Consider the following 45,782-nt stretch of genomic DNA (forward strand, 5'->3'; position numbering starts at 1 on the left):
CGTATCGATTCTTGCTCGCCAGAGAGACTCGTTCGAGCGATCGTCCGCCTCCCAACGGTAGAGGGGGGCCTGCCATCGTTGACCACGACGAGAAAAATAGTCCGGGGGCACGCCGGCCTCCAGTTCGATCGTGCCGTCGGCATCCATGTGGAACAGGTTCGGCCGCCCCCAGACGTCCGCGCTGTCGAGAGCCGGGTAGAAGGGGAGATCCCCGACAAGCTCGATGTCAGCCCGAGCTGCGCGACGTCGAAACCTCGACCAGCCGTCCGCGAAACGACACTGGATGCGACGTTCGAGATCGATGGAGTCCCGTAGAGAGACCATCGCATCGCGCAGGGCAGCGGGTTGTCGGCGACGCAGGGCGACGGGCCAGCGGTACCAGGGTCGTCGCAGCTTTCCACGCAACGCCGCGTAGAGCACCCAATCCTCAAGCCACGGGCGTTGCTGGGTCGACCTGGCGAATTGCGCCAGTCGTCGCGGACCCGGAGGCCGATCGTCTCGTCGATCGATGAGGGAGAGATCTCCCGCAAACGACGACGGGGACGCATAGGGGGATCGATGGTGGTGGACCGGCCCCACAGGTAGGATCTGCCACGACGCGAAACCGGATCGCCGGAGCCACGTAAGGAACGACTGGGTGTCGGGTCGACCGTCGACGGTTGTCGGCAGCGACGTCAGATGTGCGAGGATGCCGGCGCGACGATCCATCGAGTCACGCCCAGCCGGCATGCCGGATCGTCGGCGAAGGAGAATGTCCGATGTCGATTCTGAATTTTCTGGGGCTCGGAAAGAGCGAAACGCCGGACACCGGCCCAGAGACCGATTCCGTCCGCAAGATCGTGGCCCAGCTCGACGAGATGGATCCGGACCGTGCCCGATTCACGGCGGCATTCGCGTACATCCTTTCCCGTGTGGCGTACGCGGATCGAGAGATCTGCTCCGACGAGTCCTCGGGAATGGAGCGTATGCTGATCGAGCATGCCGGGCTCGATGAACGACAGGCGATCGTCGTCGTGCAGATGGCCAAGACGCAGAACCTCCTGTTCGGTGGAACCGAGAACTTCGTCGTCACTCGTGAGTTCAACCGACTTGCCAACCTGAGTCAGAAACGTGCCCTGCTGCGGAGCCTGTTCGCCATCTCTGCCGCCGACCACGACGTGTCGACCGTCGAGGATCAGACCATCAAGCAGATCAGCGCCGAACTACAACTGGACCGAGCCGAGTTTATCGCGGCTCGGCAAGAATTTCGCGACTACCTGTCGGTTCTTCGGCCTGGCCCCCGGGAGGGCGACGACGTCACTCGAGAGTGAGCGTCGTCGGCTGCCCGGGCGTGGTCGTTGCCTGTCCCTGCCAGCTGGAGTCGCCGGAGCGCACCTGCACCGTCCAGCTGCCGGGTGGTAGCTGACGCAGGCGTCCTCGACCGGAGTACAGCGTCCATTCCGATCTCGGCTGGGCACCCCAGCCGAGGGCTCGATAGGGCTGTCCCCGGCTGTCCGTGATCGTCATCGTCGCCGGAGCCCCGCCGGGCCCCAGTTCGGGGATTACCACTTCCAGTTCGCAGGCCGGTTGAAGGCTGACGGCGGTCGTCGCGCCGGACGATTGGGCCCGTACCCGGGTCGTGGCCGAGCCACCCGCCTGAACGAGCGCATCCCACTCGCCGGGAGGCACCGTCGTCAGACGTACCCGTCCGTTCTCGCCGGTTGCCAGGGTGTCTCGGACGAGCGCGACACCGGACGGTGTCATGACGGCGACGTCGACCTCGGCCGGTGGCCGACCGTTGGGAAGACGGGTCTCGAGCGTCATGCCCTCGGTCGGATCCATCGTCAGCCGAAGGTTCTCGGGGCCGCGCCCCGACTGAACCTGGACCTGTTGTTGCTGGGCGCTGTAGCCCTTCTTGCGTGCGTGTAGCGTCCAGTTGCCGTCCCCGACATCCAGAACTCTGAATTTGCCGTCGATATCGCTGGTCGCGGTGTGGCTGGCGAACGGGGATCGGCCGGCATCGTCCGGAGCCTCGAGCGTCACCGTTACACCAGCGAGCGCACGGCGATCGCCGCCGTCGGTGACACGTCCGACGATCTCACCGCTCGGAACGTTCAGCGTGATTTCGCGATTGGAGGTGACCTCCACCTCTTCGCTGTAACTCAATCCGCTACGGAAGTCCTGAAGTTGGACGCGGTAGACACCGGCCTCGAGGCCGTCGATCGAGAAGCGGCCCTCGGCGTCGGTGGGGCCGTCACCATCCGTGTTGGTCCCCTGTGAGCTGACGTAGATCGAGGCGTTACGAATCGGGACGTCGGACTGCAGCGCCTGCCCCGAGAGTGTCAGGCCGCCGCCGAACACCAGCTCGACCTGCGCCGAGGGTTGTCCCGGTTCGAGCACAACCCGCTCGCGCGCCTGGCGCCCGCTCTGAGAGAGCTTGGCGACGACGTCGTAGGTCCCCGGAGCAAGATGCTCCAGGCGAAACCGACCCTCGTAGTCAACGGCGTTGCCACCGAAACCGCCGAAGCCGGTTCCCTCCGCCCGGACAGAGACCCGTGGTAGGTCCGCTTCGGCGACACCGACGATCCGCCCCTCGATGAGAGCGCCGGCATCCAACACAACCTGAATGCCGTCGATCGGTTGCTCTTCGACCACGATTGTCTGCCCGCCGGGCTCCGGTGCATAACCTTCGGCGCTGACGAACAAACGGTATTCGCCGGACTGAACGCCCGGCAGTTCGAATCGACCGGAGCCGTCGCTCAACGTCTCGGGGCCGCCCCAGAAGCTCCCGAGTGTCGCAAGACGAACGGACGCGTCGGGGATCGGCTTGCCACTGTCGTCGATGACCTCGCCGCGGACGCCCTGCCCACCCTGAAACTCGAGGTCCAGCGTGTTGAGACCGTCTTCCAGCTGGATGTCACGGACGACTCGTGGATAGTCGGGGCTTGTGGCCTCGACGGAGATCGTGCCGGATGTCAGACCCTCGAGACGGTAACTTCCACTTCCATCGACGGGATTCCCCGGCATGAAGCGACGCTCGTCGTCGCTGCCGACCTTCTTGACCTCTGCTCCGATTGCCGGTCGGCCGTCGGGTGTCATGACCTTGCCCTGGAGGATGGCCCCGGGCGTCAGGGTCAACTTGATGTCGAGCAGGTCCTCACCCTTGGGGACTTCGAGGTTGTCTCGCTTGGCCTCCTGAAAACCCGCGGACGAAGACGAGATCGAGACGGTGCCCGGCTCTTCGTTCTCGAACAGGAACTCACCGGCTGAATCGGTGGTCGTGTCCATCATCATCTGCATCATCATGGTGTTGCCACCCATCTGCATCGTTCTCGTTCGCGACAGATTGACCGTTGCGCCGGGGATCGCCTCGTCGTTGTCATCGACGATCTTCCCGCCGATATCCGATGAAGGCTCCAGAGTGATCTCCAGGGGCTCGACCTGTGGAAGCGGGTTGCTGCCGCTCGAATGGGTGATGAACCCGGCCCGCGAGACCGTTAGCGCGGGGCTGGACTTCGGGTTCAGGTCCTCCGCCGAAAACCAGCCGTTGACGTCGGTGATGGCATCGGGTTCCTGTTCTTCGAAGTCACCGGGGCCGCCGATCATCATCCGCATCCCGCCACCTCCGACCGCGATCGTGGCCCCCTCGACGGCGACACCGTCGGAGTCGATCACCCGACCCTGGATCGTCTCGCCGGGTTCGAGGATGAAGTCGCCGACATCGATCTGTTCGCCGGTTTCGAGAACCTCCAGTCCGGGGAGGTCTCGCGAGGCAAAACCGGGTCGCGATGCCTTGAGGTCAAACTTCCCCGTGGGGATCCCGGTCAACTGGAACGATCCCTCGAGGTCCGATTCGGATTCCGCCGCGGTCTTCCCGTCACCGGGCTCCATCACCATCATCGGTCCGCCGCCACCGCGGGTGGCCTTCGCCAGGGAGACGCTTCCGGCATCCAGCGGGATACCGTCCGTGTCCACGAGACGGCCGATCACGGTCGCGCCGGGCTCGAGTGTGATGTCGACCGACGGGGTGGTCTTCCGTGGACGAAGGGTTCCCAACCCGTGGCGGAGCGGCGCGTAGCCCTCGGCGGCGACATCGATCTGCCAGCGTCGTTCCGGATCGATCGGACTCAATCGGTAGCTGCCGTCTTCACGGGTCTTCGTTCGGGCCTTGACCTCCGGCCCACCGATCTCTATCCGGAACGAACCCCCGACGTGCTTTTCTTCCAGGGTTATCTCTGCGCCGGCAACGGCGTCGCCGTCGGCGTTTGTCACGTTGCCCTCGATGGCAGCTGCCGGTTGCAGGACAAGCGTCGGCGGCTGCTGGCCCAACGCGCCGACGGTCAGGTCCGCAGATCGAGAGGGGAGGTAGCCCGGCGCGCCGCCACGGAGGTTGAGGCGGTCTCCGATCGAACAGTCCACGGCAAACGAGCCGTTTCCGTCGGCGACGGTGTACAGGCTCGGGTTTCGTGAGTCCCAGACGATGGCCCCGCCGACACCCCGTCGCGAGTCCGACGCGATGAGCCGACCGGTCGCACGGGAGGCTTCCGGGAAGGCCAGAGTCACAACCTTATCGAACTCCTTGCCGCCCTGGATCGTCTTCGAGACCGTCCGGCCGGCATCGTCGACCAGCGTGACGGACAGTTCGGATGCGTTGGGCACGTTAAGTGACAGCTGCCCGTCTTCATCGGTGACGCCCATCGGATGCGCCCAGCTGCCCACGGACGCCACCATACCCGGACGTGGTTGCCCCTCGGCCGTACGTCCGGCGACGGTGACCGCCTTGCCCGTCGGCACGACGATCCGTGCGGAGGCACCGCTCACACTCTCCAACTCGGCGTAGCGACCCGAGTCGTCGGACGCCGAGAGATTGATTCGTTCGTGAGTGTCGCGGGGAAGACGACAACGACCGCTGTCGTCGGTCGTGCACTCCCTGAGAGGTCGTCTCCAGAGACTCCCGCCAAACCGCGATCGTTCCGGGTGGGCGATGACCCGCGCCGAGGGGACCGCGGTGCCGCCGTCATCGACGATCAGGACCGACAGCGCACGCTCCTGGCGAAGACGCACGTCGGGAAGGTTGATCGGTTCGACCAGTGGCTGAAGCAGGGCTTCACGGCTGACAAAACCGGCTGCGTGGATCTCGACGCCCCACATCCCCGGTGCCGGAGCCTCGAGACGGAACCAGCCGCCCTCATCGCTTCGTGTTCGCGCGGCCGCGTCGTCGCGGTCATCGGTGGACGAGAGGCGGGCCAGGCTCGAGCGGATCGGTCGGAGTTCGACCGAAGCCTCGGCGATGGGTTGGCCATCGCGGTCGGTGACCCGGCCCTGGACGGTGAGGGTCTCCTCGGCCCGGGTGATGCCATCGGACAGGCAGAGAACGCACGCGATGAGCACGACGAGTGCGACGCCGAGCCGCCGGAGCTTTTCCATGTGATTCCCCCGCGTGACCGTCCCTCGGGAGGTCCGCCTGTTGACGATCCTATCCCAACGACGGAGAGCAAGAAACGTTCCCGTCGTGGGCCGCCAAAGCGGGGATTCTCGACGCCATCCGACCCCATTTCGGGTGAGGTGGCCGCAAATCGGATGGTATCGGGTCCCGATTGCCTGATAGCCTTGGAATCATGGAACCACGCGCTTCGTCTTCCCTTGTTCCCGTCCTCTGGGTGGCAGCCCTCGTTATCGGGATCGCCGTCGCCGCGTTCGTGTGGTGGCCGACCGCGCCCCCCGACCAGGCGGAAGGCGCAGATGCCGGAGAAACCACCGTCGATGCCTCGGCCGGCGAGGCGCTGGAGGCGGAGGCGGCGAACCGGGTCAGCCACTGGGAGACACTCCTGGGGCACGAACCGCGCTGGCCCGATGACTTCGACGAACCCACCGCATGTGCCGAGATCGACCTGGATCTCTCCAGAGTCTGCGCCGTGATCGACCGTCGGTCGTACCGCGGCGACGACCGAAGGGTGGGTGGCAGCTGCGGGCTCCTCGAGGAGGTCGCCGAGTCGTTGGCCGCCCATCCACCGGATTCGGAAGGGGAGATCAAGCGTCACGCCCAGCTGCTGGCGAATATCTTCCATCTCTCACGTAGTGTCGAGGGCAAGTCGCTGACCGCCACACGACGGGTTCTACGCGAGGAGGCGTATCTGATCGAGCCGTTGTCGATGACGCTCTGGCGTTGGGCCGCCAGCCGTGAAACGTGCGTACGGTCCGGAAAGACATCGCTGACCGATGAGTCGCTTTACTCGTACGCGGCGTACGTCTTTCAAACTTTCGGCGGTCGCAGCCTCCTGCAGCGCCGCTCGCCGCGGACCGAGGCGCTGGTGTCGTTCTATGCGTTATTGATCATCGATCAGTCGGATCAACGTGGCTACAACCCTCAGGGCGTGGACCCGACCACGTCATTGAGGCGGACACGTGACCTGATCGAACGCGAGGACTTTCAGTTCGCGGACGAGTACCTGGCCCGACTGGAGTCCATCGCCGATCGTTGGAGTCGACGAGTCCCGGGGAGTTCATGATGCGTCGAATCGCCTGCGGGCTCGTTGTCGGGTTGCTGTTCGCCGCCACACTCCCGTTGATTGCATCCACCGAGCCGCCGGTATCGCCGCCGGCTGCAGGGGAAGATGACGGCGGAACGCCGGTCTCGGCGGTGCGCACGTACATCGACGCGGCGCGGACAGGGGACTACGAGCGTGCGGCGACGATGCTCGATCTCCGCTCCCAACCCGACGCGAACGGGCCGAAGCTGGCGCGGCGACTCAAGTCGGTTCTCGATCGTGTCCTCTGGATCCACTACGAGCAGATCTCGGATCAGCCGACGGGCGATCTGGAGGACGGTCTTCCGCCGGACCTGGAGCGCCTTCGTGGCGAAGGTGATGTCGAGTTCTTCCTGCAACGGATCCCGCTGGACAGCGGTGGGCAGACCTGGAAGTTTGCCCGCAGTACGGTAGAGCGCGTTCCGAGTCTCTACGACTCTCATGGCGACGGTCCGCTGGCGGAGGTCCTGCCACCGTTCATGTTCGAGATGCAGATTCTGGAGATCGAACTCTGGCAGTGGGGCGGGCTGCTGATTCTTGTCCTGCTGGCCTGGGTCGTCGCCTGGTTGGGAGTCCGTATCGTCGCGGTGTTCGTGCGCCTGCTGACCTCCAGGACCGCGACCGACCTCGATGATCAGATGGCGGAGCGCCTGATGGCGCCCGTGCGACTGCTGACCGCCGCGGGCCTGTTGGTGCTGGGGAGCAATCTGTTTCTTCGGCTGAAGGTGCCGGCGCAGGCGACCGTGACCAGTATCGCCAAGGCGTTGGCGCTGCTGGCTATCGCCTGGATCGCTCTCCGTATCGTCGACATCGCAGAGATCATGGTTCGTCGGCGTCTGGCACGACAACAGCGCCGCTCCGCAATTGCCGCGCTCCCGATGGGGCGACGGGTCGTCAAGACGTTCGTCATCGCGTTGGCGTTCATCGGTGTCATTCAGAATCTCGGCTTCGAGATTACCGGCCTACTTGCGGGTCTTGGAGTGGGTGGCCTTGCCGTGGCCCTGGCCGCCCAGAAGACGATCGAAAATCTATTCGGCGGTGTGACGATCCTCGCGGATCAGCCGATCAGGGTCGGGGACTACTGTCGATTCGGTGATGGCCGTACGGGAACGGTTGAGGAGATCGGTCTGCGTTCGACACGGATCAGGACGCTCGATCGTACCCGGGTGTCCGTCCCCAATTCGTCTTTCTCCGAGCTGCATCTGGAGAACTTCGCCGCGCGGGATCGGATCAAGCTGAGCACCACGTTGGGGTTACTCTACGGGACGTCGCCCGACCAGATGCGATGGGTGCTTGCCGAGCTGCGGAAGGTGTTGGTGTCCCATCCGCAGGTGACCAACGACCCCGCCCGCGTTCGCTTTGCCGGGTTCGGCGCCAGTTCGCTGGATATCGACGTCCTGACCTACGTCAAGACGACGGACTATGCAGAGTTTCTTGCGATCCGTGAGGATATCTATCTGCGCTTCATCGACGTCGTCAATCAGAGTGGGACGGGCTTCGCTTTCCCGTCGCAGACCCTTTATCTCGGTCGAGACGACGGACTGGATGGCGAGCGCACGGCGGCTGCGGAACAAACCGTCGCCGCGTGGCGGGACCGCAGTGAGCTGCCGTTCCCCGATCTGAGCGAATCGATGGTCGACGCCCTCGACGGATCCGCCGAGTACCCGCCGCAGGGTTCGGCGTCCGCACGACGGACCGGTTCCTCCGCAGGGGCCGAGTCGGACGACTAGCTACAGGCCGGAACCACCCTGGAGCCGGCTGTTGCCGGCCCGACCAGGGATCCGCAGGTCGATCGAATCCGGACCAGGTAGTAGTAGATCGAAGCGGGAACGGAACCGTCGCTTGCCGTGATGGCGGAGGTCCCGTCCTCGACACAGGTCGACCCACTCCAGTCCGTCGCGCTGCCGGAGCGAAGCAGGTCGTAGGTCGGGGTCGTCGTTCCGGAATCGACGGGCTGCCGCCAGGCAAACCCGGTCGGTGACGCAGACTCGACTCGCAGTTTCACGGGCTCCGGCGGCTGACTCCAGATGGCGGGATCCGCCACCGCGCAGTCGACGGCGTCGCCGACGCCGTCGAGATCTCCATCGACGCCACCCTGGGAGACCGTCAGAAGTTGGTTGGCGGCGACATTCAGGAGTGTGCTCTCCGTCCCGTCGGTCCAGCGGATGACCAGCGGAGAGACCGTCGATGACGAGCCGAGGCCGAAGTGCGCCTCCGCTGCATTGCCCGAGAGATAGCTCTCGCCGGAAACGATGTCGCGACGATGGGTGGTCCCACCGATGGTGGCCAGCAGGCGCGCTCCCACGCCGTCACGATTCAATCCCGGACGCTGAACGAGCCGGACGGACAGGTAGTTGTTGGACTGTCCGCTCGTGTTCTCGTACAGCCTTGAGGGATCGAGCAGGTTGCCGACGACGAGATCCTCGTCACCGTCCCGGTCGTAGTCGAACGCGATCAACGCTCTGGAATCATCCGGTGCCAGGAGACCCACGCCGTCGTCCCGGGTGAACTGACCCGACCCGTTGTTGCGGAAGAAGACGGACGGGGTGTCCAGGAGTGCCGAGTTGGGTAGGCCGACAAGAGCGATGAACTGCTGGAAGCCCGACACGACGACGAGGTCCAGGTCACCGTCGTTGTCCGCATCCGTGAAGTCCGCGCCCCACCCCCAGTAGGTGTCGGCGACGCCCCGCGCGCCGGCCTCGTCGTTGAAATAGACGGTCCCGGTGGCCGCGAACTCGTTGACGTTCATGGCATTGAACTGGGTGGTGCCGAAATAGAGATCCGGGTCCGTAATATTGCTGGCGAAGACATCGAGGTCCAGGTCGTTGTCGATGTCTCCGACCGCAAGACCCATGTCGTTTCCGGTGTGAGTCGCCCCGACCGCCATCGACCGATCGAAGAAGCGCCCCCCGACGTTGTTGTAGTAGGCGTCGGCCGTATGATCGACGGCGACGAAGATGTCCGGATCGAGGTTTCCGTCAAAATTGGCGATGACCGCCCCGAAACTGTCCCGCGCGAACAGCGGAATGTTGGTCGCGGTCACGTCCTCGAACTGCAAACTCCCAAGGTTCAGGTAGACACGGTTCCACGCGTCAAACTCCGGGGAGCCGGAGCCGACCTCGCGGGTCCAGGCCGGAACGTAGAGATCGAGGAGGCCATCGCCGTCGAAGTCGGCGATCGATAAACCGCATCGAAAATAACCGACCGGGTCGAACCCCGAACCGGCCGTGACGTCGGTAAAGACTCCGGTGCCGTCGTTTCGGTAGATCTTGCTTGTCGGGTAACTACCGCTGCCGTCGTCGTCGTTGACGAGGACCAGGTCGACATCGCCGTCGTTGTCGAGGTCGGCAAATTGAGCGACCCGCGAGAGGCCCGTATCTCCCAGCCCCGAACTGACGGTCTCGTCCTTGAAACGCTTCGCACCGACGTCCAACTCGTTGACGAACAGGCGGTTGGTGCGACCGAGCTGGTCGAGCATGAGGACGTCCAGATCGCCGTCGCCATCCACATCGCCGACGGCCAGACCCGTCCCCATGTTTCGCTGCAGCAGGTCGGCGCCGGTCGATGCGAGCGCCGGGAATGTGGGGCCATAGTCGGAGACAAAATTGAATTTCGTCGCCGCGGCGTCTTCGACGTAGGTCTGAGCCAACGCGGGAGACACAAGAGCCACGAAGGCCAGCGCGAACACTGACCAAGCCGCGACGACAAACGCTGATCGTCCCATGATCTCACCCCCCCAGGAGCTATCGAACGTTTATATACCGCGCATGGAGCGGACGAATCCGGAAAAAAAATGCCCGCGACAAAAACGCAGCTATTCGTAGCCAAGCGCGTCGATAGGGTTCAGCCGGGCCGCATTGACCGCCGGGTAGGTCCCGAACACGATCCCGACCGTGACGGAGAAGCTGAAGGACAGCAGGATCGAGAATCCGGTCACGACCGTGGACCAGTCCGATAACGCGGAGACGCCCTGAGCGATGCTGATCCCCAGGATCACGCCCAGCATGCCGCCGAGCAACGAGATGAGGACCGCCTCAAACAGGAACTGCGAGAGGATGTCGCGCCGTCGAGCGCCGATGGCACGGCGAACGCCAATCTCCCGAGTTCGCTCCAGAACGCTGGCCATCATGATATTCATGATCCCGATCCCACCGACCAGCAACGAGATCCCGGCGATCCCACCCATGACGATGTTGAAGATCCGTCGCGTCCTGCGGCTCTGATCCAGAAGGTCTTGCGGGACGATGATCGTGAAATCACGTTCGCCGCCATGGAGATCCTCAAGCACCTCATCGATGATCCGGGTGGTGCTTTCGATCGATGCGCCGTGGGCGACCTGCAACACGATCTCGTCGAGTTCGCTCGAGAGTGTGGAAAGCTCGTACATCTTGAGAGCCGTGCTGATGGGAATGAAGACCGAGTTGTCCGCACTGTCGAGATCGACACCCTGGAACGAGTCCTTGGCGAGGATCTGCGGGGCGAGCAGTCCGACGACCGTAAACCACGTATCGCTGATCTTTACGGGTCGGCCGATCGGGTCCTCGAAGGCAAACAGCTCCTCGCGAGCGCGATCCCCGAGGACGCAGACACGCTGGAAGCCGTCCGATTCATCGGCATCGAAGAGAGTGCCCCGAGAGATCGAGAGGTTCGAGAGTTCGAAGTAATTGCGGCCGACTCCAAGAACCGCCCCCTCGCTGCGGCCATGGGGCGAGAGGACCCGATCGACTCGGATTCTCTTCTGGGCGCTTGCAAGCGTAATGTCCCGGGCGACCATCCGCATGTTGTCGATGTCGGTTCGCTTCAGGCCCTGACTACGCTCTCGGATCGTGAATAGATCCTCGTTGTCGACCGCCTTCTCGCGAATGAGGATGTTCCGGAGGCCCATCGCGTCGATCATCTCGAGGGCCTCGGCCTGTGCACCTGCCCCGATCGACAACATGGAAATTACCGCACCCACGCCAAAGATCATCCCGAGCATGGTCAGGAGTGAACGCAGTTTCTGCCTGACGAGGTTTCCGCCTGCGGTCCGCAGGTACTCGAGGAAGTGCATTCGCCGGGCCCCCTAACCTGCGTCCGGCGAAGAGGAGGCATCCTCGGAGTCGCGGGCGAGTTCGACATCACCGAGGACGACGCGCTCGCCGGCGGCCAGTCCCTCGTCGATCACCACTCGAACGCGATCACCGGTCCCGGGAACCACGGGTCGACGCACAAATTGGCCGTTCTCCGCTACCACGACAAACTGTTGTTCACCCTCTCCGCGCAATGCCGCGCGCGGGACGACGATGCGATCCTCGACGCGGCCGGCCGAGACTTGCGCGGTTCCCTTCATCCCGGGCTTCAGAAGACCTGCGGGGACGTCGGTCAGGGCGACGCGTATTTCCGTGAACTTGACGGGAGACCCTCGCTCGATGGGACGGGAGAGCTCGGCGACGTGGTCCACCTTACCTGCGAACACGTGTCCGGGGCGGGCGTCGATGCGTACCTCTGCGTCGGCACCCTTCTCTATGCGGGCGGCGTCACGCTCCGCAACGAATGCCGTCAATGCGGCACTGTCCGGATCGACGATCGACATGATGACATTTCCCGAGAACAGCGAGTCGCCCACACCGACCGAGGCTCCTCGCCAGTTCTTTCGATAGAGCACCAGACCCGAGAGCGGGGAGCGAAGTACCATGTTGCCAAGACTGGTCTCGACACGGCTGATGTTGCCGCTTACCTGCTCTTTCTCCACATCGAGGATCCGTTCCTCGATCTCGTAAAACTCACCCCGGAGCTGGATGCTTGCATCGGCAAACACGATCGTCTCCTCGGCGTCATCGAGTCGAACCTCGTCTTCAAGCATCTCCTGCTTGCTGTAGATCGTCGTGTCCACGATCTGAAACGCAGAGACGTTGTCGCGCTCGAGCTCTGCGACCTCACGCATCACGCTCAGGGTCCCCTCGGCGATTTCCGCGTTGAGATCGTTTCCCGTCAGCCGTTGCTCGGATGACGCGAACGACGCCCGATGGTTTTCCAGGTCGATATTCAGTTTCGTGTCGTCGAAGGTGACGACGACATCGCCCTTCTTGACCAACGTACCCTCCCGCGCCAGATCCTTGACCTGCAGCGCGCCGGTCGGAACTCGCGGGACCGCGATCGGCGAAGCATCCGTGGCTTCGAGATAGCCGTCTGCCGGGACGTACAGGTGGATAGACGTCGTCTCCGCCACGATGAGGACGGTGTCGTCGACGGGAGGATCGCCACATCCGGCGATCAACAGCAGCCCGAGGGTCAGGAGACCTGCGCAGCGTAGATTCATGAGCGTTCCGGCAATTGCAATCGATCGCCTTCCTTCAGGCCCTCGCGAACGATGACCCGCTCGGCGCCTCGTTCGCCGAGAACGATCGATTGCCTTCGGGTGCCTCCCGATCGTGCGACGGCGACCCACGTTCCATCCGCGTCCTTGCGGACCGCCGCAAGAGGAATCGTGAGTTGTCCCACGACGCGACGGGTCTCGACTCGAACGGTCACGCCCATTCCGGGTCGCAAGACTTCGGTGTCGATCTCATGCAATGGGAGGATGGCATCGAAGATCTTGCTGCGATCCTGAATGGAGCGCTCTCGAACGATCTTGCCGATGCTGCCGACACTGGTGGAGAGGACCATCCCGGGAATCGCGTCGATCTTGATCTCAGCAGGCTGCCCGGGCGCGACGGCGGCCGCATCTGCTTCGAGGACGGTGGACTCGACCTGGAGAGTCGATACGTCAGCCACACGAATGATCTTGGCCAACATCCAGACGGCCTCGCCTACCTCCCAGCGGTCCCCGTTCCGCTTAGGGATGTAGACGACGAGGCCACCGACCGGGGAGGGGATGTTGAATTTGTCTCTGACCTCCTCGTAGTAGGCGATGCGGTCCTCGCTGAATTTCTGTTTGGCGTCGAGCAACTGAAGGGATGAACGTACCCACTCCTGTTCGAAGCCGATCTTCTCCTGCAGAAACCCGACGCGACGCCGGGCCAGATCTCTTCGCAACTCGTTCTCGCGGACTTCAAGAGAAGAGACAAGGCTCTCCGGAACTGAGAGATCGAGATCCACCAGTTTCAGTTCGCCCTCGGCGCGAACGAGGTCAAGACGCAATTCCCTCAGCGCGACGTCGAGGTTCCGTTGCTCCTTGTCCTTTGTCTGTCGTGTGGTCTCGAGCGTCGCCCGCTCGATTCGCAGCCGATCTTCCAGATCCGTCGCATCGAATCGAGCGACGACGTCGCCTTCCTTGACCCAGCTTCCTTCCGGAATCATCCAGGTCAAGTTGTACCGCCAGACATCCCTCACCGATGGGGGTCCGATCTCGATATGGATCTTGGACTCGAGTTTCCCGGGCGCCTCGACGACGAGCGGTAGGTCACCACGCTCCACCCGCGCCCATCGCGAACCTTCGCTCGACCTTGACCCGAGGACGACGACCACGAGGATGACGATCGCAAGGGCGGTGAAACCAAGATAGCGAGCGCTTCGGCGACTCATGGCGCCGCATCCTTCACGCCGGTCGCTCCGCCGGCCTCAGGCGCCGTGACGGTGAGCTGGGACCACGCATCCTCCGTCAGCAGGTAGTGGGTCGAATTGCGTGCGATCGGATCGATCGTCGTTCTTCCCGAGGCCGTGAAGAGCCAGTACGTCTCTCCATCGCTCGCGACCGAGCCACGAGCGACGAGTGGAGCGTCGGCATGTCGATCGAGCACGACCCGGCCTCTGGCCGACATGCCGGGCTTCATCATCCCGTCACTCCAGGTCTCCGAGAGAGTCGCCTCGACGCGGAAGATGGCGATCTTCGAACTGTCACTGCGACGCACGGCCATCGAGGGGATATGTTCGATCTGTCCGGAAACCGTTTGGCCGGGGAAAGCGTCGAGGTCGATCTCGATCGGCATCCCGACTTCCAGTTGCGGGGCATCGACCTCGTTGACCAGAAAGACCGCCTTCATCTCGCTCAGGTCCGGCAGACTCACCAGGACCTGGCCCGGCCAGCAGGAATCGCCCTCCTGGTGCTTCGTCGTCGTCCTGTCCCGGGTGGCGAAGACGACCAGCCCGGCTGCCGGCGCCTGAATCGTCAGAAGGGACAGATCACTGCGGGCGGTCCGCAGATCTTTCTTCTTCTTCTCGCGATCGATTCTCAGGACCTCGGCCTGGGTGGTTCCGCGTCCCTGCGTCAACGCCAATCGCTCTTGCGTCTCGGCCAGCGACTCCTCGGCCTTCGAGAACGCCAACTGCCGCTCGCTGTACTCTTTTCGCGAGAGCACCTCCGGGTCGATCGACGCCAGCAGCGCCGCGCGATCGCGCTCGAACTGCTTCTCCGCCAACTCGATCTCGAGGTCTTTCAGCTGGCTGGCCAGCTGGTTGTGCGACGAGAGGATGGCGATCTCGGCGTTGAGGATCTCTGCCTCGAGGACACGCACACGATCGGCCAGTGACGAGTCGTCGAATCCGATCAGTGGATCCCCCGGTTCGACCGTGGAGCCCTCGTCCGCCATGAACAGAATGCGTAACTGGAACATGGCGGTCTGTGGCGACTTGACCTCGATGGAGCGAACGGCCTCGAGTTCCCCGGTGAGGAGGAGGGATCGCTCGAACGGACCGCGCTCGAAGACCGCCGACCGGGTGACGCTCGGCGTCGATTGGGACCCGGCGGGAGCGTCTTCGGTCCCCCCACAGCCCAGAATCGCCAGGAGGGCGGCCGATAGGCAGGCCGCACGAATTCTCACCGAAAGACCCATGAATCACTCCCGATCGCCGCAGCTCAGTGTAGCCCACCGCAGCGGGCGCGGCGATCAGTCCAGGTGGAAATCGGCGAGGATCGGCAGGTGATCGCTGGCGATACGGGAGATCGGCAGGGGACAGCGGGTCACCGAGACGGACTTCAGCGGCCCACGAAAGTAAATGCGGTCGAGCCCCCCGGTCGGAGAAAACGACGGATAGGTCGCCACGGCTCTGGAGGGAGCGTCCGCCCGACTCGTCGCGGAGGCCATGGCCATCTTGCCGGTCAGGACGGGATGCAGGAGCGACCGCCAATCGTTGAAGTCTCCACCGACGAGGCACGCACCATCGTGGCCGACGGCCGCGAACTCGCCGGACTCGGCAAGAAGCCCGAGCTGGTGTGTACGCTCACGAGCCGATAACCCGAGATGAAGGTTGAACACGTCCACGTGTCGGGGGATCCCGTCGTCGCCGTCCATCCGGATGCGGGTATGTTGGCAGCCACGCTTCTTCTTCGCCCCGACCGTCAGGTCAATGTTCCGTTCATGCTCGATGGGATGGCGACTGAGGGTCGCGTTGCCGTAGCGGCCCTTTCGTAGAACGTGATTGTGCCCGACGACGTAGTGTGGAAAGCGCAACGAGACCGCCAGCTCCCGTGCCATGTCCATCTCTCTGGAGCGTGGGACGCCGCAGTCGACTTCCTGCAGCAGAACCACATCCGGGTCATGGTGCGCGACGATGCGTACGATCCGTTCCGGGCGAAACCGTCGGTCCATGCCGATCGCCCGATGGATGTTGTAGGTCAGTACGCGGAGTCTCATGAATCCTCGTCGGATCGACGGCACCTCAGGGCCTCGTTTAACTATTGCGCCGGAAACGGCTAGCAGGCAAATACAGCCCGAGTTTCTCGGAATTGGGCCCCGGGGCAGCGCCCCACTCCGGCGTGCTACTCTCTTGTGGCGACACCCGATTTCCCAGATCGGGTCATGGTTCGGGGGCTCTGAGTCAACAACGCAGGAGGCAAGCTCGATGACACAGTCGATCGCCGTGTTGCTTGTGGACGACCATTCGCTCGTCCGTGAAATGCTCGTTGATCGTCTCTCCCGCGAACAAGATATCCAGATTGTCGGAACCGCTTCAAACGGTGACGACGCCATCGTTCGTGCGGGAGAGTCGCAGCCGGATATCGTCTTGATGGATATCGACATGCCGGGGACCCACTGCTTCAGTGCGGCGCGGCAGATACGTCAGCAGTGTCCCGAGACCCGTGTTCTCTATCTGAGCGCCTTCTTCAACGATCGGTACATCTCCGACGCCCTCGAGTCCGAGGGTACCGGTTACATCACCAAGGACGAGCCGCCGGAGATCGTCCTGAAGGCCATTCGCCTGGCCGCGTCAGGGATGGCGTACTTCTCCCCGCGAGTCCAGGAACGGCTGGTGATCGACGAGACGGGGATGTCCCTGGGCGATGGAACACGGACGAAGGCAAGTACCTTGACTCAAAGAGAGTTGGAGACGGTCCGTTACATCGCACGTGGGATGTCAAAGAAAGAGATCGCGGCATTGATCAAGGTCAGCGTCAAGACCGTCGAGATGCACACCCAGAACGCGATGAACAAGCTGGACATCCACGATCGTGTCGATCTTGCCCGTTACGCGATCCGTGAGGGTCTGGCACAAGCCTGAGAGGATCGCCCGATGAGTCACGATAGCGGTCACGCAGTCAAGAAAGCCTCCGACGTCGACGCAACTGTCGTCGGTGCGGGAACGGCTACGACCACCCAGACGTTGCTGGGCGCCGCCGACGGCGCGCCCCATTTCGCGATGCGACGGTTCAGCATGGGGGACGGCGGCGGGATGCCGCTCCACACCAACACCGTGGAACACGAGCAGTACGTGCTTCGCGGTCGCGCCCGCGTCACGATCGGTACGGAGTCGTTCGAGGTGTCGGAGGGTACGGTCGTGTTTATCCCCGCGGGTGTTCCTCACGACTACACCGTGCTTGACGCACCCTTCGAATTCCTCTGCATGGTTCCCAATCTCCCGGACAACATTCAGATCGTGGAGCGCTGAGTCGTCACCGGTGCTGTACGAGGGGACCATCTATCGCCCGCCCAGTGAAGCGGATGCGTTGATCCTGCAGGCAACCGTCGGTTGTTCGTGGAACGCCTGTACCTACTGCGACATGTATCGCGCCAAGGACTTCCGCGTTCGCCCTCTCGCGGAGTCGCTGGAGCATCTGGACCAGGTTGCCGCCCAGGCTGGCGTCGACATCACAAAGATCTTCGTCGCGGACGGCGATGCGCTGGCGATGGATCTGGGTCACTGGCTTCCGATCCTCGAACGCTGTCGCGCCTCGTTTCCCAGATTGCGCCGGGTGTCGTGTTACGCCACGGCCCGCAACATCCTCGAGAAGTCGCCGGAAGAGATGACGCGACTAAGGGATGCGGGGCTCTCGTTGCTCTACGTGGGGCCGGAGTCGGGGGACGACGTCACCATGAAGCGGATTGCCAAGGGTGCCACTCACGACCAGCATGTCGAGGCCGCGCGATCTGCCCACGACGCCGGAATGCGGCTGTCGACGATCTTCTTGCTTGGCGCAGGCGGAGTCGAACGGTCCGTACCGCACGCGCAGGAGTCGGCACGTCTCGCCGGCGCCATGGACCCTCGGTTTGTCTCGTTGTTGACGCTCACCGTGGTCCCCGGCACCCCGATCGCTGAGCTTGAGCGTCGGGGCAAGTTCGTCCTGCCTGGTCTCGAGGGTCTGTTGGAGGAGTTGTACGCCTTCATCGATATTGCGCGACCGACCGACGCAATCTTTCGTACCAACCACGCCTCGAACTACCTGCCGTTGTCGGGTCGCCTGCCGAGAGACCGTGAGCGTCTGTTGGCAGTCCTCGATGGTGCACGGGAGGGGGCCGTGCCCCTACGACCGGAATGGTTGCGCGGACTGTAGTTCTTGCATGCTTGTGGCTGGTGGCCGTGTCGAACGGTCTGGCCGCCTCCCGTCTCGGGCCGCCCGAGTTGATCGAGCGTCACGAGATCGTCAGGCTCTCGTACGCGACCGAGTATCGGGTTCAGTTGGTAAGAGACGGCAGCCGTCCACGCTACGTGTTCCTAAAAGATCCGGAGGCTGAGCCGACAGGGCCGGACCGTTACGCGCTCGTTCAGCTCGCCGGTGTGCGTCGTGTCCTGCTACTGCGCCCCATTGAAGACGGCGGCTGGTCTGCGGCGATCGATCTGAACGCCGATGGTGTTCTCGACGAGGACGAGTGGAGGGAACTCCGAGATCAGGGTGAGAGGCTGAGGGTCGAAGGGCGTGCCACGTCAAAGGGAGCCCGCGGAAAGGGACTCCCGTTCCGGTTCGAGATCGATCTGCGGGAAGACGGGGGCCTGCGCGATCAGGGGGACCTGTTCCGTCGGGTCCGACGAACCGGTTCGGTCCGGATCGCCGGTCGGCCGCTGCGGATCCAACTGACGACGGCAGGTAGCGGCTTCGGTGGCGTGGACGTCCGGCTGGACGTCATCGGTGAGGAACCCTCGGTGGTCGTAGAGGGGGCGACACTCTGGGTCGATGGCCGGGCCTACGGGTTCGTCTCCAACTGGCGTGGGGACCGGCTTCGTTTTCGCGAGCGTTCTCTGGATCCTGGCGTCGTGCCGCCGCTCCTGGTGGGAGACGTGGTCCCGGGTTTCACGGCAACGACACGGTCCGGCCAGTCGTTCGAGTTCCTCGACACCCGAGGGGAGTGGACCCTCATCTACTTCTGGGGAACCTGGTGCAAGCCCTGCGTCGACGACGTCGCGGGTTGGGTCGGGTTGGCCGAGGCCTACCGGGACGACGGCTTCCGTATCGTCTCGATTAACGTCGGCGACGAACCGGGCGTGCTGGATCGCTACCTCGCCACCCACGGCATCGACTGGATCGTGATCCCCGGCGGGCGCGATGGGGCGCTGACCGGGATGTTCCGTGTCCGGCAGTTCCCCACGAGCCTGCTCGTGGGGCCCGACGGCCGCGTTGTGGCCCAACGGGTCGGACCCGCAGAGGCCCTGGCGATTCTTGCGGAGCGCCTTCCGGGCTATCCGGATTGTCGGCGTTGACTTTCGCAATCGTTACGAAACTCGCCATGAAGAGGTGAGTTCGGATTCGTAATCTTCGTCCACCTGCTTCGGTGGGATGGAGACGGGAATGCGAAACACATACGGCAATCATTAGTCGGGGATGACACTGGTGGAGTTGATCGCGGTCGCCATGACCGAGGCCCAGCTGCGGCAGGCCCGCGCCACCGCGATGGCTACGACCTCCGCCTTCCTGGCCGATTCGCTGAACCTGCTCTCCAACTCATGGAACGATGTCAACAGCTCGTGAGGGACTTCAACCTCTAAGCGACGCCAGCTCCGAGAGCGTCGCCAGCGCCAGGGGTTCGACGTAGCGCGTGACTGCGTCGGTCGATGTCTCGAGCTCGACGAACGGTCGATAGTCCCTCGCCAATCGCTGACGATTGAACTCGACGCACAGCACCCGCCCCGGGTAGTCCTCGGCGTACCTGGCTGCCAGCGTTCCGTCGTGCAGATGATAGGTCTCGTTCTCCGCCAGCGGGATGCCCGCAGAGCGGTACGCCTGTCGGAGGGCCGTTAGCCACGATTCGCTGAGGAGCGACCGTCCGTGTACGTCCGACGAGATCAACTCGATGTCCGGCCGACGCGGCCAGCCCTCGTAGACCTCCGGCTCGTAGGCCTTGTGTAGCGCCTGGACGATCCCGCCGTCCACGACGTTGATCCCCACCGAACGCGGGGCATAACTGTGAAGGTTGATGGCGACGCCGCGCCGACCGGCGAGTTCATACGCCAGATCGGCCTGCTCCAGATACTGTCGATGCAGGTCGGACAGCCTCCGGCGATCCTCGGAGTCGTCCACATAAACGGGAATCGCCTCGGTCATGCCGTCGGTCTGCTCCTCCAGCGTCCGATTGCAGTCGACGAGTGTGCGGGGGAGCCGGCATCGCAGAATAAGGACGGAGATCGACGGATCGGTCCTTCCCACGAATGCAGCGATCTGCTCCGCGCATTCCGGGGTTCCGAAATCCGTGTTGACGTGGAAGAAATCGATCAGATTCTCGGGGAGCCGGGACTTCAGCCCCTCGGCGACAACGCGGTACTCGTTCTCCGTCGTCGCCCCATGGGGCAACTCCAGGACGAGGACCGGTCCGTTCGATGCACCTTGCTGCCAGGTGACCTCGGTCAGGCCGGGGATCGAGGTAAGCGGGAGTGAAGTCATGGGCAGCGATCTTAGCGTCATCGAGACGAATCGGCCCGCTTGCCGTTCCGCCACGCGGAGGCTATCGTTCGTCACGAACAACCCGAGGCGAACATGGCATCCATCACCAACAAGACTTCCGCGCCCCTGGCGATCTCGCTACCCGGTGGCAAGAAGCTCCGGCTGGGACCGTTCAAGACCGGCGAGATCGGGGCCAAGGCCATCGATCACCCGGCCGTCCAGAAGCTGGTCGAGGCCGGTGAGGTAGAGATCGATGGCGCCGACCACAAGCAGAGGCACTCCGGCGGCGGCGGGAAAGGCACCCGTAACGCATCCGGGGGGCCGGGACAGAGCGGCAACATCCGCCGGTCCGGCGACCGCTAGTCGTCAGGTTCGTGTGGCGACAGCTTCGACGACTCCCCGGGCTCGCCAGCGACGAGCCGGGGGAGCAGCCGCATGAGAATCATTGACGTCTATTCGTCGTCGTCTTCACTCTCGTCGCGATCGTCATCATGACCGTCATCGTCATCGTCGTCGCCGTGATTGGAGGGGTCCTTACGGATCCTCGTGACACAACTGGCCGTATCCTCGGCTTCGTCCTCGGCGCCGGGGGTTCCGTCCAGTATTTCGGCCATCCATGTGACCCACCCAATATCGTCGGCCGTGGCCGTGTAGGTGAATCTCGGCCGCGAGCGACCGCTGGCCGGGTTCGGGGATCTTGAACCCCGTTGCGCCTTGGAGGCTCGAGCCGTTCTTCCACCGATCCCCAGCGGCCCGTGATCCGTGCGGTCGAAGATCTCCAACCCCATGACGATCGGTATGTTCGTCCCATCCGAGCGTGTGCCATAGACCGTGAGTTCCGCGCCCGGGTCGGTGTCCAGTTGATTCTCGATGGTGATCCGTAGAGAGACTCGCTTTCCGACCTTGGCCTGATGGGAGCAGCGGAAGAACACGATGTCATAGTCGGAGAGCGTCGGCTCCGTGCAGACGGTCTCGTCCAGATCCACAAACCCGTCGCAGTCGTTGTCGAGTTCGTCGTCGCAAGTGGGATCCATGAACGGCCCTTCGGCCGCGCCCGGATTGACGAACGAATCGGAATCGTCACAGTCTCCGCACAGGGTATCGACCGGTAGATAGCAGGTGTCGTCGCAGATGGCGTACCCGTCCAGATCTTCGTCCACGCAGAAGACCATCGTCTGCTCGCAGTCCGCATCTCCGAGATCGGTCATGCCGTCGCAGTCGTTGTCGAGATCGTCGGTGCAGCTCGGATCGCTCGGCGGTCCTTCCGTGGCAGCGGGATTCACTGCGGCTTCGGTGTCGTCGCAATCTCCGCACTGGCTGCCGGACGCCAGTTCACAGCCCATCTCGCAGACGGCGTACCCGTCGGCGTCGTCGTCGGGGCAGAAGACGACCACGGCATCGCAGTCTCCATCCGCGGAGTCGACCGAGCCGTCGCAGTCGTTGTCGAGCACATCACTACAGGTGGCGTCGCCGAACGGACCCTCGACCCCATCGGGGTTGACCGTTCCATCGGCATCGTCGCAGTCGCCGCACTGATCTCCCATTTCCAACTCACACGACCCATCGCAGACCGCATACCCGTCGGCGTCGTCGTCGGGGCAGAAGACGACCACGGCATCGCAGTCTCCGTCCGCGGAGTCGACCGATCCGTCGCAGTCGTTGTCGAGCACGTCACTACAGGTGGAGTCACCGAACGGACCCTCGACCCCGTCGGGGTTGACCGTTCCATCGGCGTCGTCGCAGTCGCCACACTGGGAGTCCACCGCCAGCTCACAGCCGGCGTCGCAGACGGCATATCCGTCGGCATCGACATCAGGACAGAAGACGACGACGGCGTCGCAGTCCATGTCCGCGTCGTCGGTCGTTCCGTCGCAGTCGTTGTCGAAACCGTCGTCGCAGGTAGGATCCGTGACGGGTCCCTCGGTACCGGCAGGGTTGACGGCGCCGTTGGTGTCGTCGCAGTCGCCGCACTGCGCACCCGAAGCCACTTCGCAGCCGGCGTCGCAGACCGCGTAGCCGTCCTCGTCGAGGTCGGGGCAGACGACCACGACCTGCTCGCAGTCGGTGTCTGCCGTGTCGGTCGTCCCGTCACAGTCGTTGTCGAAACCGTCGCTACAGCTGGCATTGCCGAAGGGTCCCTCGGTGCCGGCAGGGTTGACGGCACCGTTGCTGTCGTCGCAGTCGCCGCACTGGGCACCGGAAGCAACTTCGCAGCCCGCGTCGCAGACCGCGTAGCCGTCCTCGTCGAGGTCGGGGCAGACGACCACCACCGGCTCGCAGTCGGTGTCTGCGGTGTCGGTCGTCCCGTCACAGTCATTGTCGAAACCGTCGTTGCAGGTGGCGTCGTCGGCCGGCCCCTCGGTGGCTGCGGGGTTGACGGCGCCGTTGCTGTCGTCGCAGTCGCCGCATTCGGAACCGCTCGGAACCTCGCATTCGCCGTCGCAAACGACATAACCGTCGACGTCATCGTCGGCGCAGAACACAACGATCGCGTCGCAGTCGGTATCCATCGTGTCGGTCAGCTCGTCGCAATCGTTGTCGATCGCATCGCTGCAGGTGGCATCGCCGAACGGTCCCTCGACGCCATCCGGGTTGGCCGTCGCCTCGCTGTCGTCACAATCGCCGCACTGGTCACCCATCGCCAGCTCGCAGGAGCCGTCGCACACGGCGAATCCGTCGTTGTCGTCGTCCAGGCACTCGACGGCCATCTGGCAATCGTCGTCCACACCGTCGTAGAGAAGATCCCCGTCGTTGTCGAGTCCGAGGAAGTCACCCACCGACCAGTTTTCGTTCACGTTCGCGGTGGCGTCCGGGTTACAAGGCATCGAGGCGTCTGTGTCTGCGGTGTCGTAGTACGGCGGCAAGACGTGCTCGCCGACCGGCGTGTACGCCATCGGATTGGCGTCGGCGTGGCAGTTGACGCAGGAACTGATTCCCGCCTGGGTGTGGTGCTGACGCAGCCCCGCCCCCAATCCCGCCGAGATCGAGTCGTTGCCGGCATCTTCCAGCCGACCATGGCAACCGACGCAGCCATATCCGGTATTCGCTCCGGTGCCGTCGGAGGAGCCGATGAACGGATTCCTGCCATCGCCGCCGGTGTGACAGACGTTGCAATCGGCATTCATGTAGCTGGACGAGCGGTGCATCTGATGTTTGTCGTCTCCGGGAAACATGGCGCCCGTAGGAGACGTGCCGCCGGTGAAATCGCCATGGCACGCGGAACAGCTGGAGCCTGGATCTCCTGCGTCGTTCTTGTATCTGGGATTAGCCTGGGTGTCGCTTACACCAAGGACCAGGCAGGCCAGAACGCACAACGATAAACAGGCCAGATGGGTAGTTCTCATAACCAGGGCGCCTCCGTTTGCATAAGAGCCCGGCCTGCCACGGAGACAGTCGAGGCAGACCGAGCTCTCACGTTCGTCCTCTATAAGAACTCACGGGGCCGGAAAGCGGCAATACGCGGATACGCGCATACATGGGACGATCCGTGCTCTCTTCCGAAGCCGATGGTCTGGACTCAGTCGTGGGACTCATGATTCGAGTGGGGTTTGATTCCGCAACGAACGTTAGAGTCCATCGACGATCACGGGCCGCCGGAATTACTTAACCGTCGCCTCTTCCACGATGACCGCATAGCGATAGCCGGCGCCGAAGTTCTTGTCGACGGCGACGGTCCCTTGAACGGAGACGATCTCTCCGACCGCTGTCGCGTCGGACGTCGTCACGGTGATGTCGTGGGTTCCGGCAGTCTCGTCGCCGCTGCCGTCCTGAAGATGGATCCAGTTCCGGCCCATGATGCCCGAGCTGAACTTCACGACCTGGCCCCGCAACGTCACGACTTTCCCGGAGAGCTCGCCGCTGTCGGCGTAGAGTTCGGCGATGGTTCGCGCCGTCTTCCCGACCGGCTTGTCGATCGCGATCGGCGCGTTGCCGGTCGGCGCCTTCGGCGACACCGCGGGGGAGTTCTCGAGGGTCCCGAAGTAGATCGTCTCGAAGCTCCGTCCGAGACTCTCGCTTTCGAAATTCGGCATCGCCTGGGGATTGGCGATGACGACCTGCGCTCCAACCTCGAGACGGGCCTGGGGTACGGCGGCCCACGCCTCACCGTCGGCGGTCCGGAAACGCACGTAGGTGTAGTTCGAAGCGTCGTGGGTCTCGAGAACCGTCCCGGCGATCCGTTCGAAGCCGGCTGACTGGGTGGCGGGCCGGGGTTCGGTCGCATCGGCCGTGCATCCCAGCGCGACGATCGCAAGAGCCATTATCACCACGACACGCATGTCATCCTCCTCATGTTCCGGTTTTCAGGAAACGAATGGTATCCCCCCACGGAAGCGGTCGCCGCCTCAATTGGGCACCGCTATGGGCGTTTGCCTTTCCGGGTCACCGACTTGATCGATCCGGCAGTCAGGTCAGGCATGAGCCCGCGGCCCGCCGGCGTCTCTCCGACCCAGAGCGAAGTCGGGGCCTGGACGATGACCGACGGTGCAACACCGAAGGCTTCACGGCAGGCGCGGGAGAAGTCGGCCTGATCGGAAAAGCCGGCCTCGTTGGCGGCTGCAGCCAGATCCCATCCCGAGAGCCCAAAGAGGACACCGGCCCGCAACCGCAGCCAGCGCCGGTAGGTGCGTAGGGGCACGCCGACGTGGGTGCGAAATAGGTGGCTCAGCCGGCTCTCCGACAGACCGGCCTCTTCCGCGAATTCACGCACCGGAGTGTTGAGCGTGAAATCTCGCAGCAGGCGATGCATCGCCTGTAAGACCCGACCGTCCGCGGGTGCAACGGGGCCGAGTGCCGAGAAGTGTCGGACCAGCGATCGGGCCACGCGAAGAGCCGCTGCGATGTCGTCGCAGCCGATCAAACGGTGTAGCGCCGCGCGAAACGGTTCCACGTTCGCCGGTCTGATGAAACCGATCGGCCGGGTTCCAAGACTCGCGCGGAGAGCCATGCCGGGGGTCGTCAGCGGGCCGACGATGAGTTGCGCCGCTCGGCTGCCGTGCATGCGGTGATGGTGCGGTACGTTGGAGCCGATCAGCACGCCGCCCAGTCCGGTGGCGCCGCCTCCGCCCTCCGGATTCACTTCCAACTCCCCATCCAACGCCAGCGTCAACTCGACGCAAAAATGACCATGCGGAGCCGATCGGAGCGCAGGCCCGATAAAGAGAGCCATCTCGTGCCAGAAGAAGCAGGCCGCCTCGGGGGAGGGATCGGCACAAGAAACCTGGGGAATCGTCGACTCGAGCGCATGCGGGGCTAGCGTGCGGGGCTCCAGGTAATCGTCGTTGCCAAGCCGCATCGTGACCTCTCTCCCGCCCCTCATCCGCACGATTGGTTCAAGTTTACCCCAAAAACACCGGCACAATGCGATCCTGGCGATTGGAAGAACAGCAGGTTCCCTCAAGACCGTCGAGGCTTACCCTGCGTAGCCTGGGCGGATACGGGTTTCAAACAACCCGACCAATAAGGAGAAATGAATGAAGAGAGTTCTGATTGCATCGTTGACCGCATGCGCGCTGGTCGTCGTAGTACTGGGAGCGACGACGCTCATGACGCCTCCCGTCGAGGCCAGACCCGCCTGCCCGAAGGGCGGGCCGGTCAGCAACATCTTCTGCGGCGGAATCGCGGGCATCGAATGCCCCGGCAATCTCGTTTGTATCGACGATCCCCGAGACAACTGCTGCCCCCAGACGGGTGGAGCGGATTGCGGCGGGGTCTGCGTCCGACGCGGCCGAAGGTAGAAGTTTGACCTGGGCCGTGAGATCATCTCGCGGTCCAGGTCATTTTCCGCGAGGCTTCCATGTCGGACCACAACCGGATTCTCAACATCGCGCTAGTCGTGATGGTCGTCGCCCTGGTGGTGATCTCGGGGCTGTTGATCCATCAGAATCGACAGCTTAGAGCGATGCTGGAATCCCAGTACAACGCTGAACTGGAAGAGATACCGCGACTCGAAGTCGGAGATGTGGTGGAAGGGTTCACTCTGCCCGCGCTGGACGGTGCCCAGACCAATCTCGATTACACCGACCGGGAAACCCTGTTGCTGTTTTTCTCCCCCGATTGCCCCGCCTGCAAGACCAACTTCGCCAACTGGCAGGCGATCGAAGACTCCGACCTCGGAGACAACCGACGCGTGGTCTTCATCTCGACGGTCGACGAAGAACGAACGCGTCAGTACGTGGCGGACAAGAACTTGCGCAGCGAGGTGCTCGTCGGTAGCCCGAGCGTCCTCGATCGCTACAAGGTGGCCCGCATCCCGACGACCGTGCAGGTCGGCCCGGGCGGCGTCGTGAACGGTGTCTGGATCGGCGTGCTCTCGGAGGCCGTCGTCGCAGAACTCTGACCCGCCCTCCCGGCTGTTTCCCCCCTCCCTTCATACGTAGAACTCCCGATACCAAGCTCTGGCGATCAGAGTACTTTGTTCCCATGCGCGGAATCCCACCCAACGATGGGATCAAGTCCATCCGCGACGTGGTGGCACCGATGGAACGCCGGCAAGACATCAAACGGATCGTGGGTTCCCACGGCCGATCCATACTCAGCAACAAGAACACCTAATCAGGGGAGGCATCATGAAGAAGAACACGCCCTTACTCATCGTCATATTGGGTGGTCTACTCCTGATGTTTCCATTCAATGCTGCCGCACAGAGCTACTTCGGCGCAGAAGCCTGTGCGAACTGCCATATCACCCAGCACAACGAGTGGATCGTCTCCGGTCATCCCTGGAAGCTCGTTTCGTCTGAGGTCGCTCAGAACCGTGCGGTCCCTCTTCCGCAGCCACCCCTGCCGCCGGGCGTGTCGGGTCTGACGTGGGACGACGTGAGTTACATCATCGGCGGCTACAAATGGAAGGTCCGCTACATCGACAACGACGGCTACATCATCACCTCGGTGGATACCGACGGCGATGGATTGGCCGACACCCCCGGCATGAACCAGTACAACATGCTGACGGGGGAGTGGTCCGACTACCATCCCGGGGAAGAGTTCAAGCCGTACAACTGTGGGACCTGTCACACAACCGGTTGGGTGCCCGACACCGACTGGGAGACCGACGGCGATCTTTCGGACAACCAGGACGGTCTTCCCGGAATGCACGGCACCTTCGCGTTCGGCGGCGTGCAGTGTGAAGCCTGTCATGGCCCCGGCGCGCACTTCTCCGGCGAGTACCAGGGCATCGACGACTCAGCGGCTGCCTGCGGGAGCTGTCACTTCCGTGGCGACACGGCGACGATCCCGGCAAAGGGTGGGTTCATCCGTCACCACGAGCAGTACAACGAGCAACTGGCCAGCCCTCATGCGGAACTGAAGTGTGTCAGCTGTCACAACCCGCACAAGAAGGCCGAGTACTCGATCGTGACCTCCTGCGAGGATTGCCACTCCGGTATCGCCGACTCCTACGCCCTGACCGAAATGGGCGAATTCGGCGTCGAATGCCAGGACTGTCACATGCCGTTCGCCACCAAGTCCGCCCAGGCACTGGGCCCCTACAAGGGCGACATACGGACCCACCTGTTCCGCATCAATACCGATGCGGATGCGAACCTCTTCACCGAGGATGGTGGTTTGGTGCTCCTGGACGAGATGGGTCAGGCCGGAGTCACGCTGGACTTCGCCTGCCTGAGTTGTCACCAGGGCGAGAACCTGCTCTGGGCGGAAGACTACGCCAAGAACTTCCACGAGATGGAGGAGCCCGACGAAGTTTGCCTCTGTCATATTCCGCGGGGTAACCCGAGGAATCGACACGACATCTGTGTCGATCCCGATGATGTCGCCGCGCACTTGAACCACGGCGACGTGCTGGACGAATGTGCGAACGTTGAGGTAGTGGACAGATTCCGGAGGAGAACTTCAAACTAGTTTCATCGACCATGAGAGAGAGGGGCCACCCGGAGAGCCGGGTGGCCCCTTGTGTGTTTGGTCGCAAATCGAGGTCAAGATAGATATGCGTTATCCGGAATGTGACGTATCCTCATTCGCAGGAAAAAGCATCCGAAGTGGGTGGGCCAATGAGATCACTCTCGAAGAAGACCCGGTACGCGTTTCACGGTCTGGCCTATATTGCTGCGTTCTCAAGGGGTAAGCCGATTCCGTTTGACGAGATCCTGGCCTACCTGCGGGCCTACTCGCAGAAGCTGACGCTTTCTCCGGGATACATCGCCAAGATCTTCCAGGACGTCGCGCGGGCCGGCTTCACCCAGGCTGCTTCGGGTCCGGGTGGGGGATACCTGCTTGCCCGCGAACCCGAGACCGTTTGCATGGTCGACATCATTGAAGCGCTTGAAGGGCCTCTCGTTTCCCAGTGCTGCCTGCTCTCGGTGGGGGATTGCCCTCGCCAGTCGCGATGCGGCGTGCGTTCCGTCATTCGTGAAGCCGAGATGGCGCAGTACCGCGTTTTCGAGGGCGAAACGTTGGCGACACTCGCGGCCAAAGTGGAGTTCCCGGAACCGTCGGTGATCCAGGCTCTGCGAGAACGAGACAAACCCACCCGCTAGCGGAATCGGGTGGCCTTTCGGTCTTTTCGGCCCTTGACACAGGGTTGAGATCTCGTATATTCCGGATATTCAATATCCGAAATAGTGCCAATGTCTGCGAATAACATCCACATTTCGGGCTTTTTCTATCCAAGCCCGCCTGCCAGCGACCGTCGTCTCGACCGGCCACCGCCGCGACTGTCAGGAATCTGGCTGCTGTGCCTGCTGCTCCTCGCGGCCTGCTCCGCGGAAACCGCACGGGTGTCGACCAGGGACGATCTGGCCGGGGCCCGGAAATCGGAGTCGGTGAGCCTGCCGGATCCGGTCGCGGGAGGCGGCTTCAAGGATGTCACCCTCGGCGCCGGCATCCGTGCTCGACATCATGCGCCCACGCCCGATCTGACCAACATCATCGATGCGGTGGGGGGAGGGGCAGCGTTTGGCGACCTCGATGGGGACGGCTGGCTGGACCTGGTCGTGGCCAGTGGTCCGCGGAGTCCCGACCCGGACGGAGCGCCCGACGCACACCAGGGCATGCGGCTCTATCGCAACCTCGGGAACGGTACGTTCGAAGACGTCACCGACCGTACGGGAATCCCGGCATCGACCGGCGCCGTCGCGATCGCTGTTGGCGATGTGAACGGGGATGGTCATCGCGACCTGTACCTGGCGGATCGCGGTCCCAACCGATTGTTCATCAACCGGGGAGACGGGTCGTTCGACGAGGCCTCGTCCGCCTCCGGGGTGGCGGATCCGCGCTTCAGTGTCGGCGCGGCGTTTCTCGATATCGAAGACGACGGAGATCTCGATCTCTACGTCGCCAACTACCTCGAGTTCGACCCGCGGGAAGACAATTTCTTTGCTCCCGACGGGTACCCCGGCCCTCTCTCTTACAAGGCCGAGGGAGATACGCTTTACCGTAATCGTGGTGACGGCACGTTCGAGGACGTGACGTCGTCCTCCGGCATCGGTTCGGTGATCGGACGCGGGATGAGTATCGCGACCGCCGACTTCGACCGAGACGGAGACACGGACATCTTCGTGGCCAACGACGCGACAGCGAACTTCCTGTTGCTCAACGACGGCTCCGGTCTGTTCTCCGAAAACGGTCTCGTCGCCGGCGTCGCCATGGGCGTGAACGGGGAGCAGACGGCGGCGATGGCGGCCGATGTCGGGGATCTCGATGGGGACGGTCTGCTCGACCTGGCCGTCTCGGACACCAGCTACGGCGCGGTTTATCGACAGACTCCCAACGGTGGTTTTCGCGACGAGGTCATGGGTTCCGGGGTGGGGGCCCTCTCCGGCCAGTACGTCAGCTGGGGGCAGAATCTGCTTGATTTCGACAACGACGGTCGACTCGATCTATTCGTCGCGAATGGCGGTCTTCACCATCTGGTGGGTTGGGAAGACCTACTGATGCGCAACGTCGGAGATTTTAGATTCGAGGATGCCACCGAGGCGGGAGGTTCCTACTTCGCATCGCGCAACATCGGTAGGTCGTCGATCGTGGCGGACTACGACAACGATGGCGACATGGATCTGTTTGTCACGAGTCTGAACGGCCATCATGTTCTGCTTCGAAATGACATCGCCGGACGCGACTCGTGGGTCATGCTGGATCTGGTCGGACGGCGATCGCGAGATCCCTTTGGCGCGCAGGTCCAGATGCAGATCGCAGGGGAGACGCTGGGCGGCGCCAGTCGGAGCCGGTCGGCCTACCTCGGGCAGGGGGATTCGCGACTCCACTTCGGGCTAGGTCCCGAGGATCGCTCGATCGACCGAATCCGGATCGATTGGCCGGGCGGCGGAAGCAGCGTGGTCTCCAACGTCGCGCCGCGTCAGATCGTGCGGATCGAGGAGGGCCTGTGAGGGCCGGCGCCGTATCGACGCTCGGTCGCGTAGCCGCTCTCGCCTGTTTCGTCATGGTCTGCGCAGGCTGCAGCCCCACACCCGCCACCGCGCCCGCAAAGACTCTCTCCGATCTGGTGGTCGTTCAGTTGCCGATCGCGCAGAGTGTCGTCGATCCCGCCCAGCGCCTCGATCTCGACGCGAGGTACCCGCTGGGGAGCCGCGTCATCCGGGTCCGTCCAGGCTCATCCGCGGACGACTGGACCGTCCTCTCCCGGGGGTTCGCGACAGCCGGCGCCCCTGCGGTCTCACCCGACGGATCTCGGGTGATGTTCGCCGGTCGGAGGACCGCGGATGCTCGCTGGGGCGTTTACGAGTGTTCGGCGCTCGGATCCAAACCGCGCAAGGTGATCGTATTGGATCGCGACTGCGGCGATCCTGCCTATTTGACGGCGGACCGATGGGTCGTCGTGTGTGCCGTTGACGGCCAGGACGTGGCGACGATCTCGGGGTCCCGTCGGGAATTGTTCACCGCCACGAGATCACGTTCGAACGTCGAACGGATCACCTTCGGCGTCGGTTCGGCGTCCGATCCGTCCCGACTCGGTGACGGCAGGATTCTTTTCTCCATGAAGCAGGGCCTGCAGGCCGCTCTGTTCACGGTCAATCCCGACGGTTCGATGATCGAGCCGTTCTTCGGAAGCCACCAGTTCGGGTCGATCCGATCTCGCCCGCGTGCGACGACCGACGGAGGCGTGGTCTTCATCGCCACCGATCCGGACGGCAACACTCGTTTGGAACGGGTGGAGACGCGCCGCCCGCTCGCGACCGCGCGAACGCTCGTGTTCGATGCGGGCTCCGAACAGCGTCTCGCCGACCTCCGTTCGGCCGAACCGATGGTCGATGGCGGGCTACTGCTGACCGGCCGGATGCGGTCCGGGACGGGTTCTGCGCGGACGTCAGCCGTCTTTCGGACGGTTCCCGGGGTTCAAGCGTTGCAGCCGGTGTTCGACGATCCCGCGTGGGACGAGGTCGAGGCCGTCGCTCTCTCGATCGTGGAGCCGCCGCGCGGAAAACCGTCCGGCCGGCGAACGGACCTGACCAGCGGAAAGCTGATCCTCTACGATGCGAACCGATCCGACGGCGTGGTGGGTCCGTCCCCCGGAACGCCACGCGCGGTCGAACTCGTCGTGCAGGCCTTTTCTGAAGGTCGGCCGCAAACGTTGGGAGTCGTCCCGCTCGAGGCCGACGGCTCGCTCTTCGCCGAGGTGCCTCCCGATCGACCGATCCGTGTGCGCTCCGTTGACGCGAACGGGGCCGAGATCTCGACATCCGCGTGGTTCTGGGTTCGGCCGGGGGAGACGCGGGCCTGTTTCGGTTGCCACGAAAGCCGCGAGTCGGCACCGGTGAACCGCAGGGTCCTGTCCACGACGCGGCCGCCTATCTCGCTCGTCGAGACGACCGTCGAGGTGGCCCGGCGATGACGATCATGACCCGACGTCGGATCCGCTACGCGGTGACGGGATTCTTTCTGGTCACTCTGGTTCTTGGTCTGGCCGGTTGGGTGGGCGCACACACCTGGCTCCCGGCCCACGTCCAGGTAAAGACCGGTCGTACGGAGGTGCCGCAGGGGATGTGCCTTCGGTGTCATGCGAATCGTACGGCGCCCCCGGTGGCGGCGCAGCGCCCGCACACCCGCTTCGTCTCCCCGGAAGGCCTGGCGGTCTCACCCGACGGCGCTCGGTTGTTCGTTGCTGCATCCGGTGTCGATCGTCTGATCGAGGTCGATCTATCGACCGGGAAAACGAGTCGATCGATCGACCTGCCGGGCGGCCCCCATGGCGTGGCCGTCTCTGCAGATGGCCGGAGGCTGGCGGTCTCCAGCCGTCACGGGGATCGGGTCCGCATCCTCGACATGGCGACGCTCGAACTGCAAGAGGAGCTCGAGGTCGCCGAACCTCTCGGTCTGGCCCTCTCCGCCGACGGCGATCGGCTCTTCGTCGCCGAGGGATTTGGAAACGCGCTCGTCTTCGCCGAGACATCCTCCTCCACCGTCGGCCGACTGGTCGCCGGCATGCAACCGTACGCACTGGACCTCTCGCAGGATGAGCAACTGCTCGCAGTGGCGAACCGGCTGGTCCGACCCGCCCGACCGGGTGTTCTCGCAGCCTCCGAGGTCACCCTGATCGATGCCCGGAACAATCGCATTCTGGAGCGGCGAGAACTTCCCTCGGCCCACCTGAGCGAGGGCATCGCGGTTTCGGCCGACGGCTCCCTCGTCCTGGCCAGCGCGCTGAGATTTCGCAATCTGCTGCCCCTGACGCAGGTCGCCCGCGGCGCGGTGATGACAAGTTCGATCGTGTTCATCGAGACTCGTTCCGGCGGTCACACCGTCCAGTTCCCACTGGACGAGGTGAACGCCTTCTTCGCCGATCCCTCGGGCGTGGCGCTGACCCCGGACGAGGGCGTCGCCTTCGTGGCTCACATGGGAGCCCGGAAGGTAACCGCGATCGACGTGCACGCGTTGCGCGATCTGGTGGCGGATCGCGACGAACGGGAGCTCGACCTACTGGCCGACGACCTGGGGATCTCGGAGCGCTACGTGCTGGCACGAATCCCGACCCGCGAAGCACCCCGGGGGCTGGCTCTGTCGCCATCGGGAGATCGTCTGTATGTCGCCGAGCGGCTGGCCGATTCGATCGCCGTGATCGATACGATGTTACTCGAGGTCGTCGACCGGATCGATCTCGGGGGGCCGAACCAGCGAACACCGGAGCGCCGTGGCGAGCAGGTGTTCCATGACGCCTCCGGGACGTTTCAGGGGCAGTTCTCCTGTCGCTCGTGTCACCCCGACGGACACAGCGACGGTCTGATCTGGGATTTCGAGATCGACGGTGTCGGGCAGAACCTGGTCGACACCCGTTCGTTGCGCGGGATTCGCGACACCGCTCCCTTCAAGTGGAACGGCAAGAACCCGGATCTGGCAACCCAGTGCGGGCCGCGTTTTGCAAAGGTGCTCACGCGGTCCGACCCGTTCCCCCCGGACAAACTGAGAGACCTGGTCGCTTTCATCGAGTCGATACCCGTGCCGCCACGGCGGTCGTCCCATGGCTCGACCGAAGCGCTGGAAGCGGGGCGCAAGATATTTTTCCGAACCCACACCAACAACGGTCGGATGATCCCCACCGAGCAGCGCTGCGACACGTGCCACCGTCCGCCGCTGTTCACCGACCGCCTGTCCTCGGACGTCGGTACGGATGGACGTTTCGACACACCCCACCTTTTCGATATCGGGTCGACTGCGCCCTACCTGCACGACGGCCGTGCGTTGACGCTGGAGGAAATCTGGACGGTGTTTTCCCCGGACGACACGCACGGAGTCGCCGAGGATCTGAGCAAGGTGCAACTCAACGATCTCGTGATCTATCTGAGGAGTTTGTGATGCGCGCCAAACTGGCCACGCTGATCGCATTCGTCTTGCTGTGTTCGACCGCACCGGTCGCAGCCGGCGATGTGCCGTTCACCGGTTGGGAAGTCTTCGACACCGCCAGCGGGTTGCCGTCGAACAAGGTCTTTGCCGTCCTGGTCGAGGGGCCGCGTGTCTGGGCCGGTACCGAGGAAGGACTGGCCCTGCTCGAGAACGACGCCGTGCGCGTGTTTGGCACGGCTGACGGTCTTCCGTTCCCTGCGGTGACCGCTCTCGCCGTATCGGAGAACGGCGATCTCTGGATCGGAACGATGGGTGGGCTGGCGCGATTGACCGGCGGGCGGTTTGACGTCTTTACGCAGGTCAACAGCGGTCTCGCCAACAACGTTGTCTATGGGATCAGCGTGGACGGGCCGAACGTATGGGTCGCCACCGCGGCCGGGCTCAGTCGCTATGACACGCGCACCGGTGGGTGGGCGATCTTCGACACGACCAACACGCTGATGCATGAGCCCTGGACCTATTCGGTCTTGGCCGAGCGCGGCGCGGTCTACGTCGCCGTGTGGGGCGGCGGCGTGATCGTTCGGGACCGAGTGACCGGGCAGTTTCGCGAACATCGCGATCCGGATGGCGAGATGGAGATCGACCTCTTTCGTGACGACGGCCTGGTCCACGATGTCACGTCTGCGATCGGAGTGTCGGGCGATTTGATGTGGGTCGGCACCTACTTCGGGCTGAGTCGGTACGACGGACGGCGTTGGAAGAGTTACAGTCAGATGGACAGCGGTCTGGCCGGCGACTTCATCAATTTCGTCGTCGCCCGTGACGATCTGGTGTGGATCGCGACGGACCAGGGCATGAGCCGCTTTGACGGTCAGACCTGGCATACCTGGCGCCGACTTCCGGGCAGATCCTTCGAACTGCAGATCGACGGACCCGACGGCGAGCGTAGAACGCGACGGCAGACAAGCGGTCTCCCCAGCAATACGGTCTTCTGCATCGGTCTGGCGGGCGACGATGTCTGGGTCGCGACCGCGGCTGGACTCGCTCACGGAATCGCTGCCGATTCGAACCCCTCGATCAAGCCCAACAAGTGAATTAAGGAGACGACGAATGAAAGAAGATCTCACCATGTCAATGGATGAAGTATTCGAGGAACGCCTCAGCCCGGGTGCCCGGGCCGAACTCGAGGCGTTGGGTCTGGTCGGAACGGAACGATTGGGTCTCGATCCCGTAGCGGATCGACCGTTGATTCCCAAGCGGGCGATCGAAGCGCCCGAGATGCTCAACGAGGCATATGACTACGCAAAACCCGCATCGTTCAGCCGCGGCATGTCCGTGGAGTTACCCGGAGCGACGATGATCCTACTCTCCGGGACCGCCAGCGTGGACCACACCGGCGCGAGTATCCATCCCGGCGATTTTGACGCCCAGTGCCTGCGCACGTTTGGCAACCTGACTCAGCTGCTCGTCGCCGAGGGAGCGAGCTGGCACGATGTCGTCCGGACGAGTTGCTACCTTCGGGACATCGAGCGCGACTACGACCGCTTCAACGAACTACGAACCGCGTTCATGAACTCCGTCGGTCTGAACCCGCTGCCGGCAAGCACGGGAATCCAGGCCCGTATCTGTCGCTCCGACCTGCTGGTCGAGATCGAGGCGACGGCGATCGTGCCGCGGGGATGAGACGGATGGCGTCACGAGCGATCGGTTTGCTGCTGGCGGCCGGCCTGCTGTTCGTCGGCAGCTCGACGATTCGCGCGGGCGAGTCCGGCGAAGCCGACCGGGGGGAGCCACAGCAGGTCTATGCTCGGACACCCGACAAACTGGTGCCTTATTCCCGGTCGGGAAACCCGTATCGGCAGTTCTACCTGACAGCGCCGGTGTTCCGGGGAGAGGGCCGAGAGGGTGCAGACCCTGCCGGAGTGTCGACGGTGCGCATCGGTCTGCTGGCGCCCTTGCACGATTCGCCGGATGTCGCGGCAGGTTCGAGTCTCAGGCGCGGCGTCGAACTGGCGCTGGACGAGGCCAACCACCAGGGTGCGTATCAAGGGATTCCCTTCGAGTTGGTCCTCAAGAACGATCAGGCGTTGTGGGGCAGCTCAAGCAACACCCTCGTCGAATTGGCCTACACCGACCGGGTCTGGGCGGTGATCGGTTCGGTCGATCCAAACAGCACCCACGTGGCTTTGAGGGTCGCCCTCAAGACGGAACTGCCCATCGTCAATGTCGGCAGCACCGATCCGACGATGACCGAAACCGGGATCCCGTGGATCGTGCGGATAACTCCCGACGACCGGCAGTCGGGCTATCGGATCGCCTCTCTGATCTTCGAGGAGAAGGGGCTGTCCCGTGTCGCCGTGATCCGTTCGAGCGATCGGTACGGCCGGTTTGGCATCAAGGAGTTCCGTGACGGTGCCCGACGATTGGGCCGACCGCTCCCGATGGAGCTTCTAGTCAATCTGGGTCAACGGGATTTTTCGTCGCAACTGGATCGTCTCGCAGATTCCGGTGCCGAGGCGGTGGTCCTGTGGGTCAAGGCGGCGGAGGCGGGGCGAATCGTGCGCCAGATGGCTGAGCGTGGAATGAACCTACCCGTCGTCGGTACGGATCGGATCGTATCGGAAGAGTTTCTCGAGCTCGCCGGTGAAGCGGGCGAGGGGGCCGAGGCGGCGTTCTGGATGAACCCCGGACGACAGGATCCGGGTTGGTTGGGATTCACCCGCCGCTACCGCGAGCGGTTCGGGGCCGACCCCGACGCGTTCGCGGCCTACGGCTACGACGCGGCACGGCTGGTCTTTGAGACCGTCAGGACGCAGGGGCTGAACCGCGCGCGGATACGCGACGGGTTGAGCGCCGTCCGTGAGTATGACGGTGTGACCGGGACGATTCACCTCGACGCGACGTCGAACAACGTGTCACCCGTTGTCATTGCGAAGGTCGTTGGGGGGCGTTTTGTCTTTCGCTGAGGTCACCCTGGCCGTCACGATCCTCGCAGGTCTTCCGCTGACCGGCGCCGAGCCCGATCGCATCGTGATTGGGCTGCTCGTGACGACGGGACCCTCCGCGGAGGCGCTCACCGAGGGCGCGGAACAGGCCGTGAACGAGATCAACATGGCCGGGGGTATCGACGGGAGAGATCTCGAACTCGCCCGCCTCGCCGTGGGGGGACCGTGGAGCGACGGGGCCGGTCTGACGGCGCGTCTGGTCTTTGAAGAGCGGGTCGTGGGTCTGATCGGTCCGACCGCCGACGGGGCGGCCCACGTCGCTGCTCAGATCGCAACGCGAAAGCGGATCCCGGTGATCACTTTGTCTCCGGAGGAGTCCCTGACGCAGGCGATGGTTCCGTGGGTCTTCCGGGGAGTTCCCGGCGATGGCGCGCAAGCTCGCGCGTTGCTGCGCGGGCTGTTCGAAGATCCGCAAGGGAAGACCGCGCTACTGGCGGTTCCCGACGGTCGTTCCGGTCGTGAGCGCGCCACAGCGGTTCGAAGCGCCTGTCGGGATCTCGGTGTGCGCGTGGTTGAAACGCTAGTCGGCGACCAGCCCGCTGGCGACGATAGCACCGCTGCCGACGTGTTGTTGCTCTGGCTCGATGCAGCGCAGGCCGTCGGTCGTCTTCAGGCGCTCGGGCGCGAGGGAACGCCGCAGCGGATCCTCGGCAGCACGCGGCTGGATACTCCGGAACTCGTCGGCGCGCTTCCGGATTGGGCGAAAGGACTCGTCCTTCCGCTTCTCCGGGGCGACTCTGCGTCCCCGGTGGTAGCGCCGGGAATCCACCACGCGCTGGGTTACGACGGGATTCGCGCGTTGGCCGACGCGGCGCGACGGCGGGGGCGAGAACCGGAGGCGTTACGTCGCGGGCTGGGCGAAACGCAGGTTCACGGCCACACGGGAACGTTTGCGTTCGATTCGCGCGGGAATCGTGTGGGATCGATCGAGTTCGGGGTTGTCCGTAACGGACAACTGCTCCGGCCTCGCCTGCGTGGGGGGCATTGATAACTGTGCAGGAGCCGCTAATCCCGGCTTCGGCGAGGTGAGGGAAAGCATGGAGTACGAAATACCCGATCTCAGCGTCCTTAGACGATGCTGGTCGGACTACAAGGACGAATCCCGAACCCACGAGGTAGAGGTCAACGGCGTCAGCTTTGGGGGCGAGGTTCCCGTGATCATCGCCGGCCCGTGTGCGGTGGAGAGTCTGGAACATACTCTAACCATCGCGCGTGACGTTCGCCGCGTCGGTGTGCGTCTGATGCGTGGCGGTGTGTACAAACCGCGAACCAGTCCGCACAGTTTTCAGGGTCTGGGCGAAGAGGGTCTGGAGATCCTAGACGAGGTTCGGCGTTTGACCGGGCTGGGGATCGTGACCGAGGTGATGGATCCGCGGTTGGTGGAGCAGGTGGCCGCTGTCGCCGACATGCTACAGATCGGGTCCCGCTCGATGCAGAATTTCCCGCTGCTCACGGAAGTCGGCAAAACTCGAAAACCGGTGTTACTCAAGCGAGGTTGGAACGCGACCCTAGAGGAGTGGCTCTGCGCGGCCGAGTACATCGCGAAACAGGGTAATCGCAACATCGTGCTCTGCGAGCGAGGGATCCGGACGTCCTGCAACTCGGACTACTCCCGCAACGTCCTCGACCTCAACGTGATCGAGCCGCTGCGTCGTCTGTGTCCGTTACCGATCATCGTCGATCCCTCTCACGCGACCGGTGCATGGCGACTCGTCGCGGCCATGAGTCACGCAGCGCTGGCCAGCGGCGCGCAGGGGCTGCTGATCGAGGTGGTTCATCGCGAGATCGACCGAGCGAAACTCAAGTGTGATGCCGAGCAGGGGGTCCCGCCCGGGGTGTTGGCAGAGATCGTGGAATCGGCGTTCGCTTTCCCACCGTGCCTCCCATGCCTGTCTGTGGGGCGGCTCTGACCCGACGCGGTCCCCATCCAATCTGAGACGGCGATTGACGGGTTTCCGCAAGAATCCCCAGACGAATGATGCCGCATCCCGCGTAGACACCGTATATAGAACAGACTCCGGGGGGGTCCGACGGAACGAGGTCCTTGTGAAGAGTCTATCTGTCCTTGCTACGCTCGTGATCGCCCTGGCCTGCCAGCCCATTCAGGCCCAGGAGCAGGTCCTGCTGGACGCCGGGAATCCGATGACCTACCTGGCGAATGCCTCCGATCCGGGGATCGGTCTGAGTTGGACCCTGGGGGCGTTCGATGATTCCGCGTGGCAGGTGGGCGTCTACGGTGTGGGCTTCGAACTGGCAACTGGCGCCGAGGACCTGATCCAGACCGCCGTCCCCGGCGGGAGCTCTTCGGTCTACACGCGGGCGACCTTTAACATCGACGATATCAACGCTGTTCAGGGGCTCACGGTGGGCGCCGACTACGACGACGGCTACGTGGTCTGGATCAACGGCATCGAGGTCTTTCGTTCCGTAGAGATGCCCGCCGGCGCGCCGGATTGGAACACGGCGGCCTCGACTCACGAGTCGAGCAACGCACAGCTACCGGTCTACGACGTGCAGGACATCTCGCTCACCGGAATCCCGGCGCTGCAGAACGGGCCCAACGTATTGGCTGTCGGAGCCTGGAATGTGAGCGGCGCATCGTCCGACCTTGTGCTCGTCCCTCAACTGATCGCGAATCCGGCGTTCTCGTTGGTGCGTGGGCCGTATTTACAATCGGGATCGGAAAGCGCGATCACCGTGCGCTGGCGAACGGCGACCGCGACCGAGAGTCGCGTGGACTACGGCCTGGCGCCGGAGGCGCTGACGCTCTCGGCCAACGACGCGACCCTCACGACCGAACACGAGATCACGCTGACCGGACTCGTCGCCGGCCAGACCTACTATTACGGCGTCGGTGACGCGACATCGTTACTGGTCGGCGGGGACGACCGTCACCTGTTCGTCACGGCTCCCATGCCGGGAACACCCAGTCCGACGCGAGTATGGGTGCTTGGCGATTCCGGAACCGCTAACCAGAACGCCCGCGACGTGCGCGACGCCTACTACCTTTTTGCCGCAAGTCAGCACACCGACCTGTGGCTGATGCTGGGTGACAACGCCTACCCGGTCGGCTCTGACTCGGACTACCAGTCCGCGCTCTTCGACATCTACCCCGACATGTTGCGGAAGTCGGTGCTCTGGCCGACCCTCGGCAACCACGACGGTGCCAGTTCCGATTCGCAGACGCAGACGGGTCCATACTACGACATGTTCACGTTACCGACGGCCGCCGAGGCCGGCGGTCTCAGTTCGGGAACCGAGGCCTACTACGCGTTCGACTACGGGAACATTCACTTCGTGGTTCTGGAGTCCTTCGAGACCGATCGCTCACCCGGCGGGGCCATGCTGACATGGCTGACCAACGACCTGGCGGCGAACACGAGGGACTGGACCGTCGCGTACTGGCACCATCCACCCTACAGCGCGGGTTCGCACAACTCCGACACGGAGGCCCCACTGATCGACATGCGCCAGAACGCGCTGCCGATTCTCGAGGCCCATGGCGTCGATCTGGTACTCAGCGGCCACAGCCACAGTTACGAGCGTTCGTTCCTGATCGACGGGCACTACGGCGATTCGTCGACGTTCATCCCCAGCATGCAGATCGATGCCGGCGACGGCGACCCGGCGGGCGATGGAGCGTACGCGAAGCCCGGGCCCGGTCCGATCGGCCATCAGGGTGCGATCTACGCGGTTGCCGGCAGTTCGGGACAGGCGACGGGGGGTGCACTCAACCACCCGGCGATGTTCGTCGGCCTGAACATGCTCGGATCGCTCGTGCTGGATTTCGACAACGAACGGCTCGATGCGAGTTTTCTCGATTCCAGTGGAGCGACGCTGGACACGTTCACCATCATCAAGCAGACGTGTGACGATCCCGACGCCGACGGAGTCTGCACCGGCGATGACAATTGCCCGGTCGACCCGAATCCGGGCCAGGAGGACGCGGACGGCGACGGCGCCGGGGACGTCTGTGACCCGTGCCCGAACGACCCGGACGACGACGCCGATGCCGACGGCGTCTGCGGGGATGTCGATAACTGCCCCGAGGATCCGAATCCGGGTCAGGTGGATGGCGACCAGGATGGGCTGGGCGACGTGTGCGACCCGTGCCCGAACGACCCGGACAACGACATCGATCAGGACAACGTCTGCGGCGACGTGGACAACTGCCCGAACGTGCCCAATTCCAACCAGTCCGACCAGGACATGGACGGCCTGGGCGATGCCTGCGATATCTGTCCGCTCGATCCTTTCGACGACATCGACGGGGACGGCGTTTGCGGTGACGAGGACAACTGTCCCGACATACCGAATCCCGGGCAGATCGACTCCGATGGCGACGGCAAGGGCGATGCATGCGATCCATGTCCGTTGGACAGCGGCGTGGCCGATAGCGATGGCGACGGCATTCCCGACGTGTGCGATTGCGCCGACCTGTCACCGGGAGTTGCGTTCCCGCCGGGCCAGGTGGGTCCGTCGCTTGTCATGGGCAAGACCAACTTCCAGCCCGGCGGTGGAGGAACCCTGTCGCAGACACGGCTGCGTTGGAGTCGCGGTATCCAGGGGCACGTGTCGAACATCTACCGCGCCGTGCCGGGCGGCGCGATTGCGACAATTTGCCTCGTTCCGGAGACCCCGCAGGTGCAGGCCGGCGACTCCCAGAACCCGCCAGTCGGCGGCCTGTTTCTTTATCTGGTCAGCGCCGAGAATGTCTGCGCGGAGAGTGACGTCGGGGAGAGCAGCGATGGCGCATCCCGGGCTCCGCCGGCAATTTGCCCATCGGTCAACGGAGAGTCCGACGGTGACGGAGTGCTCGATCTCGAGGACAACTGCCCGCTGACACCGAACCCTACGCAGGACGACGTCGATGTCGATTTTGTCGGAGACGTCTGCGACAACTGTCCCACGATCTTCAACCCCGGCCAGGGAGATGCCGACGGCGATGAGATCGGCAACGCCTGCGACAACTGCCCGACGGAACCCAATCCGGGCCAGCAGGATTCGGATCTGGATCGCCACGGCGACGTCTGCGACAACTGTCCCAACGACAAGAACGAGGACCAGGGGGACAGGGACGGCGATGGAGTGGGGGACAAGTGTGACAATTGCCCGGATGTCTTCAATCCCGATCAGAGGGATAGCGATGGTGACGGAAAAGGCGACGCCTGCGATTGACGTAGGATTCGATGTCGTCGCAGCTGTCGGCGCGTCCAGGTCGTGACAGACGTCGTAGCAGGGGCTCGGAGGCACCCGCCCGATACATCACTATTGGGGATTATTTGGCCCTATTCGCCGACAATCCATAAATCCAATCAAAACGTTTGGTTCTTGGGCCTCTTAATAGTATCTAAACAGGTAGCGGTTTCGGATCACCTTAGTCAAGACTCGTAGAACAAGGGTCGGTCACAGGCCGTCGTAAGTCGGACAAGGGGGCAGACTCAGTTTTCCGATTCGGGGCAAGTCCCGACGCCGGTGACAGCGCGAGCCGCCCGATCGACAGCGAGTAACTTAGAGGAGAGGCCGCTTGGCCGAATCTCGACAGCGTTGTTTTCTTTCGAGGTCTCTCGCGATCGTGGCCGTTCTAGGCGCCGCGATCGTTCCTGTAGCCGCTCAGGAAACGATCGTCGTCCAGGCCGGATCCCCCAACACCTATCTCGCAAACACGGCCGATCCCGGCATCGGCATGACCTGGACCTCGCCGGCGTTCGATGACTCGTCGTGGACGGCCGGAAACTACGGTGTCGGGTACGAGGGCCAGACCGGAGCCCAAAACCTGATCGAGTCGACGGTTCCGATCGGGTCTTCTTCCGTCTTCACGCGTTCCACATTCAACATCGTGGACGTGAACACGGTCACCAATCTGTTTCTCGGTAGTGATTACGACGACGGCTACGTGGCCTGGATCAACGGCGTCGAGGTGTTTCGATCGGCCTCGATGCCCGGCGGCGCCCTGGCCTGGGACACGACCGCGGCCGACCACGAATCCAGCAACGGTTCGGTGCCGGCCTACGATTTCAAGGACATCTCTACCCCGGGCATTGCAGCCCTGCAGAACGGTTCGAACGTTCTGGCCATCGGTGTCTGGAACATCAATTCGATCTCGAGTGATCTGGTCCTCGTCCCCAACCTGACCGTCAACAAGGAACTCACGGTAACTCGTGGGCCGTATCTCCAACTGGGTACGTCGGACAGTATCGTCGTGCGCTGGAGAACCAGCATCCCAACCGATAGCGTCGTCGAGACCGGTGCGTCGCCCGCCAGTCTGACCCCGGCCGTCACGGATCCGGCTCTGACGACCGAACACATCGTCACGCTGCCGTTCCTCAGCGCGGACACGACCTATTACTATGCGGTCGGCACGACCTCGCTACGTTTGGCCGGCGGCGACCCGGATCACCGTTTCGTCACGGCGCCGCAGACCGGAACCGCCAAGCCGACACGCATCTGGATTGTCGGAGACTCCGGCACGGGGGACGCGAACGCCCTGGCGGTGCGCGACTCCTTCGTCACCTGGTCCGGCGGGATCCCCCCGGATCTGTGGTTGATGCTCGGAGACAACGCCTACAATTTGGGTACGGACGATGAGTACCAGACCAAGCTCTTCGACATCTACCCCGACATCCTGAACAAGACCGTGCTGTGGCCCACGCTCGGGAACCATGACGGTGCCTCGGCGGACTCTTCCACGCAGTCGGGGCCGTACTACGACATCTTCACGCTCCCCACGGGAACCGAAGGCGGTGGCGTCGCTTCGGGAACCGAGGCCTACTACTCGTTCGACTACGGCAACATCCACTTCTGCGTGTTGGATTCCCACGAGACCAACCCCTCAGCGGGCGGCGCGATGATGCAGTGGCTCGATCTGGATCTGGCCAGCACGGCCCAGGACTGGGTCATCTGTTTCTGGCACCACCCCCCGTACAGCAAAGGTAGCCACGATTCGGATACCGAGGGCCGCATGGTCGACATGCGCCAGAACGCGGTCCCCATCCTCGATGACCGTGGGGCGGACCTGACCTTCACGGGCCACAGTCACAGTTACGAGCGCTCGTTCCTGATCGACGGCCACTACGGTCACTCCAGTACGTTCCTGCCGGACATGATGGTCGATCCCGGGGACGGGAAGCTGGACGGCAGCGGCGCCTACATGAAGGAAAACCTGGGCCCGGATCCCCATACCGGAATTGTTCACACGGTCGCAGGCAATGCCGGCAAGCTCAGCGGCGGTCCCTTGAACCACCCTGCGATGTTTTTCTCAACGAACACGCTCGGGTCGGTCGTCGTGGACGTCGACGGCAACAGCCTGGAGATGACGTTCGTGGACAGCACCGGCGCGGTCCTCGATTACTTCACCGTCTACAAGGATTTCTGTTTTACGGATACGGATGGTGACGGTGTCTGCGACAACGTGGACAACTGCGTCGACGATCAAAACCCGAGTCAGACCGACACCGACTCGGACGGCCTGGGCGATGATTGCGACACATGCCCCAACGATCCCGACAACGATATCGACGGCGACGGCGATTGCGGCGACGTCGACAACTGCCCGAGTATCGCCAACTCAAACCAGCAAGATCAGGATCAGGACGGCATCGGTACCGTTTGCGATTCCTGTCCAGCTGATCCCGAGAACGACCAGGACGGTGACGGCGTTTGCGAAAGCGCCGACAACTGCGACTTGATTCCCAACCCCGGTCAGGCCAACAGCGACACGGATGCTTTCGGTGATGCTTGCGACAACTGCTTGACCACGAACAACAACAGTCAGGTGGACAACGACGGCGACGGCCTCGGGAACCACTGCGACAATTGTTTCAGGCGCGTCAACCCGTTGCAGGAAAACGCCGACGGGGATCTGGAAGGTGACATCTGCGACCTCTGTCCGAACGATCCTCAGAACGACATTGATACTGACGGTGCCTGTGGTGACATCGACAACTGTCCCATAGTACCCAACTTCGAACAGAGTGACGTCGACCTGGACACGCTGGGAGATGCCTGCGACCCCTGTCCCCTGGACCCGAACAACGACATCGACGGCGATACGATCTGCGGCAACGTGGACAATTGTCCCGACAACCCGAATCTGGATCAGGCGGACACCGATGGCGACGGCCTCGGGGATGTCTGTGATGCGCTCGCCGACTCCGACGAAGACGGAGTCCTTGACCAGGCCGACAACTGCCCGCTGGTCATCAACCCCCTGCAGGAAGACGCCGACGGTGACGGAGTCGGCGATGCGTGCGACGTGGACGATGACAACGATGGTGTCGAAGACGACAACGACTGCGAGCCGCTGGTTTGCGGGGTTGCGCATCCACTCCCGCCGCTGCTCCTTACGGTGGACAAGGGTGTCCCATTCGACGCCCTCCTGAGTTGGCCGCTGGGGCAGGCGCCACTGGCCGACGTTTATCGCGGTGAAATCGGTTCCGGTTCACCGCTGATGGACACGCTGGCGTGCTTCGACACCGAAAACACCACGGCGCAGAGCATCGATTCGGACTTCCCGCTC

36 protein-coding genes are annotated in these 45,782 nt (G+C 63.6%); 24 read left to right on the forward strand and 12 right to left on the reverse strand.

Translation table 11 applies throughout. The features are described 5' to 3' along the window. A partial coding sequence (locus OES25_13205; protein ID MDH3628597.1) for a 4-alpha-glucanotransferase occupies window positions 1-708 on the reverse strand: 708 nt, incomplete at its 3' end. A gap of 50 nt (window positions 709-758) precedes the next feature. On the opposite strand from OES25_13205, the gene OES25_13210 reads away from it, so the two are divergent. After that, on the forward strand, window positions 759-1,310 hold the full coding sequence (locus OES25_13210) for a TerB family tellurite resistance protein (GenBank protein MDH3628598.1): 552 nt from the start codon (window positions 759-761) through the stop codon (window positions 1,308-1,310). Here the strand turns inward: OES25_13210 and OES25_13215 are convergent. Continuing rightward, entirely contained in the window at window positions 1,297-5,406 is a 4,110-nt protein-coding gene (locus OES25_13215) for a carboxypeptidase-like regulatory domain-containing protein (GenBank protein MDH3628599.1), read from the reverse strand. The two genes, OES25_13210 and OES25_13215, sit on opposite strands and share 14 nt — an antisense overlap. A 191-nt stretch (window positions 5,407-5,597) precedes the next feature. Between OES25_13215 and OES25_13220 the strand changes: the two genes are divergently transcribed. Together OES25_13220 and OES25_13225 are read left to right on the forward strand one after the other, a co-directional pair. Next, window positions 5,598-6,488 (forward strand): hypothetical protein, encoded by an 891-nt coding sequence (locus tag OES25_13220; GenBank protein ID MDH3628600.1) that lies wholly within the window; start codon window positions 5,598-5,600, stop codon window positions 6,486-6,488. Beyond that, on the forward strand, window positions 6,485-8,236 hold the full coding sequence (locus OES25_13225) for a mechanosensitive ion channel family protein (GenBank protein ID MDH3628601.1): 1,752 nt from the start codon (window positions 6,485-6,487) through the stop codon (window positions 8,234-8,236). Before OES25_13220 ends, OES25_13225 begins: the two co-directional genes overlap by 4 nt. On the opposite strand, the gene OES25_13230 is transcribed toward OES25_13225, so the two are convergent. From OES25_13230 to OES25_13255, 6 genes are all read right to left on the reverse strand, one after another. Beyond that, complete coding sequence (locus tag OES25_13230; GenBank protein MDH3628602.1) at window positions 8,233-10,230, reverse strand: CRTAC1 family protein; 1,998 nt, start codon at window positions 10,228-10,230, stop codon at window positions 8,233-8,235. The genes OES25_13225 and OES25_13230 overlap by 4 nt on opposite strands. 90 nt (window positions 10,231-10,320) lie before the next feature. Next, entirely contained in the window at window positions 10,321-11,556 is a 1,236-nt protein-coding gene (locus tag OES25_13235) for an ABC transporter permease (protein ID MDH3628603.1), read from the reverse strand. 12 nt (window positions 11,557-11,568) lie between these two features. Then, window positions 11,569-12,804 carry an efflux RND transporter periplasmic adaptor subunit gene (locus OES25_13240; GenBank protein MDH3628604.1) on the reverse strand — a complete coding sequence of 412 codons (1,236 nt, stop codon included), beginning with the start codon at window positions 12,802-12,804 and terminating at the stop codon, window positions 11,569-11,571. Further along, window positions 12,801-14,009 carry an efflux RND transporter periplasmic adaptor subunit gene (locus tag OES25_13245; protein MDH3628605.1) on the reverse strand — a complete coding sequence of 403 codons (1,209 nt, stop codon included), beginning with the start codon at window positions 14,007-14,009 and terminating at the stop codon, window positions 12,801-12,803. The genes OES25_13240 and OES25_13245 overlap by 4 nt, the downstream gene beginning before the upstream one ends. Next, window positions 14,006-15,256, reverse strand: a complete 1,251-nt coding sequence (locus tag OES25_13250; GenBank protein MDH3628606.1) for an efflux RND transporter periplasmic adaptor subunit — start codon at window positions 15,254-15,256, stop codon at window positions 14,006-14,008. Before OES25_13250 ends, OES25_13245 begins: the two co-directional genes overlap by 4 nt. Window positions 15,257-15,310: 54 nt before the next feature. Beyond that, window positions 15,311-16,057 (reverse strand): endonuclease/exonuclease/phosphatase family protein, encoded by a 747-nt coding sequence (locus OES25_13255; GenBank protein MDH3628607.1) that lies wholly within the window; start codon window positions 16,055-16,057, stop codon window positions 15,311-15,313. 208 nt (window positions 16,058-16,265) lie between these two features. On the opposite strand from OES25_13255, the gene OES25_13260 reads away from it, so the two are divergent. From OES25_13260 to OES25_13280, 5 genes are all read left to right on the forward strand, one after another. Next, complete coding sequence (locus OES25_13260; GenBank protein MDH3628608.1) at window positions 16,266-16,922, forward strand: response regulator transcription factor; 657 nt, start codon at window positions 16,266-16,268, stop codon at window positions 16,920-16,922. A gap of 12 nt (window positions 16,923-16,934) precedes the next feature. Continuing rightward, a complete protein-coding gene (locus OES25_13265; protein ID MDH3628609.1) occupies window positions 16,935-17,309 on the forward strand; it encodes a cupin domain-containing protein in 375 nt (124 codons plus the stop codon). Window positions 17,310-17,319: 10 nt separating this feature from the next. Then, window positions 17,320-18,192: a radical SAM protein gene (locus tag OES25_13270; GenBank protein ID MDH3628610.1), complete on the forward strand. Its 873-nt coding sequence runs from the start codon at window positions 17,320-17,322 to the stop codon at window positions 18,190-18,192. Window positions 18,193-18,212: 20 nt separating this feature from the next. After that, window positions 18,213-19,334: a TlpA family protein disulfide reductase gene (locus OES25_13275; protein MDH3628611.1), complete on the forward strand. Its 1,122-nt coding sequence runs from the start codon at window positions 18,213-18,215 to the stop codon at window positions 19,332-19,334. Window positions 19,335-19,455: 121 nt separating this feature from the next. After that, window positions 19,456-19,602 (forward strand): hypothetical protein, encoded by a 147-nt coding sequence (locus tag OES25_13280; GenBank protein MDH3628612.1) that lies wholly within the window; start codon window positions 19,456-19,458, stop codon window positions 19,600-19,602. Between the two features lie 6 nt (window positions 19,603-19,608). Here OES25_13280 and OES25_13285 read toward each other — a convergent pair whose 3' ends face one another. Continuing rightward, a complete protein-coding gene (locus OES25_13285) occupies window positions 19,609-20,511 on the reverse strand; it encodes an N-formylglutamate amidohydrolase (GenBank protein ID MDH3628613.1) in 903 nt (300 codons plus the stop codon). 93 nt (window positions 20,512-20,604) lie between these two features. Between OES25_13285 and OES25_13290 the strand changes: the two genes are divergently transcribed. Then, on the forward strand, window positions 20,605-20,874 hold the full coding sequence (locus OES25_13290) for a hypothetical protein (GenBank protein MDH3628614.1): 270 nt from the start codon (window positions 20,605-20,607) through the stop codon (window positions 20,872-20,874). Window positions 20,875-20,963: 89 nt separating this feature from the next. Here OES25_13290 and OES25_13295 read toward each other — a convergent pair whose 3' ends face one another. The 3 genes from OES25_13295 to OES25_13305 form a co-directional block, all read right to left on the reverse strand. Beyond that, a complete protein-coding gene (locus OES25_13295) occupies window positions 20,964-23,855 on the reverse strand; it encodes a MopE-related protein (protein MDH3628615.1) in 2,892 nt (963 codons plus the stop codon). A 255-nt stretch (window positions 23,856-24,110) separates the two neighbouring features. Beyond that, window positions 24,111-24,788 carry a nucleotide-binding protein gene (locus tag OES25_13300; GenBank protein MDH3628616.1) on the reverse strand — a complete coding sequence of 226 codons (678 nt, stop codon included), beginning with the start codon at window positions 24,786-24,788 and terminating at the stop codon, window positions 24,111-24,113. Between the two features lie 80 nt (window positions 24,789-24,868). Beyond that, the gene (locus OES25_13305; GenBank protein MDH3628617.1) at window positions 24,869-25,828 is read right to left on the reverse strand and encodes an AraC family transcriptional regulator; all 960 of its coding nucleotides are present in this window, start codon (window positions 25,826-25,828) and stop codon (window positions 24,869-24,871) included. Window positions 25,829-25,982: 154 nt separating this feature from the next. Here OES25_13305 and OES25_13310 point away from each other — a divergent pair, with 154 nt between their 5' ends. The 15 genes from OES25_13310 to OES25_13380 form a co-directional block, all read left to right on the forward strand. Further along, window positions 25,983-26,246, forward strand: coding sequence for a hypothetical protein (locus OES25_13310; GenBank protein ID MDH3628618.1), 264 nt, complete (start codon window positions 25,983-25,985; stop codon window positions 26,244-26,246). A gap of 59 nt (window positions 26,247-26,305) precedes the next feature. Next, on the forward strand, window positions 26,306-26,848 hold the full coding sequence (locus OES25_13315) for a redoxin domain-containing protein (protein ID MDH3628619.1): 543 nt from the start codon (window positions 26,306-26,308) through the stop codon (window positions 26,846-26,848). 83 nt (window positions 26,849-26,931) lie between these two features. Further along, window positions 26,932-27,063, forward strand: coding sequence for a hypothetical protein (locus tag OES25_13320; GenBank protein ID MDH3628620.1), 132 nt, complete (start codon window positions 26,932-26,934; stop codon window positions 27,061-27,063). Window positions 27,064-27,077: 14 nt separating this feature from the next. Beyond that, window positions 27,078-28,367: a cytochrome c3 family protein gene (locus tag OES25_13325; protein MDH3628621.1), complete on the forward strand. Its 1,290-nt coding sequence runs from the start codon at window positions 27,078-27,080 to the stop codon at window positions 28,365-28,367. Window positions 28,368-28,516: 149 nt separating this feature from the next. Beyond that, complete coding sequence (locus OES25_13330; GenBank protein MDH3628622.1) at window positions 28,517-29,002, forward strand: Rrf2 family transcriptional regulator; 486 nt, start codon at window positions 28,517-28,519, stop codon at window positions 29,000-29,002. Between the two features lie 90 nt (window positions 29,003-29,092). Next, a complete protein-coding gene (locus OES25_13335; GenBank protein ID MDH3628623.1) occupies window positions 29,093-30,850 on the forward strand; it encodes a CRTAC1 family protein in 1,758 nt (585 codons plus the stop codon). Then, complete coding sequence (locus tag OES25_13340; GenBank protein ID MDH3628624.1) at window positions 30,847-32,313, forward strand: hypothetical protein; 1,467 nt, start codon at window positions 30,847-30,849, stop codon at window positions 32,311-32,313. Before OES25_13335 ends, OES25_13340 begins: the two co-directional genes overlap by 4 nt. Continuing rightward, complete coding sequence (locus OES25_13345; protein ID MDH3628625.1) at window positions 32,310-34,271, forward strand: hypothetical protein; 1,962 nt, start codon at window positions 32,310-32,312, stop codon at window positions 34,269-34,271. Before OES25_13340 ends, OES25_13345 begins: the two co-directional genes overlap by 4 nt. Continuing rightward, window positions 34,271-35,353 carry a regulator gene (locus tag OES25_13350; protein MDH3628626.1) on the forward strand — a complete coding sequence of 361 codons (1,083 nt, stop codon included), beginning with the start codon at window positions 34,271-34,273 and terminating at the stop codon, window positions 35,351-35,353. Before OES25_13345 ends, OES25_13350 begins: the two co-directional genes overlap by 1 nt. Window positions 35,354-35,369: 16 nt before the next feature. Then, entirely contained in the window at window positions 35,370-35,942 is a 573-nt protein-coding gene (locus OES25_13355; protein ID MDH3628627.1) for a Rid family hydrolase, read from the forward strand. A gap of 5 nt (window positions 35,943-35,947) precedes the next feature. Next, window positions 35,948-37,225, forward strand: coding sequence for an ABC transporter substrate-binding protein (locus OES25_13360; protein ID MDH3628628.1), 1,278 nt, complete (start codon window positions 35,948-35,950; stop codon window positions 37,223-37,225). Beyond that, a complete protein-coding gene (locus OES25_13365) occupies window positions 37,212-38,252 on the forward strand; it encodes an ABC transporter substrate-binding protein (GenBank protein MDH3628629.1) in 1,041 nt (346 codons plus the stop codon). The genes OES25_13360 and OES25_13365 overlap by 14 nt, the downstream gene beginning before the upstream one ends. Before the next feature lie 49 nt (window positions 38,253-38,301). Further along, window positions 38,302-39,174 carry a 3-deoxy-7-phosphoheptulonate synthase gene (gene aroF, locus OES25_13370; GenBank protein MDH3628630.1) on the forward strand — a complete coding sequence of 291 codons (873 nt, stop codon included), beginning with the start codon at window positions 38,302-38,304 and terminating at the stop codon, window positions 39,172-39,174. A 136-nt stretch (window positions 39,175-39,310) separates the two neighbouring features. Then, window positions 39,311-42,442 (forward strand): thrombospondin type 3 repeat-containing protein, encoded by a 3,132-nt coding sequence (locus tag OES25_13375; protein MDH3628631.1) that lies wholly within the window; start codon window positions 39,311-39,313, stop codon window positions 42,440-42,442. Window positions 42,443-42,791: 349 nt separating this feature from the next. After that, window positions 42,792-45,782: thrombospondin type 3 repeat-containing protein (locus tag OES25_13380; protein MDH3628632.1), on the forward strand; the 2,991-nt coding region annotated here is incomplete at its 3' end.

This window comes from Acidobacteriota bacterium (assembly GCA_029861955.1).
Lineage (GTDB): Bacteria > Acidobacteriota > Polarisedimenticolia > Polarisedimenticolales > Polarisedimenticolaceae > JAOTYK01.

What these genes read in the sequence shown, in the direction of transcription:
- OES25_13210 (MDH3628598.1), top strand. Translation starts at nt 759, where the DNA reads ATGTCGATTCTGAATTTTCTGGGGCTCGGAAAGAGCGAAACGCCGGAC.
- OES25_13215 (MDH3628599.1), bottom strand. Translation starts at nt 5,406, where the DNA reads ATGGAAAAGCTCCGGCGGCTCGGCGTCGCACTCGTCGTGCTCATCGCG.
- OES25_13220 (MDH3628600.1), top strand. Translation starts at nt 5,598, where the DNA reads ATGGAACCACGCGCTTCGTCTTCCCTTGTTCCCGTCCTCTGGGTGGCA.
- OES25_13225 (MDH3628601.1), top strand. Translation starts at nt 6,485, where the DNA reads ATGATGCGTCGAATCGCCTGCGGGCTCGTTGTCGGGTTGCTGTTCGCC.
- OES25_13230 (MDH3628602.1), bottom strand. Translation starts at nt 10,230, where the DNA reads ATGGGACGATCAGCGTTTGTCGTCGCGGCTTGGTCAGTGTTCGCGCTG.
- OES25_13235 (MDH3628603.1), bottom strand. Translation starts at nt 11,556, where the DNA reads ATGCACTTCCTCGAGTACCTGCGGACCGCAGGCGGAAACCTCGTCAGG.
- OES25_13240 (MDH3628604.1), bottom strand. Translation starts at nt 12,804, where the DNA reads ATGAATCTACGCTGCGCAGGTCTCCTGACCCTCGGGCTGCTGTTGATC.
- OES25_13245 (MDH3628605.1), bottom strand. Translation starts at nt 14,009, where the DNA reads ATGAGTCGCCGAAGCGCTCGCTATCTTGGTTTCACCGCCCTTGCGATC.
- OES25_13250 (MDH3628606.1), bottom strand. Translation starts at nt 15,256, where the DNA reads ATGGGTCTTTCGGTGAGAATTCGTGCGGCCTGCCTATCGGCCGCCCTC.
- OES25_13255 (MDH3628607.1), bottom strand. Translation starts at nt 16,057, where the DNA reads ATGAGACTCCGCGTACTGACCTACAACATCCATCGGGCGATCGGCATG.
- OES25_13260 (MDH3628608.1), top strand. Translation starts at nt 16,266, where the DNA reads ATGACACAGTCGATCGCCGTGTTGCTTGTGGACGACCATTCGCTCGTC.
- OES25_13265 (MDH3628609.1), top strand. Translation starts at nt 16,935, where the DNA reads ATGAGTCACGATAGCGGTCACGCAGTCAAGAAAGCCTCCGACGTCGAC.
- OES25_13280 (MDH3628612.1), top strand. Translation starts at nt 19,456, where the DNA reads ATGACACTGGTGGAGTTGATCGCGGTCGCCATGACCGAGGCCCAGCTG.
- OES25_13285 (MDH3628613.1), bottom strand. Translation starts at nt 20,511, where the DNA reads ATGACTTCACTCCCGCTTACCTCGATCCCCGGCCTGACCGAGGTCACC.
- OES25_13290 (MDH3628614.1), top strand. Translation starts at nt 20,605, where the DNA reads ATGGCATCCATCACCAACAAGACTTCCGCGCCCCTGGCGATCTCGCTA.
- OES25_13295 (MDH3628615.1), bottom strand. Translation starts at nt 23,855, where the DNA reads ATGAGAACTACCCATCTGGCCTGTTTATCGTTGTGCGTTCTGGCCTGC.
- OES25_13300 (MDH3628616.1), bottom strand. Translation starts at nt 24,788, where the DNA reads ATGCGTGTCGTGGTGATAATGGCTCTTGCGATCGTCGCGCTGGGATGC.
- OES25_13305 (MDH3628617.1), bottom strand. Translation starts at nt 25,828, where the DNA reads ATGAGGGGCGGGAGAGAGGTCACGATGCGGCTTGGCAACGACGATTAC.
- OES25_13310 (MDH3628618.1), top strand. Translation starts at nt 25,983, where the DNA reads ATGAAGAGAGTTCTGATTGCATCGTTGACCGCATGCGCGCTGGTCGTC.
- OES25_13315 (MDH3628619.1), top strand. Translation starts at nt 26,306, where the DNA reads ATGTCGGACCACAACCGGATTCTCAACATCGCGCTAGTCGTGATGGTC.
- OES25_13320 (MDH3628620.1), top strand. Translation starts at nt 26,932, where the DNA reads ATGCGCGGAATCCCACCCAACGATGGGATCAAGTCCATCCGCGACGTG.
- OES25_13325 (MDH3628621.1), top strand. Translation starts at nt 27,078, where the DNA reads ATGAAGAAGAACACGCCCTTACTCATCGTCATATTGGGTGGTCTACTC.
- OES25_13330 (MDH3628622.1), top strand. Translation starts at nt 28,517, where the DNA reads ATGAGATCACTCTCGAAGAAGACCCGGTACGCGTTTCACGGTCTGGCC.
- OES25_13335 (MDH3628623.1), top strand. Translation starts at nt 29,093, where the DNA reads ATGTCTGCGAATAACATCCACATTTCGGGCTTTTTCTATCCAAGCCCG.
- OES25_13345 (MDH3628625.1), top strand. Translation starts at nt 32,310, where the DNA reads ATGACGATCATGACCCGACGTCGGATCCGCTACGCGGTGACGGGATTC.
- OES25_13350 (MDH3628626.1), top strand. Translation starts at nt 34,271, where the DNA reads ATGCGCGCCAAACTGGCCACGCTGATCGCATTCGTCTTGCTGTGTTCG.
- OES25_13355 (MDH3628627.1), top strand. Translation starts at nt 35,370, where the DNA reads ATGAAAGAAGATCTCACCATGTCAATGGATGAAGTATTCGAGGAACGC.
- OES25_13360 (MDH3628628.1), top strand. Translation starts at nt 35,948, where the DNA reads ATGGCGTCACGAGCGATCGGTTTGCTGCTGGCGGCCGGCCTGCTGTTC.
- aroF (MDH3628630.1), top strand. Translation starts at nt 38,302, where the DNA reads ATGGAGTACGAAATACCCGATCTCAGCGTCCTTAGACGATGCTGGTCG.